We start from the raw sequence: 57,671 nt of genomic DNA on the forward strand, positions 1-57,671 counted from the left end.
CGAATCGTCACATCCACCGTGCGCACGTCTCCGAAATATTCGAACCCCCATACCGCTTGCAGCAAATGCTCGCGCGTCATGACTTTCCCGCTGTTTTTCGCCAGATAGTGCACAAGCTCGAATTCCCGATGAGTCAGATCGAGCGGCTGGCCGTTCTTGTACACGACGTACATATCGGTATCGATAAACAAATTGAAAAGGCGAATGCCCTGCCGCTCCGCTTCCGGCTCGGCTTCCTCATCGGAACGTGTCGCCTCCACATTGCGCTGACGGCGCAGATGAGCCTTCACCCTCGCCAGCAGCTCTCTCGTTCCGAACGGCTTGGTCACGTAATCGTCGGCGCCAAGCTCCAGCCCGAGCACCTTGTCGATCTCGTTGTCCTTGGCCGTCAGCATAATGATCGGCACAGACAGGCGCGTCCGCACTTCCCGGCACACGTCCATGCCGTCCTTGATCGGCAGCATCAGGTCGAGCAGAATCAGATCCGGCTCTTCCTCGAACGCCAGCCGCACCGCAGCTTCCCCGTCGAAAGCGCAGACGACCTCGTAGCCTTCCTTCTCCAAATTAAACTTCAAAATATCCGCGATCGGCCGTTCATCGTCGACGACCAAAATTTTACCCAACATGGTTTGCACCGCCTCCCTATTCTCGGAAGCTAATCCTATCCTTCTATCTTAACATAATGCGGGCGCTACCCCAACGATGGATATAAGCTCCTCCTCGCCATGATAATTTGATCTTCCCGCCAAGTTTCATCTGCAGACAGTGAGGGTTCTCTAGACCTTCGGTGACCTGTTATATGGTTCTTTATTCGATTAATTGCAAGTCACGTTTGGTAAATAGGCGCTTAAAAGTCACTTATCTATGGTATAATATAGCTAGACAGTCTAGCCGAATGGAGGGCTACAGGATGCAATGGCAACTTCAGGATGCGAAAAACCAGTTAAGCTCCGTTGTCAAAAGAGCAACGGATGAAGGTCCCCAAATCATCAGCGTTCGAGGGAGACCGGCAGCTATCGTCTTGTCAATGGAGGAGTATCATCGTCTAACGAAGCCCAAAACTCGATTGACAGATTTTTTTAAGAACTCACCTTTTCGCGAACTTGAACTTGACCTTGAAAGAAACCAAGACGTTCCGCGAGAGGTAGAACTATGAAGTATCTCCTAGATACAAATGTAATTTCAGAACTTATAAAAAAGGAACCTAATTTGGGCGTGTTGAATTGGATGGATGAACGCGATGAGTCCGCATTGTTTCTAAGCGTGATCACATTCGGAGAATTACAAAAAGGAATTAGCAAATTAAGCGATAAAGATCGTGCAGCACGGCTACAAGTATGGATCGACCAAGATTTAACCGAACGATTCCACGGACGCACCCTTTCCCTTGATTTAAATATTCTGATGACTTGGGGACAAATCCAAGGAAATTCAGAAAAAGTTGGCATTGCACTTCCTGTAATGGATAGTCTAATTGCTGCTACCGCAATTACCCACAATCTTACTGTTGTCACTCGAAATGTGAAAGATATAGAACGCTGTCAGGTTCCTGTCCATAATCCCTGGATATAACCGAGTCCGTGGAGCGTTTCAGCTTCCACGGACTCGGTTTATTTGGCATATCTAGAAGCTTAGGTTTGGCTTCCTTCTTTAATATACGTCTTCACTGAAGGCGGCTGATAGGCCCGGAACTTGTCCAGTAATCCGGCAGGGCCGGTATCCGCCAACACCATGGAGGCGTATTTATCTTGGAGGAACTGCTGTTCGTTCATATGCCGGAAAAATTGCAGCATAAGATCGAAATACCCGTTGATGTTCAAAATGCCGCAAGGCTTGCCGTGCAGCCCTAATTGCGCCCACGTGAATATCTCGAAAAACTCCTCCATCGTCCCCGGGCCGCCTGGCAGAGCAATAAAACCTTCGGCGAGCTCCGACATTTTCGTTTTTCTCTCATGCATGGAGTTCACAACGATCAGCTCCGTCAAGCCGCGATGGGCGATCTCCCTATCCTCCAGCATTTTGGGAAGCACGCCGATCACCTTGCCGCCCGATTCCAGCACGGCATCCGCAACCGTACCCATAATTCCCACGCTTGCTCCTCCGTAGATGAGCGTAATTCCCTGTTTGGCCAGCTCTTGTCCCAATTCGATGGCGCCTTCTTTATAAGAAGGCGAAGCTCCCATGCTGGAGCCGCAAAATACCGCTACACTCTTCACTGCTATCCCTCAAATCGAATTAATGTTCTCGACAAAAGTATATCGAAGTGCATGAGGCAATTCCATCGATAGTACAAAAGGGGCAAGGCATATGAATCGTGTATCAAATATTAAAGTTACTTAGGACTGTACGTCGGGTGATCGAGGAGCTTACTGCCCGTTCATGATTCCAACTACAGAATTGCCGGATACTTGAACTTGAGGGGTCGCTAAAATATACTTGCCTTGAGGTGAGTTATTGGTGATCTACGAGAGAATTCGAAGCCTCAGAGAAGATAAAGATATGGTTACTACTTAGGTGTTCTGGAGAAGGGGTTTGCCGCGAAGGGCATCGGAAAGAGAGGCAAGAACCGGGAGGCCTTGCTTCATCAACGTGGAGATGACGCTGCGCAGTCTGGCGAAAATGTGCGCTCCGGCTTCCGTTCGAAATGCGCCGGAGACTTTCTGTTTGACCTTCACCATACGCAAATCACGTTCCGCCTGATTGTTATCGAATGGAATATAGGGACGCCAAAGAAACGACAGAATGGATGTTTTGTGCAGGGACAACCTTTCTCCCAAATTGCCGGCTTTGCTCTTTATTTTTCGCCCCTGCGTCCCTGTCTTGATTCTCACAGGATCCTTGATCCATTCATGCCGACCGGCCTCCAGGATCTCATCGTATCGGCTCCAGATCTTTTGGATGACTTCGGGCGCTAAGGCTTTCTCTGTTTGTCGGGATTCGCGAGCGAGCTGCCAGCTCTCTTGGAGCAAATCCATCATCTGTTGCGCCCAAACATGGCGATCATGTTCCGCAATGCCCTTGCATTCCCGAAGCAGATGCACCTTGCAAAGCGCATGCTCAAAGACGTATCGATCCTTAAAGTACCCTTGCATGCAATCATGGACAACCGTGCCCGTATATCGATTCAAGAACCCCATCTCGTCCATGGCCTTACTGCCACGCTTGGCATGGAAGCGGAGCAGGGTGTGGTCTTCATCGGAGATCACATGCATCCATTGCGTTTTGCCATTCACCCGGCATCCCGTTTCATCGGCATGGACTTTAGCTTCTTCAAGCAACCGCGCTTCGATCGTTTGCTGGGTGGACGCTAGCGCATCGAAGGATGTGCTTAAAAAAGACAGCAGCGTGCCTTCGCTGGGACGATGGGCGGTCAGATCCGCGAACAACTGAGCAATCCGATCGAGCGGCAGCATTTGATACGCATGCAAATACACGGTCCATGCGGCCATCCCTTTTCCATACTGTACCGGAGCTTCAACATGAGCGGGAAAGGGGGCGCGCTGCATACGGCGACAGTGACGACAGTACGCTTTTTCCGCGCGATGCTCTGTGACCCTAAGGCGTGGTGGCGGTAAGTCAAACACCTGACGATTCTCGTAGCCCCCTTCCCCCTCGTTCAGCGAGGCAGAGCAGTCGGGGCAGGACGCAAGCGAATGGACGATGACTTCATCCGGTTCGTCGACCTGACACAGCGTGGCACCGGGATGCCCCTTGGGTGCGCCTTTTTTACCGCCGGGTTGGCGCAGATTCGTGGGTTTGCGCAAGCCATCGCTCGATGGCGGCTTGCTGCTGTTGCGGCTATTGCTTCCGAGCTGCCGTTCCAATTCATGTATACGATTCTCGAGTTGCTGGATATGCGCAGCCTGTTGGTCGAGGAGAAATTGAACCACGGAAGCAATTTCTTTGTCACCTTTACAAATGGTAAGCACTTGGTCCGCTGTTGGCTTCATTTCCCCTCACCCCTCGATCGATTCGTTGTTACTTTAATACTTCTACACGTGGGGTGGGAATTCCTTTAAAGATAACAGGAGACCTAAGTAGTAACAAGATATGACACAAACAGAGATTGCTGCTATTCTCAACTGCAGTCAGCGGATATACAGCAACTATGAGCGAGGCGAAGCTAACATTCCTATTGCAATTTTGGTGAAGATAGCCGATCTGCATCAAACTAGCACAGACTACTTATTGAATCGCACAGACTGCAAAGAGCCTTATATAACTAAAAAGGAATGAAGCACCGAATACCAGTGGCAGCGGTACAAAAGCGATACCGGGGCGCGTTGCAGCGGAGTTCCTCTCCGTTTCCACGCTGCCAATAAGGCGGGTCTTCCGCTTTATTATCGGCTTCCGGCCCAATTCTGGGTCAGTAGAGCGGATTTCTCGCTTTATTTTGCAAAAAAACCGTTTTTTTCGAATTTAAGGCGGAAAACCCGTTTTATTTTCTTCAAAATGGATATTTTCCCGAATTTAAGGCGTCTTTTCCGCTCTATCGCATTGTCAGCCAGAGGACTATCTCGATCCCCTTCTTTCTCTCCACGAGCCGGCTCACACCTTCCTCACTCGCCTCACTCTCGGCAAAAGCTCCCTCATTTATCGCCAACATATCATGCTCGGACAAAGCAACTGCTCTTACTACTCGGACAACACCTCAATCATCAAAGACGCTCCGAGCTTAAAACCATGCTCAAATGAGGCCTCCAGGTCCATGGCGATCGTCTGGATGCGCAGGTCGAGCAACTCCTCCAACTGCTTATATTCCTCCCCCGTCAATCGCTTTTTCCATATACCTAACTCCTCTGCAACCCTGCGTCCAATTTCTCGGTATGCCGTATTTTTGGATATGATCTGCGCTACGGGACAGAGGTCCCCATTGTAGAGCTCCTGTACGATGCTTTTCATACCCTCAGCCTCCGATTCTTGTTTTACCTACATTTAATTTATGCGAAAAACGCATAATAATCAATATGCAATTTCCGCATAATCTATGATGGCTAAGGGTGATCACTATAATGTTTACACGAATCAGAGCATTGAGAGAAGATAAGGATTGGACACAAAAATACATCGCTGACCTGTTAAAAGTAAGTCAGACCACCTATTCGCGTTACGAATCCGGCGAGCTGGACTTACCAACTTCTTCGCTTATCAAGCTGGCCGATCTGCATCAAACCAGCATAGACTACTTGCTGAACCGGACTGACCGCAAAGAACCTTACCCGCCTAAAAAGAAATAAACGCCGCATTCCTGTTGCTCCAGGATGCGGCGTTTCGTATATTATTAGAAGTTTCTTTCCTACAAATAACTAGTCGGATTCTTCAACTTGCCGTTCAGATGAACCTCGAAGTGAAGGTGAGTGCCTGTGGAGCGGCCCGTGCTGCCCATGACGCCGATGGAGTCGCCTTTTTCCACGACCTGCCCCTTCTTCACCTTAACGCTCTTCATGTGCCCGTAGGTCGTTTTGAAGCCGTTGCCGTGATCGATAATAACCGCATTTCCGAGTCCGCCGGACTTGTAGCCTGCGAATTCGACGACGCCCTCGTCAGCCGCCATAATGTTGCTCTTGCCGATCATATCGATGCCGTTATGACTTCTGCCCCATCTCTTGCCCATATAGCTGGTAATACGAGCACCGGATACAGGCCAGATGAACTTGCCCGAGCCTACGCCGCGAATGACCTTCGTTCCCTTGAGGATAACCGTTGGAATCGGCTCTATCAGGACTTGGCGAGCAATCTGCTCTTCCTCGATCAGCGCTCCGTTGCGCTTCAGCAGCTTGTAGGTGACCTGCTGACTGCCCTCTTTGCCTTCCTTGAGCACCTTCTGCTGGCCGAGCTTCATCGAATCGCTCTTCTGATATTCAATCGGCGGCTCGATGACCTCGATCTCCGTCACCTCTTCTTCGGAGTTGACGTTCAGAATCGGCGGTTCTTCCTGAGACAGATCCAACACATCGCCGATATTAATAAAATCGTTCTTAATCCATTTGTTATTCGTATAGATCAGTTCTTCAGAGATATTCAGCTTCGCCGCGATGCAGCCAATGCAATCGCCTTTCTTGACCGTATAAGTCCGCGGAATCGGTTCGCCTTCCGTCAGCGTCTTGAACAGCTCTTCCGGATCGGACAACTCTTTGGCGTCAATGACGTCCTCGACCGTCTCCACCTTCTCCGCGAAGGATACGGCGGTAACGACCCGCTTCGGTTTGTCCTCTGCCGCCTGCGCTTCGTCTGCACCGGCCGCGTTCACGGACAGAGAGCGAACTTCCATATCTCCTTGCTTGGCTACAAGCCTAGCCGGAGCATACTTGTTCTTCACCCGCTGCAACAGCTTCTTGGCCGTAGCCTCATCCCGAACGACGCCGACGACTTCGCCGTCTACGACTACTTTGACGCCTACTGCATGAGTTTTAAGCATCCCTTCAAGACGATTCAGCGTTGCCTCGTCGTCGGTCTGCTTCTTGTATGCCCTTTCAGCCGCGAAGGTGACCTGATTGTCGTTCAACACCAGCTGAGCGGGGGTATCTGCGTGCTTCAGCTCTTCGATCTTATCCGCGATCAACTGATCCACTTTCTCCTGGCTGCTGATCTCTCCCGCCACTTCGCCGTTAACCAGAACCTGATAGTAATCTACCTTATTGGCTTCGACATAATTGAATCCTATGACTCCTGCCGCTATAACGGCGGCTATGCTGCAGGACGCTATGATAATCGGTTTACGATATTTGCGTACAGAATGCGTTTCTTGTGCTGTGATCCCCGTACCGTTGTTTCCGTTCCTTTGCGCGAATTGAACGAACCGGAAGGTTTGCCGCGCTGCGGCAAGGATTTTCCGGATCCGATTCGTTCCCCTAAAATCGGCCATGATCTTCCCCTTTTCCCTTGCTTTCGGTGTTCTTCGTCTCCGGTTGTGGCGTTTGCTTGTACCTCACTTTAGCATAGGTCTTAGGACTCTATCAACCTTTTGAACGGATTAGAATTATGAAAAATGGAAAGAACCGCCGGTTGACAGCACCGGCGGCCATAATTTTTGAAAGCGTTTTATGTGTTGATGCGACGCTATTCTCCCTGCATACCCTCACCTTGCAGCAGCCCTACCATTTGCGAGTATTCCTCGTCGGTCATCACCGACTGCAGCATCTGCTGCATGCTGGCGAGCTCCTCCGCAGTTAGTCCATCTTGCAGATAATTCGACAGTTGACTCAACTGCTCGGCATTCAGCTTCGAGACGACCAAGGCGTATAACGATTGCCGCTGCTCATCGCTAAGCTGCGCGAGCGCCGATAGTTCGCCGAACACCGGTACCGCTTCTTCAGACGGATTCTCGCCCCCGTCGTCCGGTTCGGGGTTCGCATTGGCAGGCTCCGGAGGAGCGGTTGCTTCCTCCGTCTCCTTGCTTTCTTCAGGCGGCTCCTCGTATCCTCCGGTCGCTTGCGGTTCCGTGCTGGCGCTCGGCGGCGGCTCTTGAGAAGCGCTGCCGGAAGCCGCTTCTTCAACCGCGCTCTTCTCCGGAGCTCGCTCCGCCCCCCACAGCGTGCCCCACACGCCGGACAAAGCAAGCGGCTGCACCTCCAGCGGTAGATTCAACTGCTTAAGCGCCGATTCCATATAACTGTTCACAATATATCCCGTCGTCCATATACACAAGAAGCTGAGCAGCAGAGCGGTCGCAACCACCCGGAACACCCAGCTTATCCATCTGAACATAACTTACCTCCTGCGCTCTTGCTTCGAGTTTCATAGTTTTTAGTATGGGCAAACCTCCTTGCAAACATTCATAGACCCCGAAAAGTCTTGCTAGAAAAAGAAATCGTCCTTACAGGCCATCGCGCAGCCTGAGAGGACGAATTCTGAAAAACCTTATTGTACGTACGGACACAACAGCCTGTACTTCTAAGCCGCCGCATCCGTCAAGCCCGCGCCGGCTGCGCGGCGCTGCTTGCGGGAACGCTTGTAATACAGAAGCTCATACATGACCGGCACGACGACCAGCGTAAGCAGCGTCGAGCTCGTCAAGCCGCCGATCACAACGACCGCGAGACCGCTGGATATGATGCTGCCACCGCCCATGCCGATCGCCAGTGGAATCAGCGCACAGATCGTCGCGATCGCTGTCATCAGAATCGGACGGAGTCTTGTGCCTCCCGCTTCAATCAGCGCCTCGCGAATGGCAAGCCCGTGCTCGATCTGCTGCTGGACGCGTTCAATTAAGACAATCGCATTCGTGACGACGATGCCGATCAGCATCAGGAAACCGATCATGCTTGATACGGACAGCGGTTCTCCGCTAGCGAGGACGCCGAACAGCCCTCCAATCAAGGCGAACGGCAGCGAGAACAGCACCGCTAGAGGCGCCCGGCCTTCGCGGAATGCGACGACCATCACCACATAGACCATTCCTACGGCTACCAGCATGGCCATGAGCATATCGCTCATCATCTGGCCGATCTCTTCGCTGCTTCCGCCCAAGGAATAGGATACTCCGGCGGGAAGCTTCAGCTTCTCCAGAGCCTGCTGTAAATCCGCATTGACCTTGCTGACGTTCTTGTCTGCAATCGTTGCCGTAACCGTCGCGTACTCCGCTCCGTTTTTAAGCTGCAGCGCGCTTGGCAGCTGCGTCTCCCGGACGTCGGCAATATCGCGAACCCGAATCTGCTCGCCGACAGGCGTGTTCAGCGCCAAATCGCCGATATCGCTCTGGGATGAGATTGCCGCTCCGTTCAGAGAGACGTATAGGTCTTTAGACTCATTTTCACTGCCGATTCTTCCAACCTTGGCTTCCGTCAAAAAAGGACGAAGGAGCATCGAGGCCTGCAGGGCCGATAAACCGTATTTAGATGCATCCTGCTGTCGGACTTGTATGGCGATGCCCTTCGTTCCGTCCTGCAGATTGTTTTCTGCGTCCTCAATCCCCTGAATTCCTGCGACTGCCGCAGTAATTTGCTCCGTCCCCTCGCGTACAGCCTCTGCGGATGCGCCGGTCACATCGATTGCCACTCTTCCTCCGCCGCCCATATCGTCCTTGATCAGGTCGAACTTGGCTCCTTCGGGCAGCGCGATTTGGGCGTCGATCTCTTCCGCAAACTGATCCAGGTCGGCCTCCGAACGCAATCCGATAAACCAGTCGGCCTGATTTTCGTTGTCGCCGCTTATCAGGCCGCCCCCGACGGTCAAACTCGAATTTTCCACATCCGTATGCTCCCGGATCAAAACGTCCATACGTTCTGCTTCCTGCTTGACGGCCTGCAGAGCCGTTCCCTTAGGCATAGAGAGCGTAGCGAACAAATACTTGTAATCCGATTGAGGCAGCAGCACGACGCCGACCTTGCCTGCGAAGATCGGAACCAGGCTGCCGACGAACAGCAGCAAGGAGACGGAGATCACCAGCGTCTTGTGGCCGAGCGACCAACGCAGCGCCTTTTTGTAGCCCCGGCTCATCGCCGACTCCTTCGCTTCCTTCGGAGCCTTGCGTCTCATCAACACCCATGCCATAAGGGGAACGACCGTCAGCGCCACCAAGAGCGAGGAGAGCAGAGCGAAGCCCACCGTCAAAGCGAACGGCCGGAAATAACCGCCGACCATCCCCTGAAGCAAACCGAGCGGAGCGAATACGGCAACCGTAGTCAGCGTCGAAGAGGTAATCGCTCGGCCCACCTCGGAAGTGGCGGACAAGATCAGCTCCTTGTCGACCTTCTCTCCGCGAATTCGCCGTACGATATTCTCGATGACCACGATGCTGTCGTCGACGACCCGTCCTGTAGCCACAGCCAATCCGCCAAGCGTCATGATGTTCAGCGTCACATCGGTGAACGTCTTGAGACAGATCATCGCGATCAGCATGGACAGCGGAATGGACACGATGGCGATCAGCGTCGCGCGAATGTTCCGCAGGAAGAACAGGATCAGGATCGACGCGAACAATGCTCCTAGCGCACCCTCACGGGCAAGCGTGTTCACCGATTCCTTCACGTCGGTAGCGCGGTTGTACATGACCAGCGATTTTGCTTGACCGGCTTTCTCCGCTTCCTCATACACCTTCAGAACTTTGTTGGATACCTCTACAGTGTTTGCATCGCCCGATTTAACGATATTGAGGGATACGCTCGGGCTTCCGTTCGTCAGACTGATTATGCTCTGGTCTTTGCCCTGCTCGATCTGAGCGATGTCGACCAGCTTGACGGAGCCATCCGAAGTCAAGCTCCAGTCCTTCAGCTGCTCCACCGTTCGAAGATCCCCCTGCACGAAGACGGGAAGACGATTATCCGCCAGCGTCGCTTCCCCCAGCGGAACGCTCAGATTGTTAGCCTGCAGCATGCCGACGACTTGCTCGTAGACGATGCCTTTCTCCGTCATTTTCTTCGCATCCAGCCGAAGATATACCCCCTCGTCCTTCAAGCCGGCCGTCTGTACCTCGCTGATCCCTTCGATCGCTTGCAGATCGGGGATGACGGAGCTTTTCACGAAGCCGGCCAGCTCCTCCTGGGACACGCCCTCCATGGCGGACAACGTCGTATACATAATCGGTTGGTTCGTCGTGGAGAAGTACAGTACCTCGGGCTTCTGCACGTCCTCCGGCAGACGAACGTCGCCGATGGCCTGCTTGACCTCTTCCTGCTTCTTCTTCATATCGTCGTTAAAACTGAATTCGAGCTGAAGCACAGCCACGCTGTTAGCGGATTGGGAGGATACGTTCTTCACTCCCTCAACGTTCCGCAGCACCTGCTCAAGAGGCCGAGTGACTTGATCCAATACTTCGTTCGGGGCCGCTCCCGGATATACGGCCGACAACGCAATGCCCGGAAACGCGATCTCCGGCTGCTGCTCCTGCTTGAATTGCAGCGTAGAATAAACTCCCCCGACCGTTACCAGTATAATCATCAGTACGATCGCCACGGGATTTCTTAACGAAAAATTCGTGAAAAATTTCATGCGCCCCTACCACTCCTCCAAATTTTATCCCGAGCTGCGTTCCTTCATGCTGGAACCATCTGGATATGATTGTAAGTTCTTTTCATGCGGCGCGACATGGTCCTGGGAAGGGATTTGCTGCTGGACTGCAGGCGGAGCCCAGGTTGGTCTCAAGACTTGCATCCACATTGCCGTACACAGCAAAGAGGAACGATCGGAAAGCATTCGCTTCCCAACCGTTCCTCTTCTCGCGATATGGTTAGATCCCGTCAATCCACTTGTTCACTTTGTCCGCGTTAGCTTCGATCCATTTTTTGGCCGCATCTTCTTCGCTCGTGCCGTTAAAGATATCGACCATGACCGCTTCCATATCGGCCGGCGTCCACTCGAACTGATCCAGGAACTTGTAAGCATCGGGTTGGTCATCCTTCAGGCCCAACCGTACAAGCGTATGAATCTGCTCGTCTCCGCCGTACACGTTCTTCGGATCGTCCAAATATTTCAGGTCCATCTCCGCGAACATCCAGTGCGGCGTCCATCCCGTGACGACGATCGGCTCCTGCTTGGCGTACGCTTCCTGAAGCACCTTCGCCATCGCGGCCGACGAGCTCTCAAGCAGCTTCCAGTCCTTCAGCTCGTATTCCTCGATTGCCTTGCTCGTCGCCGTCATGATGCCTGCTCCCGGCTCGATGCCGGTAATCGTATAGTTCAGCGATTTAGCGATGTCGCCGTTCAAATCCTCGATCGAGGAGATGTCCATATAGGAAGGAACGGTCAGCCCGACCTTGGTGCCGTCGAGGTTAACGCCGAGGTCCTCGAACTTGTCTTTGTTCGGCTCGTAGTAGTTCTCCCCGTGCGTACTCGGCAGCCAGGCCGCCACCATTGCGTCGGCGCTGCCGTCCGCGATGCCCAGATACATCGGACCCGCATCGACCTGCAGCATGTTCACCTTGTAGCCCAGCTTGCTCTGCAGCACTTCCTTCACGACGTTCGTGCTGGCAATTTCGGAATCCCATGCCACATAGGCGAGCGTAATCTCTTTATTTTTCGCCGGGGAACCCGACGCTCCGCTTGAAGCTCCGCTCTCCTTGTTCTCCTTGGAGCATCCCGCAAGCACAAGCGCGAAGACCAGTACGGCTGCCAACAACAGATTTACGCTTTTCTTCAAATTCATCACGATCCTTTTCTTTTATTCTTAACTAAATTTTGCGTGATCCGATCAAGAATGATCGCAAGCACGACTACGGCCAAGCCCGCTTCGAAGCCGACTCCCGTCTTGGCCTGGGTTGTGGCGCGGTACACGTCCGCCCCTACGCCCTGCGCTCCGATCATCGAAGCGATGACGACCATCGATAACGACAGCATAATCGTCTGGTTGATTCCCGCCATAATCGTTGGCGCGGCGATCGGCAGTTGAAGCTTGATCAGCTTCTGCATCGGCGTGGAGCCGAAGGCATCGGCAGCTTCGACCAGGTCGGCGGGAACTTGGCGGATACCTAGATTCGTCAGGCGAATCGTCGGCGGAATGCCGAAAATAACGGAAGCAATCACGCCCGGTACGACGCCAAGGGAGAAAAAGGCGACGGCAGGCAGCAGATAGACAAAGGCCGGCATCGTCTGCATGAAGTCGAGCACCGGCGTGACGATCTTCTGCACCCGATTGCTTCTGGCGCAAGCAATGCCCAGAGGAATGCCGATCACGACGGAGATGGCCGATGCGGTCAAGACGAGCGCCAGCGTCTCCATCGTGTTTGCCCAGTATCCCAGATTGTAGACGAGATAGAGGCCGATCAGCGTAAACAACGCAATCTTCGTTCGACCGATCCAAAACGCCAGCGCCGTAAACAATACAATCAACAGTAGCGGAGGAACCGCGTTAAATCCGTCAGCCAATCCGTTAACGGTCGATTCGATAAACACTTTGATGCCCTTGAACACCGGGCCGGCGTGTTCTTTCAGCCAGGACTCGATCGCCTCTACCCACTTGCCGATCGGGATTTTCGGCAGATCAAGCGCCAATAAAAGCTTCATCAGCACGTCGAATCACCCGCTCCCGTCCGATCCCCGTTGCCGCTCAGTGCGGCTAGAACCGCTCCTCGAATAATAATGCCGAGCAGTCTCCCTGTGTCGTCGACGACGGCAACCGGGATTTTCGCTACGCTGACGGTATCGAACAATTCGCTGAGATGAACGTCCGGTCCGACTGTCGTTACTTCGCGTACGAGAATATCCTCCAAGCCCCTGCCTGTCTTCACCGCTTCGGCCGAAGCCTCGGCCGTTACGGCTCCGATCAGTCGGCGGCCCTTGTCGACCATGTACAGGTTCGAGATTCCTCGGTCGCGCATAAGCTGCAGCGCCACCCTGGGGCCGCGATCAGGAGCGATCGTCTCGGCGCGCACCATGACGTTGGAAGCCGTCAGCACCTTGGATAAGTCGACATCTTCGACGAAGCGCTCCACGTATTCATTGGCCGGATCGGTCAAAATCTGCTCCGGCGTACCGACCTGTACGACCGCTCCGTCCTTCATGAGCGCGATCCGGTCTCCGATGCGCAGCGCCTCGTCCAGATCGTGCGTGATGAAAATAATCGTCTTTTTCATCGATGCTTGCAGTTCCACCAGCTCATCCTGCATTTCTTTGCGAATGAGAGGATCCAGCGCGCTGAACGCTTCATCCATGAGCAGAACCTCCGGATCGTTCGCCAACCCTCTAGCCAGACCCACGCGCTGCTGCATACCTCCGCTCAGCTCATCCGGACGCTTCTGCTCCCAGCCTGCCAGGCCGACGAGCTTTAACGTCTCCTGCGCCTTTTGCCGTCGCTGCTCTTTAGGTACGCCCTGAATCTCCAATCCATATTCCACGTTCTCCTGAACCGTGCGATGAGGAAACAAGGCAAACTTCTGGAACACCATTCCGATCGTCTTGCGCCGCACCTGGCGAAGCTGCTCCGCGTTCAACTGCACGATGTCCGTCCCGTTGATGAGCACTTTTCCCGAGGTCGGTTCGATCAGACGGTTAAGCAAGCGCACCAACGTCGATTTTCCGCTTCCGGACAGTCCCATAATGACGAAGATTTCGCCGCGTTCAATCGTGAAGCTCACTCGGTTCACTCCGACCGTGAGCTTGGTCTCTTTGGCGATTCTCTCTTTGGTCCACCCTTGATCCAACAGCCGAATCGCCCGTTTCGGGTCGCTTCCGAACACTTTGGTCAAGGCTTGAACTTCTATAATCGAATTCACCGCATGTCCCCCTTTCCGCTTACGCTTATTATTCTCATCTTTCTCATACAGCCGCTTATACAAGTGTAGACGTCCGGTCTTGGAGGGGTCAAAACGGATATGCCTCCATATAGTACGTACAGTTTTAACTTTACACACTTTATTTACTGTATGCTCCCATTTCCTTAAACATCCTCCCGGATCGCATTCTTTACTTACGATCGACTCTTTTCTACAATAGAAGTCAGGCATCATCGACCGCTCGCGGAGAGTCGGGGGATAGGAGTGTAAGGCATGGCGACTTTCGAAGGACTATCGGAAGAGCAGATTAAGATGATAGAGAAATCGCGCCGACGCGTCGTGGATTCGATCGGCAACAATATGGACTTATATGGGGTGACTACGTCGATCGGCCATTTGTACGGCATGATGTATTTTCACGAGGGCGCCGTTACGCTGGATGAGATGGGCGAAGAGATGGGTCTCAGCAAGACAAGCATAAGCACGGGAATGCGCACCCTTGTCGATCTGAAGATGATCAGCAAGATTTGGGGCAAAGGCTCGAGGAAAGATCTATATGAGGTCGAAGAGGATTGGCATCAGAATTTTGTCGATTACTTCTCGATCAAGTGGCGCAAGTCGATGGAGATGAACATGTCGGCTTTGAACAAATCGATGACGGAGCTGCGCAAGCTGCGCGAGCAAAATCTGGACAATGAGAAGCTGGGACAGCTGATTGAATACGATATGGCGAAAATGGCGCATGCCCTGCGGTATTATCGGTGGTTGGATCGTTTTATCGATGTGCTGGAATCTGGAGAGATTTTCGACTTGGTTCCGCGGGAAGAGGAGAGTTGATCAGGCTTATTGCGGTAAGAGCAGCCGCCGTATACGAGAGGAGGAGATTCCCTTTAATCATGGGGGAGCCTCCTCTTTTCACGTTAAATGCCCAGTTTGATCTGTTTTGCCATTAAAGCGGATCTGCGGCTTTAATTTCGGCTGCCGGGCAGATTCGGGATAATTAAGGTGGGTTTTCCGCTTTATACGGTAGAAAAAATCGATTTTCCCGAATTTAAACCGGAGAATCCGCTCTTTTTTCCTCAAAATTGCTGGCTTCGTGAAAATAAGGTGGATTTTCCGCTTTAGCGCATGGTCATCCAAGAGAAAAAACCCCAGATCCTTAATAGGACCTGAGGTTCTCCCCTAACAATTTACTCGCCGTAAATCTTGGCCACCTGGTTCGTCTGCTCGCGGTTGCGGCCAACCGAGAAGATGGCGATAGGAATGCCGGTCAGCTCGGTAATGCGCTCGATGAAGCGCTGAGTCGTCTCCGGCAGATCGCTGATCTGCTTCGCTCCGGAGATGTCCTCGTGCCAGCCCGGAAGCTCCTCGTATACCGCCTCACACTCTTCCAGCAGCTTGAGGTTGGCCGGGTAGTGCTCCATCAGCTCTCCACGGAACTTGTAAGCCGTGCAGATTTTGACGGTATCCAGCCCGGTCAGAACGTCCAGCGAGTTCAGGCTGAGTCCGGTGATGCCGCTGACGCGACGAGCGTGACGGACGACAACCGAGTCGAACCAGCCGACGCGGCGCGGACGTCCCGTTACAGTGCCGTATTCATGTCCTTTGTCGCGAATCCATTGGCCGATCTCGTTATCCAGCTCTGTTGGGAACGGACCGTCTCCGACACGCGTCGTGTACGCTTTGGCTACGCCGATGACTTCCCTGATCTTGGAAGGTCCGACGCCGGAGCCGATGCACACGCCGCCAGCGGAAGGATTCGAGCTGGTCACGTACGGATACGTTCCTTGGTCGATGTCGAGCATGACGCCCTGAGCGCCCTCGAATAGTACCTTCTTACCGGCGTCGATCGCATCGTTTAAGACGACCGATGTGTCGGTGACGTACGGGCGAAGCTTCTCGGCCAACTCTAAGTACTCGTTGACGATACTGTCCGCATCAAGAGCTTCTCCGCTGTACATTTGGGTAATGACTTGATTCTTATCCGCAATAATAGCGCGAGCCTTCTCTGCGAAAGCTTCCGGCACCATCAGATCCGCGATGCGAATGCCGTTGCGAGCTGCTTTATCCATATAGCAAGGACCGATGCCTTTGCGCGTCGTGCCGATTTTGTTGGCCGCTTTGCGGTCCTCCTCCAGGGCGTCGAGCACCAGGTGGTAGGGCATTATGACGTGAGCGCGGTCGCTAATCTTCAAATTATCGGTGGAAAATCCGTTGTCTTGGATGTATTGAATTTCTTCAATGAGAGCTCCCGGATTGATAACCATTCCGTTTCCGATCACGCAGAGCTTGTTCTGATTGAATATGCCGGATGGAACCATTGTTAACTTGTACTTCTTGTTATCTATAAGGATAGTATGCCCGGCGTTATTTCCGCCTTGATAACGGGCGACGACGTCGGCCTTCTCGGCCAAATAGTCGGTAATCTTTCCTTTACCCTCGTCTCCCCATTGCGTACCAACGACAACGACTGTTGACAATGCAATCCCTCCATCCGAATGCGTTGCTTGCGCATCGGCATGATAATGCCGCCCGACAATCGCTGAGCGCGATCAGGCAGCATGAATAGTTTATCAACTGCGCCGGGGGAAGTCAACGCAAAAACGAACAATGCCGCACACGTCCATATTAATGTTCGGAATTCGCTCTTAATAAATTCATTTATGCGCTTCCGGCATAGGCTTCTGCATGAGATCGGTCCAAGCTGACGAACTTATTGAAGTTCTTCAGGAATACCAGCTCGACCGTTCCGACCGGACCGTTCCGCTGTTTGGCGATAATGATCTCGATAATGTTTTTCTTCTCGGATTCCTTGTCGTAATAATCGTCTCGATACAGGAACGCGACGATATCGGCATCTTGCTCGATCGAACCCGATTCCCGAAGGTCGGACATCATCGGACGTTTGTCCTGTCGCTGCTCAACGCCCCGGGAGAGCTGAGACAGCGCAATGACCGGAACTTCCAGCTCGCGGGCGATCTGCTTGAGCGTACGGGAAATCTCCGAGACTTCCTGCTGACGGTTCTCTCCGGCTTTGCCGCGGCCCTGAATGAGCTGCAAGTAGTCGATCAGAATCATGCCGAGGCCTTTCTCTTTCTTCAGACGCCGGCACTTGGCCCGAATGTCGGATACGGTAATGCCCGGCGTATCGTCGATATAGATCTGCGCCTCCGATAAGGCGCCGATGGCCATCGACAGCTTCTCCCAGTCGTCGCCTTCCAGGTGGCCCGTTCTCATTCGTTGAGCGTCGACGTTGGATTCGGCGCAGATAATCCGCTGCACCAGCTGGGCGGCGGACATCTCGAGACTGAAGATCGCCACCGTCTCCGAGGCTCGAACGGCGACGTTCTGCGCAACGTTCAGCGCGAAGGCCGTTTTCCCTACGGACGGACGGGCAGCGACGATAATCAAGTCGTTCGGTTGAAATCCGGCGGTCATCCGATCAAGATCGACGAAGCCAGATGGAATGCCGGTTACGCCCCCCCGGTTGTTAAACAGAAACTCGACTCGCTCGAATACTTCCATTAGCACGTCGCGAATACTGATGAATCCGGTGGAAGAGCGCCGGTTCGAAAGCTCCATAATCCGCGCCTCGGCATCGTTCAGCAGCACGCTTACGTCGTCTTCCGTCGCGTAGCCGTTAGAGACGATCTGCGTCGCCGTGCGAATCAGACGCCTAAGAAGCGATTTCTCCTCGACGATCGTTGCATAGTATTCCACATTCGCCGCCGTGGGAACCGCGTTGGCGAGCTTGGTCAAATAAATAATTCCCCCGACCTCTTCCATCTGTCCAAGATCTTGAAGCCGGGAAGCTAACGTGATGAGGTCAATCGGTTCATTGTCGTCGTTCAGAGACACCATGACATCGAAGATGCGCTGATGAGCGACACTGTAGAAATCCTCCGACTTCAGGCGTTCCATGGAGGCGACCAGAGCTTCGGTTTCCAACAAAATTGCGCCGAGCACGGCCTGTTCCGCTTCCAGGTTCTGCGGCGGCACGCGATCGTACAGCATTTGCTCCTCCATGTTTCCGTTCATCGAATCATTCCTCCACAACTTGTACGCTTAATGTGCCCTTTACGTCCGGATACAGTTTCACAGTGACTTTCGTTACGCCAAGCGCCCGAATCGGCTCTTCAAGTTCGATTTTTCGTTTGTCGACGGAAATCTTCTGCTGCTCCAGCGCTTCCGAGATTTGCTTGCTCGTGATGGCGCCGAACAAACGACCGCCCTCTCCCGCCTTCGCCTTAATCACAAGAGTCAACTCGCTTAAGCGCGCAGCCAGCTCCTGAGCTTCCTTCTTCTCGTTGTCCTTCTTCTTCTGCGCCGATGCTACTTGCTGGTTCAACGTCTTCTTGGCGCCTTCGGTTGCGATCTGAACGACGCCCTTCGGCAGCAGGAAGTTGCGCGCATAGCCTTCCGACACCTCTTTGATCTCGCCTTTCTTTCCTTGACCCTTCACGTCCTGTAAGAAAATAACCTTCATTCGAATAACCCCTCTTCCTTTTCAAGTTCTTCTAACACTTGCTTAAGCTTGCCGGCGACTTCCGAAATCGTGCCCTGCATCTGCGCGGCGGCATTGGTGAAATGGCCGCCGCCGCCCAGTCGCTCCATAACGATTTGAACGTTGATCTGTCCCAAAGACCGGGCGCTGATGCCGACGAGCCCGTCCGGCCTCGTCCCGATGACGAAGGAAGCCTTGATCCCCGTCATGTTGAGCAGCGTATCCGCCGCTTGCGCGATTAACAGCTGCGGCACTTGCTTGCCGGAATCGGCCGCCGCGATCGCGATGCAGTTGCGGAACGTCTCCGCGTGGCGAATCAGCTCCGCTTTGCGAATGTATTCGTCCAGGTCCTCCTTCAGCATCCGCTGAATGAGCGCCGAATCGGCGCCGTTGCGACGGAGGAAGGAAGCGGCCTCGAACGTGCGCGAGCCGGTGCGGAAAGCGAAGCTCTTCGTGTCGACCGTGATGCCCGCCAGCAGAGCCGTCGCCTCCCGCATGTCGAGTACGACGCGTTCGTGGATATACTGCAGCAGCTCGGTAACCAGCTCGCACGTAGACGAGGCGTAAGGCTCCATGTAGACAAGCACGGCGTCGTCGATAAACTCCTCGCTGCGCCGATGATGGTCGACGATGACGATACGCTCCGTCGCCTGCAGCAGCCGGGGCTCCGCGACCATCGTCGCGCGATGAGTATCCACGACGACGGCAAGCGAGCGTTTGCTGATCAGGTTAAGGGCCTGTTCCGGAGAGACGAACCTCTTCGTCAGCTTCTCGTCTTCCTTCAACATGTCCATCATTCGCTGAATCGAAGGATTGACGCCCTCAAGCACGATGTAGGCTTCTCTGCCGTACAGCTGCGCTGCCTTGAGCACCCCGATCGCCGCGCCGATCGCATCCATATCCGGCTGCTTGTGGCCCATGACGATGATGTTGTCGCTTTCCTTCATCAGATCTCGCAGCGCATGAGCGATGACTCGAGCCCGGACCCTGGTCCGTTTCTCCACCGCATTGCTCTTGCCGCCGTAGAAGCTCTGACGCTGTCCGAACTTGACGACCGCCTGATCGCCGCCTCTTCCGAGAGCGATATCCAAGCTGCCCTGAACGAGATGTCCGAGCTCGTTCACGTCGTCCGACCCGGATGCGAAACCGATGCTCAGCGTCATTGGCAGCTTCTGCTCGATCGTGATCTCTCTCACGTCATCCAGAAGCTCAAACCGGGACTGCTCCAGCGCCTTCAAGGTTCCCTGCTTTGTAATGACCATATAGCGATCCGAGGACAGACGGCGCAGCAGCAAGCCGTATTTCAGCGCCCATTCGTTGATCTCGCCGGTTACCTTGGATAGCATAAGCGCTCGCTGCTGTTCATCCATGCCTTGGGCAACCTCTTCGAGATTGTCCATCATGACGATGCCAAGCGCCAGCTTCTCTTCCTCGTACCGCTTCTTCAACGTTGAACGATCGGTGATGTCCACGACGTACAGCACCCGTTCGCTCATTTTCAGCTGAAGCTCGTATACTCGCCCGTTGATCGTAATCTCATTCCCCGGCTCCTTATCCTTGCCCGCCGGCTGCAGCACGGGAAAGCTCGTGTGCAGCGACTCCCCGACGATGGACGATTTCCCGACAACCGTTGAGATAAATCCGTTATGCCATTGTATTTCGTTGTCCTCGTCAAAGATCACGATGCCGATGGGAAGATGGCTGATCACGTCGTTGCCTACGCTCTTGATCCGATAGGACAGCGTAAGCACGTAGTCGTCCAGATCCTTCCGAAAAGCCTTCTCCGCCATGATTCCATATACGGCGACGATCCCGCCCAGCATTAGCCCCAGTAAGCCAAGAAGCCACTGATACCAGGCGAGAACGACGGTCATCATGAATATCAGCACCAGCGCCCAGACAATATGCATGCCATGCCAGCGCTGCACGAGAAACTTGGGCATATCCGCTCCGCTCCCGTCCTAATGTTTATCGGATGAACAAGCCCTTGCGGGCCTGCCCATTCGACGAACCTATTTCTCGAAATATTTCCTTATAGGAAACGCCGTGTCCAACAGCCCGATGATAAACGCGTGAGGAATTAACAGCACTGGCACACACAGCAACAGAGAAATCGCCCTCGGCCATTTCTTGAGGTCCGATAGGAAGAAGACGAAACCGATCGTCTGGGCCACGAACGCAAATTCCAAAATCGGAATCAGGTTTATGGAGGCGATCCACCAATAGCCGCTTGATTCCTCCGACATGGCACTGACCGCAATGATCGCGATGGCGAAGTACAGCACGAGGCTCTTCGGAAGCTTCCATGTCTTAGCTTGGGGCAGCGCCGGCGCGTCGAACGACACGCTGCGCAGCGCAAGTCGCGATAATGCATGCGCAATTACGGCTAGAAAGAAGGTCACGAAGAACAGCAGCATAGGAAGGGCTGACATGATCAGGCTGCTACTCGCAGCTGCCACCTCGGCGGCCCATCCCGTCTCGCTCAGATGACCCATCCCCAGGTTCGCCGCTATCATCGATCGGATCAGGTTGCTGAATTCGGTTGCCGACTCCGCGACCCAGCCCGACTCGATCAGACCTGCCGGCTCGAGTTGTTGGAAATATGTTGTTATCATCGAAGTCAATTGAGCCTTGATATCGATATCGAACATCACGGTAAGCAGGACGAGCTCAAGCAACAGCTGACCAAGAATAAGAACAAACGCTGCCGTCACCGCGGCTTTGGCCGACCTTGCCCGCTTGTACAGATGTCCCATTGCGGCTGCCGGAACGAGGAGCAATAACGCTAACGTAATTACCCACGGTTCCAATTCCCCCGACAATAAGAAAACGGCGGCTCCAATCGGAACAAGGTGTAGGACGAACGATTTCAAATCCAACATCGTATATAAAACGACGAAGGGCGTCATGATGAGAAATACGGTAAAAAAACCCAAAGGCGTTGCCAAAGTCAGCAACAGCATTGCGGCCGCTGCACTCCATGCCAGCGACTTCCAGCTTATCTTCAAACGATTCACCTCTTGCGGATATGTTCGGACAGCTCGGACAAATCCTTGTATTGATCCTCCAGCTGGTGTCCTTCCTGTCTCAATCGGGCAAGCTTGTCCGCAATGGCGTTATCCAGATCCCGATAAGGAATGCCGAGTCTTCGGCCCAAAATGTAAGAGCTGGCGATCAGCCCGGCCAGACCATCTATGACCCGTGACGTGCTCCCATCCCACATTCCCTTAAACAAACGGGACATTTGGTCTACGACTTCGGTCTTCAGCCATTCGATCATGCGTGTTCGAGTTGCTACGTCCAAATCTCGTTCCATCGCTATTCCTCCTATGCTCTTCGACTGTACCTGGGTGCATAAGTCCGGAAAGCTGCAAATTCCATTATATCATAACTCCCGCTTCCTCCGGCAAGCAATAGACAGAGAACCCGGGTGCGGCGAACGCAACCGGGTTCTCGATATTTCCGCTATAGCTTGGAACTTTAGGCCTTAGCAAGCTTGTACGTTTGTCCGTCCTTCGTCAATTGCCAGCCATGAGCCTCTAGAGCCGACAGCGGTAAATAATTCCGCTCTCCGACGGACAGCAACTCGGTGCGACTGCCATCCTCCCACGCGAGCTGATGACCCCGCTCCAGAATCAGCTCTCCGACGGCAGGCGCGGGTACATCCGCGTTGCCCGAGTCCGTCCCCGACGCGACCGAACCCGAACGACCGGTCTTGTCCCACTGAACGGAATAGCCCTGTTCCTTCAAGGCCTCTACATCCACATAATTGGAGTCGCGATATTCCAGCAGCGTCAGCTTGCTCTCGTCCCAGACGAGGGCAGGTCCGCCGCTCTTCACCCGTACGAATTCGCTCTTGATCGGCTGGCCGACGCGGATTTTCTTATTAATTCCATCCTGATCCAGCGCTACCTGGCCGTTAACCAGCACATACTCGATGCCGGCGGATACGATCTCCGGCTTGGCTACCGTCGATTGGTCGCTGATCTTGTCGTAGTCGAACACCACGATGTCGGCGTCCATTCCCTTAGCAATTCGCCCTTTCTTCTTCAAGGCGGGCGCCTGCTTCTCCAGCCGCTGCGCGGGCAGAAGGGACATCTTGGCGATCGCGTCCGACAGCGAGATGACCTGCTGCTCGCGAACGTAAAGGCCGACCGTTCTGGCGAACGTGCCGGACGCGCGCGGATGGTTGTTAAAGCCCGGCTCCAGAATCGCGTCGCTGCCGATCATGACATACGGAGCCTTGAGCGAGTCGATGACGTCCTGCTTCGGAATGGCGTAAGCGACCGCCAGCTTGCCTTCCTTCTGGTACTTGCGGAACGTCTCCTTCGTCAGCCGCTCCTCCGTGCCGGCGATCTGCAGATCCTCATAGGAAATGCGGAAGCGTTCCTGCCAGCCCTCGTCGAACCGTGCCGAATTCAAGTACGTTCCCCAGTAATCGTAAGGATAGATGCAGGAGGTAATATCCAGCCCCTCCGCGATCGCGTCCTCCACCATCTTCAGCGATTGCTGCATCGAGAACGTGCCGCCGGTGCTGTTGATATGATCGATATGTACAGCAGCCCCCGAGGCGCGGGCATAGCCGATCAGTTCGTTAAGCGCGTCGATGTTCGTGCCCGGCTCTTCCATGTCCGAATATCTGGCGTGAAAATAAACCGGAACGTTATACTCATGCGCCAGCTTCATCAACGGCAAGATTTCCTTGTCGTTAACGCCCGGCACGTACTCGAGGCTGAACGAAATACCGAGCACGCCGTTATTCAGCGCTCGCTCCGCTTGGTCTACAAGCTTCTGCGTCTGCTCCGGCTTGGCCGTATCGTAACGGCTCAGCTTGAACTGATTGCGCGCTTGGGTGTAGAAGAACGACGCCCCGAAATGCACGGGAGGCTTGTCCCTCTCATAGTAGGGATACCACTTCTCCGGGCTGGCGGTTCCGCCGTGCATGGCGATGTTCGCCGTTACGCCGTCGGCGATCTTGTTCCAGACCCCGACCGGGTTCGGATCGTAGGACAGATTGTCGATAAAGCCCGGCGCGACGACAAGTCCTGTCGCATCGATGACCCGTTCGCCCTTCAGCTTCTGGTCCGTAACGAGCATGATCCGGCCGTCCTGCACGGCTACGTTCAGACCTTCACGATCCAGCTTCGTCTCGGGATTGATCACGCGCCCGTTCTCGATCACGATATCGTAGGTCTGCTCCAGCTCGGAGGAGGTCGGCGTATCGATCTCTCCCGCAGCTTCTTCTGCCGGCTGAGAAGCGGACGGACTCGCAGAGCCGTTGCCAGACTCCGTCGAAGAGCTTGAGGCGGTTCCGCCTTTTGTGGCGGAAGGGGAAACAGACGGCCCCGCGTCGCTTCCGTCCTTGAGCAGGGCGGAAGCGGCCCAGATGCCGCCTGCGATAAAAAGAGCCAAAACTGCGATCATAATTGGAAAAATCCTGCGATTTCGTGATTTGCGCCGACTGTTCGTCATCGTTCCTCCGCGTTGTCCAATATTTTCCTAGGCTTCCCTTATCAAACTTTTTTCATGCGTCGCGGCAGTCAGCAGCTTCTCGGTATAGTCGATAATGTCGCTGCGGCGCACGATGCCGATAAAGTGATTCATATCGTCCACGACCGGGACGAAGTTCTGCGTCTTCGCCAAAGAAATCAGATCCACCATATTCGCGTCGATGCGGACAGGCAAATTGTTCAATCTAAGCGGCACTTCGCCGAGCGGTACGCGATGGAGCTGATCGAAGCTCAAATCCGGATTCGCCTTCAAATACCAGAGCAAATCCCCTTCGGTAACCGTCGCTTTATACTCGCCCTTCTCGCTGATGACGGGGACGGCCGTGTAACGATGACGTTCCATTCGCTCCAGCGTTTGGCGCAATGTCGCCTCTTCGCTGACGCTCACAACCTCTTGCTTAGGCAGTAAAAAAAACGCGATATTCATAATTTCCTCCTTCGCAGTAACGAAAGACCCGCGAATTCCAAGCACGGTATTATCATTATATCACGGCAAGCCGATGCGTCACCATGTCACTTGACGCTTTTTGTCCGATTACAGCGAACGGTCGGGAGAAGCGGAGGCGGATTCCGCATTCTCCTGATCCGGAACGGTCAGTCCGCTTTCCGGCGTACTCGGATCGAGCCACGACGCGATCGTCTCGCGCACCGCGGCCAGATCGTCCTCGTCTCCGACGAAATACCACAGGTTCTGCGATCCCATTCGTTTGCCTTCGCCTTTGAGCGTGTAGCTTTGGATCTCATGGCCGGCTTGCAGAAACTTCTTGGCTAACTCGTTCATGGAAGACGGCGGCAGATCGGTCTGGAAGTTGTCGCCGACAATGTCCAGAACCTCCGGGATTTTGTTCCATTGCTGCAGCGACGAAGCCTTGCTAATCAATTCCTCCAGGAACACGCGGTTGCGCGAAGTGCGAGCCATATCCCCGCCGGCGTCCTCGCGATAGCGGACATAGTTCAACGCCTCGACTCCCGAATAGTTGTCCTTGTTCGCCTTGACCGTAAACTTCTCATGATCGGCGCCTTTATTAACAATATCTTTGCCGATGGGCAGGTGGATGCCGCCAAGCGTATCGACAACCTTCACGAAGCCTTGAAAATTAATGGAAGCGTAGTGGTCGATCTTCGCATCCAGCAACTTCTCGACGCTGTTCACTGCCATTTCCGCTCCGCCGAATGCGTAAGCATGCGTGATTTTATCCTTTGAATCCCTGCCTACAATATCGGCATACGTGTCGCGCGGAATAGAAACCATAAGAACGTTGCCGTCTCCCGGTCGCACGACCGTATAGATCAGCGTATCCGAGCGGCCGCGTTCCTTCGCCCTCGCGTCTACGCCCATCAGCAGCATGCTGAACGGCTCCTCGACTACCGGTTTTTCGACGACCGGACGATTGGTTAACGGTTGATACGAATTCGCAAAGCTCGATTCTACTTTATCCGACAAAAAAATATCATACCCGATCGCCGATAAGGCTCCCCGGTTCGCATAGCCGACGCCCGCCAGGACGATCAGCAGCGCGGCCGATACGGCGACAATCTTGTGCCAACGACGCCACTTGCTCATACAACCTCTCTCCTTCTCCTGCTTGTTTGAGTCTATTTGGTCTATATCTCTCTTTGTTCTGCTAGACCCCTAATATACGATGCTCGAATATGAATTGTTACATAGAAACCTTAAACTTTCATGAAATCGATTGAATCATTTCCACGGGAGCCAGCAGTCCCCTCTCTTTCCGGCGAGTGTCGCCCCCGACTAAAGTACGGGCTTCGGACTCATCCGGAGGCCATTTTTCGACTCGGTCTCGCCCGGTATACTTCAATTCATGCGCAATACTTTGAGGAGGATTGAATGAGGATGAATGAAGCCGTCCTGCAGCTTCGCAACGTAACGAAAACCATCGGCAGACGGACAATCGTAAACGATCTGTCGTTCGATATTCCCGCCGGTGAAGTGTTCGGGTTTCTCGGACCGAACGGCGCGGGCAAAACGACGACAATCCGTATGATTGTCGGCCTGATCTCGATGACGAAAGGCGAAATTACCGTTAAAGGCGTGTCCGTTCGCAAGCAGTTCGAGCAAGCCATGACTCATATCGGAGCAATCGTTGAAAATCCGGAAATGTACAAATTTCTGACCGGTTACCAGAATCTCGTGCACTTCGCGCGGCGCCACTCCGGCGTCACCAAGCAGCGGATCGACGAAGTCGTTCAGTTGCTCGGCCTGCAAAATCGCATCCACGAGAAAGTAAAGCGTTATTCCTTGGGCATGCGTCAACGTCTTGGAGTGGCTCAAGCCATTCTGCACAAGCCGTCCGTGCTCATTCTCGACGAGCCGACGAACGGTCTCGATCCGGCAGGCATTCGCGAGCTTCGCGATTACTTGCGCAAGCTGAGCCAGGAGGAGGGACTATCCGTTATCGTCTCCTCTCATCTGCTGTCGGAGATGGAGCTGATGTGCGACCGGGTGGCGATCATTCAAGGCGGCAAGCTGATTGACGTCCGCTCCCTGCAAGAGGCGAAGAACTCGGTTCAGACCAAGATTGTCATCGAATCAAGCGACATCGAATCCGCCCACCGGCTGCTGTCCGGAGCGTTTAATCACCAAGGCGTCGAACTTATCGGAGATCGGATCGAGATTACGGCCGACCGCAGCCTCATCCCGGATGTGGCGCGGCTGCTGGTGAAAGCCGGCTTGGACGTCTACGGCATTCATGCCGCTCAGCGTTCGCTGGAGGATCAGTTCTTAGAGATTACCGGAGGTGAGATGGTTGTCTAGTCTGGGGAATTTGATACGGAACGAAAATATGAAAATTTACCGCCGTCCCCGTACCTGGTTGATGATCGGCTTCCTTGTGCTCGCGATAGGGCTGATGAGCGGATTGATGAAATGGGACGATAGCCGCAGCAGCCCGGACAACTGGCAGCAGAGTTTGACTCAGCAGAACGTCCATTACCAGAAACAGCTGGCGGAAGATAAAGAGATGGACTCCGACTACAAGGAGTATCTCTCTAACGAAATTAAGATCAATGAATATTATCTGGCCCACGACATGAATCCCTATGGGCTGTCGCTCTGGGATTATGTCAACAGCTCGGCCTCCCTCATCCTACTGATCACAATTCTAACTGTCATCGTTGCGGCTGACATGATCGCCGCCGAGTTTACATGGGGAACGATCAAGCTGCTCCTTGTGGGCCCGGCGTCGCGCTCGAAGATTATGTTGGGCAAGTACATCTCTACGATGATGTTCGCCCTGTTGCTGCTCATTCTTGCATTTGTGGTTGCGTTCGCGGCCGGAGCCGCGCTGCAAGGCTTTGACGGGCTGGCCCATCCGCATCTGTCCGTCGGCGCGGACGGTCTCGTGCACGAAAACTCCATGATCGTCAACGCCCTGCAAAAATACGGCTACGCCGTCGTCTCGCTGCTGATGTATGTCACGCTTGCCTTTATGATCTCCTCGGCATTCCGCAGCTCATCGATGGCGATCGCCTTCTCGCTGCTGTTCATGCTCGTCGGCAATACCGTGACGATGCTGCTGAGCCGTTATGAGTGGTCGAAATACTTGCTGTTCGCCAATACCGAGCTCTCTCAGTATTTGCCCGGCAATTCTCCGATTCGACCGGAGATGACGCTCGGCTTCTCGATCACGATGCTCGCCGCCTATTACGTCGTCTTCCAGATCGTCGCGTGGACGCTGTTCACTAAGCGCGATGTGGCGGCATAAACCTGACAAAACCCGTCGGCACGTTAATGTCCGACGGGTTTGCTTATTCCTGCCGCTCGAATCCTCCAAGGATCGGGCGCTTTCTACTCTTCGACCGCGTATTGCCTGAACCGTTCGATCCGATGGAAGGTCGAATAATTGGCGTCATGCATGTTTTTCGCCTGGTTGATCGCGGTGCGGCACAAGTAAAGCAGATCTTCGCCGTCAATCAGCATGCTGACATATTGAAAACCGACATCGTCCGGGTTTTCATGACGGTAGTCCAGCATACGCTTGACCAAGCGGAAGCTCTGCAAATCCTTGGAGACCGAGAGCGACAGCACATTTCTCTGATGGGGCGTCCGCTCGTCCACCACTTCGTTGGCGATCGCCCAGTAGAGGCCGGAAGGCTCGTCGTACAGCAGCTCGAACTTGCAGTTGCTGCCTCCGTTGAAGTCGGCGAAACCATGAAACTGAAGCGATTCTTCTGGCCGGTCCTTGTTGCCCTTCAGCACGAGCGCTTTGCCGTAGCCTTTCATTGTGTAGCGCAGTACGTTGTAGATGTCCCCGTCGGGTCCTACAACGGCGTTGCCCTCCAGCCCGCCGCCGACGGCAGCTCCGGGAGCCGCATTCTCCCATGCCGGATCGTAAGGGAGAAATCCTGTACACTGCCAGTTGCCCGCATCCATCAGATCGGCATCGGCGTCAATCGACAGCAGGGCGTTGCTGTGCCCTCCGCTCGACCACGACCCGTAATCGATCCCCGTGTACAACCGATTGTCCAACTCGACTACCTGCATCGGCGCCTTGTGCGGTCCTCTGCCCATCCAGCTCCCCGCACCGGTCATAATTGTGACGGGCGAGCTCCAGGTCAGTCCTTCATCGGCCGAACGACCGATCAGCAGATCGCCGTACTCGGTTGAATTAGCAAGCATGTACAGCTCCCCGCGATGGACGAACAGCTTGCCCCAGAAGCAGGGCATCAGTTCGGTCACATACCGCCAGCTTTGGCCTCCGTCGTCGGAGCGAAAGATCAGCGTCAGATTTTGCGGAGCCTTGCCCGCAAAGACGTCCATCGAAGCCAGCAGCGCGCCTGACGGCAGCTTGACGAGCGACGGACTGCACAGGCTTCGCCCGGAGAAAGCGTAGATTTCGTCCTCCGGGTGCAAATAGTTGACAACCGTTCCTACCGGCTTGCCGGTCCGTGCCAGACGGACCTCGCTTGCGCCCGCCCCGCTTGCGCGGGCTACAAAAAATTCGTAGTCGCACTCCGACTCCAGCGCCTCGATGATATAGACTGAACCATCCAGCTCTTTCACTTCGAAAGGATCGTTCGTGCGGAATTTGCGCCAGTGCAGCAGATGGGTGCCGCTGTCCCCCGCATCGAACCATTCGAGCTCGATCGTCTTCTCGTCCGGCGCTACCCGGCAAATATACGGCAGGTTACGTTTATCATATTGATCATAGGGCCGATAGGGCCGATAGCTCCAACCGGAATAACCTTTCATAGAAGAACCCTCCTCATCCTTTGACGGATCCAATCATAACGCCTTTGACAAAATATTTCTGCACGAACGGATAGACGCACATGATCGGCAATGTCGAGACAATGATAACCGCATAGCGCATCGCTTCGACCAGATAAATTTGCGCGGCCGCGTCTCCGCCCATATCCGCGCTATCCGAGGCCATGCTCATCGCAGACTGGCTGACGATCAAATCGCGCAGCACCATCTGCAGCGGCATCAACTGCTGATCCCGCAAGTAGATCATCGCGTTGAACCACGAATTCCACTGGCTTACGGCAGCGAACAGCACCAGCACGGCAATGAGCGCCTTCGACACCGGCAGCGCGATGCGGAAGAAAAACGAAAAGTGAGAGCAGCCATCCATACTCGCTGCCTCGAACAGCTCGTCCGGAATTGTCGACTTGATGAACGTCCGGCTGATAATAATGTTAGTTACGTTGACGGCCCCCAGTAGTACGATGACGAGCGGATTTCCGTAAAGACCGATTTCCTTCATCAGCAAATAGGTGGGGATGAGTCCTCCGTTAAAAAACATCGTGAACAGCAAAAATGCAGTAACAAGCGTCTTGCCCGGGAACGGCTTGCGGGACAACGCATATCCCGCGAGCAGGCTCGTCATGACCGACAATGCCGTGAACAGCGTTGTATAGATCAGCGTGTTCCGATATCCCGTCCAGATCGGCGCATAATTCAGCACTTCGATATACCCTTTAATATCAAGGCTGCGAGGCCAGAACAGCACCTTGCCGCTTGCCACCAGCTTCGGATCGCTGAACGAGGCGATGATTACAAAATATAGCGGATATGCAACCGCGAGCAAAAGCAGTGTCAAAATCGTGTAATTGACCGCATCGTATAGCCGGTCCCCTCTGTTCGCTCTGATAGACTGCCGCATCGTCGTCCCCCCTACCATAGCGATTCCTGGCCCAGTCTCTTGCTGATCTGGTTGACGACCAGAATCATAATGAAGTTAATGCCGGAGTTGAACAGGCCGATCGCTGCGGAAAGACTATACTGTCCTTCCTTGATGCCGATTTTGTATACATAGGTGTTAATAATTTCGCTGGTGCTGATGTTGAACGAATTCTGCATCAGAAACGCCTTCTCGAAGCCCACATTCATAATCGTACCCGACTCCAGAATAAGCAGGATAACGATCGTCGGCAGAATCGAAGGCAGATCGATCCGCATAACGCGCTGAAACTTGCTGGCCCCGTCGATGATCGCCGCCTCGTGCATCGACTGATCGACGGCGGACAGCGCCCCGAGATAGATGATGCTGCTCCAGCCCAGCCCCTGCCAGACTCCGCTCCAGACATACAAATGCGGGAAACTGGAGGCGTTCATCAGCACCCCGAGATTGCCCTCGTGCACTCCCAGCATATCCAGCAAATTGCGTACGATGCCCATGGACGGCGAAAAGAAAATGTTCACCATGCCGACTACGACGACGATTGAAATGAAATGCGGCGCGTACGTGATCGTCTGCACGAGCTTCTTCATGCGTTGATTCGTCGTGCTGTTGAGTGCGAGCGCTAACAGTACGGGCAGCGGAAAACCGGCTATCAGCACGTAGAAGCTGATCAACAGCGTATTTTTCAGAACGACCTCAAACATCGGCATGGAGAAGAAACGATCGAAGTGTTTCAGTCCGACCCATGGGCTATCTATAATTCCCAAATGCGGTTTGAAATCCTTGAAAGCGATCATGATGCCGTACATTGGCAAGTAATTGAATGCGATCACCAGCGCGATGGCCGGCAGCAGGAAGAGATAGAGCTGGCGATTGTCCCACATCCTCAAGCGCAGCGGCTTGAGCGCTTCCCGTTCTCGCGCGGTTCCGGCAAGTTTCACCCGATCAAGCTCCTTCCTCTATTTCGCGATAACATCGTACGCTTTCTGCCGAAGCTCTACGAATTGCTCCAGACCGAGTTTATTCATCTGCTTCACGTAAGCGTCCCATCCGGCGTCAATGTCTTGCCTGCCCGTAATGAAGTCGGCGAATACCGTCTTGCGGTAGTTGGTCAGGTCCGTTCTGTACTGGTTCGTCAAGCTCACATCGTCTGCTCCTAGAGCGCCTTCGACGTAGACCATGTCGTTGGGCAGGACAGCGTCCTTATACACATGCTCATAAGCCCAAGCCCGGGTATTTTTCACGTCGTAGGACAGCTCCTTCCACTTGTCGGCATAGAACGACTGATCCTTCAACGCGACGAAGGAATTGTGCAATCCGAGCTTGCCGCTGTTCTCCGCCATCTTGTCCGGCGATTCCTCCCAGAATAGCTGATACGCCTTGCCTTCGGCGTCGTAATCCCATAATGTGCCCTTTACTCCCCGACTGACCGTCAGCTCCAGCTCGAGATCGGTCGCAATTGCTTCCAATAGACGGACGGTTGCCGCCGGATATTTGTTTTTCTTCGTAATGACGGCCGTATTGGCCGGCCCTGCAACGTAAGCCTGACTGCGAATGAACGGCTTCTGGCCGTTGCCGCTGTCGATCGGGCCCATGGCCGTCCCCAGCTCGGGCTGCCGGTTCGCGTACGAATGGTACGAGCCGACGAGCGGCGGCAGAGAGCTGATCTTGGACACATACGTATTCCCGTCATCCGTGAATACTTCAGGCGGAATCAGACCGGACTGATACAGATCGCGCAAATATTTGAGCGGCTCCTTGATCATAGGATTGGTCGACTGATCCTTCACGACGCCGTTATCGACGTAGAGATAGTCGGCGCTGGTGACATAGACGCCGAAGCTGCCGTAAATGTCGAACTGCCCTCCGACATAACCGTCGAACTGGAAGTAGTAAGGAATGACATCGCTAGGAATGGTGCCCTTGCCGGCGTTGTCCTTGATCGCCTGCAATACATTTTTGAATTGTTCAGTCGTCTTTGGAATTTCCAGATTCAGTTCTTTTAACCACGATTCCATAATGATCCATTGATCGCGCAAATTCCGATCGAACGGCGCGAAATCGATGTACGGCACGCCGTACAATTTGCCGTCCGCGGCCAGCGAGCCGTTGTAAACCAGCTTGTTTTCCTTCATAAAGCTGCTCCATGTCGGAGCGTATTGCTCCAGCAGCGGTTCGATCTCCACGAACTGTCCTCCCTCGGCCGCGGAGGTCAGTTGATTGGCGTTCATCCCAACGCCGAGAATCAGATCGGGAAAATCGTTGCTGGCAAACATCAGATCGACTTTCTCCGCATCCTTGAGCACTTCGACTTCAAGATCGATATTCGTTTTCTCGGCCACGTACTTCCAGATTTCCGTTGTATCCATGTTAGGCCGCAGCGCGCTGTAGGAGACGACGGCCTTAAGCTTGATCGGCTCCTTCGTAATCGGATACCCGGTCAAATTCGTCATGCCGCCGTCCGCCATACCGTCAGACGTCTCCTGCGATGCGCTGGCACCGGAGCTGCCAGTTTCTTCTTTTTGGCTCGAGCAGCCTGCCAGCAAGGCGATGATTAGCGCAATGCACAACCCGATCACCGTTGCACGACTTTTGGAATTTCTCATATTCGTTTAGACCTCCCATTTTTAATGTAACGAGTTTCCTTTCAGCCGCGCGTGGCGGCGGACAGCGCTTCGCGGGCCATCTCGGCCAGACCGTTAAGCTGAATCATTTCGAGCTGCTTGGACTCGGTGAACATCTCTCCGTTCAGCACTCTGCTGTCAATCTCCATTGGGACTCCTTGCAGCGACAGGCTGAATTTGGCATTCACCGGATAGTACTGATATTCCGCCATTGAGCAAACTCCGAGCAGCTGCTGCAGCCGTTCGGCTCTTTCCGGTTCGGTACGGTAATGACGATACAGCCATACATACAAGTCGGGATGAAAATTCGCCATGACGCCGCTGTACCCGTCCGCCCCCAGCCGAAGGCTCTCAAGCAGCGTCGCGCTGTTGGCGTTGAACAGCTTGATGCCGGAGCCTTCGATCATGCGCAGCTTGACGGCGATCTGTTCCAGATTGCAGCAGGTATCCTTGATAAACCCGAAGCGTCCGGATTGCAGACAGGCGCTCAGCACCTTGGGCGTCAGCAGCCGCTTATACGGATACGGGCACTCGTACATCCCGAGCGGGACGTCCGGAAATCGCGATAAGAACGCTTCCATTCTGTCGATCAGCGCTTCGTCCGGCTCATCCGGTTCGGCAAAACGGTTAGGCAGCACCACGTATGCGGTTACCCCGGCATTCATGATCGCCTCCGCCTCGCGCACTTGATCCTCCAGCCGACTCGCCGTATGACCGGACACGATCACTTGCATGCCCTCCGGCACGTTCGAAACAATGAACTTCGTCAGCTCCCGCTTCTCTTCCAGACTGAGATGAAACATCTCGCTGGACTGGCAGACGGCAAATATGCCGTCAACTCCGCACTCGCTGTAATACTCGATCAGCTTTTCCACGGCATAGTAGTCAATTTCGTTGCCTTTCGTGAAGGGAGTTGCCATTGTAGGCCAGATGCCGCTGCTGATGTTCTGCATGTCGACCGCCTTTCTTTTGTTCTATTATTTAGAACAATATTCTAAATATAATTAATTCAAGGTCATTCTAGCACGAGAAAGCTGCATATGTAAACGCTATTATTGAGGTTTTTGCGGATTTATTTGCTAAAACTAAGCACGTTGTTCTATAATTAAGAACATAATTTATGGTATTGATCATATTGGAAAAAATGGGTGAGGGGAAGGAAGAGCGGGGATGACGGAGGAAGCCAAGGTCAAAACGTTGAAAAAATCGCTGGATATTTTAGAATGCTTCACCATAGCGGTGCCGGAGCTGGGAATCTCCGAAATCAGCGAAAGACTCGGACTGTATAAAAGCAACGTGCACAATATCATTTCAACTTACGAACAGCGCGGTTATATCGAGCGGAACCCGGAGACCGGAAAGTATCGACTGGGCACGAAGATATTAGAGCTCTCCTATATTATCAATGCTAATCTGGGGCTGCATAACGCGATTCATCCGCCAATGAGCGCGCTGTCGGGAGAAATCAATGAGGTGGTCTATTTCGCGGTTCCGAAAGGTCCCCGCGTCATGTATCTGGAAGGGGTGTATCCGGTCAACTCCTTCAACGCGCGCTCAATGGTCGGAGAAACGGCGGAAATGTACTGCACGTCTATCGGCAAAGCCATTCTTGCCTACCTGCCGCCGGATCAAGCCATCAAAGCCATCAGCGAGCAGAGTATGATCAAGCATACGGCCAATACGATAACGGAAAGAGGGGCGCTGCTGGACGAACTGGAAGCGATCCGGAAACGGGGCTACAGCATCGATAATATGGAGCATGAGTTCGGCATCAAGTGCGTCGGCGTACCGGTATTCCGCAGAGGCGGCTCCCTGCTGGGCGCCATGAGCGTATCGGGGCCTTCCCCGCGCGTGGAGGAGAAGATCGAAGAGTATGCCGCGAAGCTCCATGCCTACAGCCAGAAAATCAGCTTGCGGACATAACGCGGTCGGGCATGCAAGCGGGCATCGACGGAATAACAAAAGCTCTGACCTCGTGCTCGTGGGTCAGAGCTTTTTATACTGCGCGTTTTATGTGGTAAGAGCAATGAAAACGGGTTTCTAAAGTCCAGCGGTATGATGTCAAGCGCTAACCTCGAATGAATTGGAAATTTTTTTGGCTGTAAGTTAGATCAGTCATGAAAAATGGGCACATCAAACTAAACCCAGCCGAAAATCAAGTGAATAACCAGATTTTTACTGGGAATCCGTAATGGACTTTGGCAAAGGAGGCGTCAATCCTTCGCAGTCGTCACCTTCCTTCGAGGCGTATAGAGTTGGCCGTTGCGTAGCAGCACATCGACCAGACGCACAAGTTTTCTTGCCGTTAAGACGAGGGCGCGTTTGTGTTGATGCTTGGGTACTTCCTTGTATTTCTTCCGGTAATACTCGCCGAATTCTTCATCGCGGTTTTTCACCGAGTTGGCAGCTTCAACCAGGTAATAGCGAAGGAATCGGTTGCCGGAACGAATGCGTTTAGTATCCTCGGCCTCAAAGGGGCCGGACTGATGCCTGCGCCATGTGAGCCCAGCGTACTTGGCGACAGCGGCTTGATCGCTAAAGCGCCAGATGTCGCCAAGCTCGGCGAGAATGCCGGCGGCGTAGACCTTGCCGATGCCGGGGACGGATTGCAGGCACTGGGCGCCCGGCATGCCTTCCAGAATCCGCGAGATGGCCTTGTCCAAATCCTTGAGCTGAGCCTGAATGCTTCGGATGGTCTGAATGGATGTGCCAAGCACAAGGTCGATGGAATCCTCGACGACTTTGGAGAGCCGGTAAGAAGCTCTGGCGGCTTTCTGAATGCAGCGAGCGACGTTCTCTGCGTCAGGGAAGCGATTGCGTCCCTTGTCTCTGAGATAGTCAGCCAAGCTCGCGACATCCATGGTCGCAATGTCGTCCAGGCTGTATTGGTCCGAGAGCATCTCCAGGATGGCATGTCCGAATACGGAGCTCTCGACTTCGGACGTAAAGGCGTTGCACTTGTAGAACAGGTTCTGCAGGAAGTACTGCTTCTCGCGCGTCAGGCTGTGGACCATATGAAACCGCATGCGGGTAAGCCGCTGCAAGGCAACGTACTGCTCTTGCATGACGATGGTCGTCGTCAATCTGCCGAAGCGCAAACGGTCCGCAATGACCCAAGCATCGAGACGGTCGGTCTTGTCAAGATCCGGATACGCTTCTCTGAACTTGCTGACGAGCTTCGGGTTGATGGTGAACACTTTGGCCTTGCGTTCCTTGAGTGCCGCATCCTCATGCATATACATCGCAGGATGCCAGCTGTAGACCGAGGTAGCCTCAAGCCCGATATGGATTTCGGAAGCGGACAGCTTGTCCGCTACAGCAACAATGCGGTCGCGTAGGTGAGAAGCGCCATGCAAATCGTTCTTCACGGTAAGCGTCTCAACCTTGTCGCCATCCGAATTCATGAAACACGCTTCCAGTTCTTGCGAACTGACGTCAATACCGACAAATAGTTTCAAGTGGAGATCCTCCTTTCTCTAGGGATTCAGGGAATGGACGCTCCGGGATGCCTCCGGTGCACTCGCAGATCAATCACCCTCGCATATGAGGACACACTTCGGGCCATGAGCTGCCCCAGCGCTGCTATTGCTGGGCATGGTTTGCCGAAGGGAACAGCCAGCGGGTAAGAAGCTCAGACGAGTACCGGAGAAACAGACTTTAGATGTAGACGATGCTACAGGAGGCAGAAGAATTTCCCCGAATGGACCCTAAAATCCATTGTCCAGAGGCATGCCGGAAAGTCCAGTCCCAAATTTAATTTTCAAAGAGCAAGCTGGAAATTCTGAAGGCGGCCTTCATCCCCCTCGGGGGATGGAAATTGGCTTATAACTGCCTTCAAAAAATACTATACGAGGAGGCATGCTATAGGACTTGAATATCGGCGCTTGAATTTCTTGATCCATTTGAATAATTGATGTAGATCATATTACGGGGGTGTAGATATGTTGGTTAGTGAAAATCATTTCTCTAATTTTAGGCCCATATTCATCCTATTTATTGTTATACTAATTGTCTCTTTAATAGTCATTCTCTTTCAAAAGAATCATTATAAAATCATTAATGGGTACACAGTAATCATAACATTATTAATCACATATATTGTATCCGCCATTTTGTTAAATCAGACAGGCATTCTTTCTGATGAGTTGGGAATGGGCGGAGACGCTCTTTCCACGATTATGTTTTTTGTAATAATCCTTTTAGGTTTCTTTAATTATCTTGTTTACCTTTTCAAGAATAGAAAATAATTAGGCCAAGTAGTACAACAAGAGATACAGCCTGATAGTATACGAGAAATGAGATTTTCCATTGCATTGAAGCCGATCAAGCGGATATTGTGATTAGGAAAGCAAGTCCTCTGCTATGCGTTATCCGGGTGGATCATCCGATCCTTCGGGCACAAATACATCATGGTTTGCGCAACGTTAACGAATGACCAAAAATCAAGAAAAAGAGCAGGTTATCGAAAAGATAGCCCGCTCTTTTTGTACGAGATCCGATAGATGAAACTGCTACTGCTCTTCCGAAAATATTATGGAATTATAGCAGCAGTTAAACTGACATTAGCAAGCGATACGGCTCCGTTGCCGGAGTAGATGAACTGCACGAACATCCACTTATACGCGGGCACGGAAAATGTCTGTTCAAACTTCTGCCAGCCTGAACCGACCGGAGGGTTCACCGCCACAGAAAGGGAGCTTCCGGCCTCATCGTAATTATCGCTATACAAGACCGCGGAACCGCCTTCCGATTTTGCCCACCAGGTTAAGGTGTACTCGCCGCTCTCGACGGGTAACCACATGTTGATATTGAAGCCGTCCGTGCCGGAAAACTCCAGCGCCTTTCCTTTTTGAGCGTCGTTTTTGATCTCAAGCCCATCGCCCAAAGCTTTGCCGGACCACCCGTTCAAACCGTCGAGGAAATTCCCGTTCGGGATCAGGTTTCCGGGTATAATGGCAGCCTCGCCATCCTTAACCAAATCAATGTCTGCAATCGTGATCGTTCCGTTGCCGGGATAAATAAACTGCAAGAACAGATATCCATCTGCCGTGACTTGGAACGTCTTTTCGAATTTCTGCCAGCCCGCTCCTGCAGCCGGGGTCACACCTACAGCAAAGTTGCCTTGGCTGTTCCAACTGTCCGCAGCATCGTAATTTTCGCTATACAACGTCGCGGAGCCACCGCCATCGGATTTCGCCCACCACGTCAACGTGTATACTTCACCGCTCTTAACGGGAATACGAGGTTCCGCGAAGATGCTGAAATTTTCTGTACCCGAGAATTCCAACGCTTTGCCATGTGCGGCATCGCTATGGATCGCAAGTCCGTTGCCTAATCCTTTGCCGTTGCCTACACCCCAGCCGGCCAATCCGAGAAGGAAGTTTCCGTTCGGGATCAGCTTGCCAAGCGTAATCTCGCCATCCTTAACAAAGCGGATGTCCGCAAGGGCGATCTCTCCGTTGCCGGGGTAAATAAACTGCACGAATTGATACCCGTCAGCGGCTGCATGGAAGGTCTTCTCGAACTTCTGCCAGCCCGCTCCCGCTGCAGGCTCTACACCCATAGCAAAATTGCCTTGATCGTTCCACCCGCTGCCGGAATCGTAATTTGCGCTAAACAGCGTCACGGTGCCGCCCTCGGATTTTGCCCACCACGTTAACGTATATACATCGCCGCTCTTGACGGGGATTCGAGGCGACGTGTACATATTGAAGCCCTCCACACCCGAAAACTCCAGCGCTTTTCCGCGTTCGGCATCGTCTTCAAGAGTAAGTCCATATCCCAGCCCCTTGCCGCCGCTTACCGTCCAACCGCTTAGACCGAGGCCAAAGTTGCCGTTCGGCATACGATTTTTCGGCAGCGATTCATCGGCGTAAGTAAAGACTACGGTATAGGTTTCACCGGCCATCGCCTTGAAATTGGCCTCGTCGACCGTCAGACCGAATAGCTTGATGTTTTCAAGCGTATAGCCCGTTGCATCCGTTGGCGCGAGCACCACATCGGTTCCCGGCGGCACCGTATACGTACCTGCTGCCACGCCGCCGGTATAGGTAAACGTCGGATATCCGCCTAACGGTTTATTGAGCCAATTTTCTATGATTTTGATAGTCGCCGGCGATTCGGTTTTCGGCGTGTTCTCGCTGACAAATATTCGATCTATGTTCGCGCCGATTGTCTCGTTCGGAATGTAGAACACAAAGCTTCCGTCATTGGCCTTCTGCTGATCTGTCTGCACCGAGATTTCATAATCCCAATATTCCGCAAGTCCATGGTCGCCATCAAAATCCCAAGCCGCAAATAAGTTACCCGTGTTAGGAGGATTTACGGCTTCAAATACCGCCTTGATCGTCACGTTCTGGGCAGGCATTACGAATGTGTCTCCGCTGATTGAGACGGTTCCCGCGACAACTTGCCACTCTTTGAATTGATAGCCCGAGTTCGGCGTTGCGGTCAGCGCAACTGTCGTTCCTGCCGACGCTGCGGTCGGGCTTCCGCTCGCTGTGCCGTTGCCGTCGTTTTGTACCGTTATCGCATAATTCGTCTGATTGTTGCCGCCTGGGTTGCCTCCCGGGTTGCTTCCGCTCTGATTACCGCCACCCTGGCTGTTACTACTTTGGCTGTTACCTCCCTGTTTGTAATTGACATCGATCACTACGCCGTCGGAATTGATATTCGCCGTAATGATATTCCCGCTTCCAGAAACATGTACAGGAACGCTAAAATTGGCTGTCGTTACGGTGCTCCCGGTATTAAGCATGATTTTTGCGCGTGCCGCCAAAAAGGTCAGAGCATTTAATAAGTTAACTTTGCCCTCGACAATCAAGGTTGCCTGCGCTTTAATCTCTATTCCGTTCACCGTACCTCTTATCGTCACAACGGCACTTTCCGGAGTACCTGCCGCCACTGAAATATTCGGGTTCACCGCGTTCTGAACATCGATGATCCCGCCCGACAGCGTGATGATCCCCGCTACGGAATGACTTCCTGTCCCGTCGAATACGAGTCTTGTGTTATATTCCGAATTCAAAACAACATACCCCAGATTGCAGTTCGTCATCCCTACAGAGTTCTTGCCCCCGCCGTAGATGTACGTTATTCCTTTTACAGTGACGTTATTAAGCGTTACGTTTCCGTCCGCAACGTCTTTGGCGATTATCAGATCGCCGTTGACGACAACGCCGTCTAGCGTCACGCCTTTTTTCGCTACCGTCACATCCATGTAATTTTGAATTTTTACGCCATCTCCAAGATTAGATGTAACCGTAACGGACGACAATTCAGCCGCATTATTCCGATCCGCCATTAATCGCTTCTCGGACCTCAGCATAACGGCATAAGCTTCCGCTCTTGTGATGTTGTTTTTAGGCTGGAATTTCCCGTCCGGATAGCCTAGCAGCACGTTTGCTTTAGCCAGCGCACCGACGAAATCGACAGACCAGCCGGCTATATTTTTGACGTCGACAAAAGTGCCGGCATATTCTTTTCCCTGAGGAAACTTCAAAATTTTCCCGATAACCGTAGAAAGCTCCTGTCTGGAGATCGGATCGTTCGGATGAACATTCGCTCCGTCGCCGATCATATACCCTTCCGCTCTCGCGATCTGCAAATCCTTGTAATACCAAGCGGAGGAATCCGCATCCTTATAATCGATCGCCGCCGTACGGGTATATCCGTACATTTTGTTGATCGCTGCCGCGACTTCTGCGCGGGTGATCGGAATTTGAGGGTTAACATTGCCATTGGCATCGTCCGGACTTATGATACCTCGTTCGAGAAGAACCGCTATTGTCTCTTTAGCCCAACTGTTCTCGTAGTCTACTCTTGTCGTATCCGAAGCCAAGGCCGGGGTCCTAATTGCAAACGCCGATAAAATGACGCATAGAGAAAGAATGATCGATAGGATTCTCTTAATTTTACTCTGCATGCTCCACCCCTCCTTTTAAGGCTGCTTAAAGCATTGAATATCGTCAAAATATACAGTGCCGCTACCCTCTAGCATCACACGGAATTCCGCTCTGGCGGCTTCGCTATAAGCGGATGGGATGCCAACCTCTGTCGAAAATGACTTCCATTCGTCCGCCGTAGAGGCGAAATAACTGCTTTGCCCGTTGCCTAACACCTGATCCGCATTGTCATATACGGTCCATTCGATGCTTGGCCCCGTGTTGCTGCCCGGTACAAGAGTTGATTTCAACCATCCGGCGATGTCGTATACGCCGCCTGCTTCAACCGCAATATCGATAGAAATATAGGCCTCGCCGCCGCTTGCCGCTTCGAGCTTCAACACCTTGCCTCTCGCCGCTTCCCCGCTATCCACGAAGCTGACCGCACCGCTGGAAAGATAGGCGGACGGCACCTTCCACCCGGCCGATCTTGTCGTAATCGTGATGCTTTCCTTCTTATTAAATACGTTTCCGTCAACCTTCAAATATCCGCCGTTAGAGCTATTGTCACGGACGTAGAGCAGTCCCGGAAAATCAGCTCCGCTTTGCACGCCGGATTTAATTTTCAGAGCGTTTGTCTCCGTACCCTGACGAGAATTGTTCTTCACCGGGGGAATCGTCGCGGCAATACCCGAGTCTCCGGCCTCCAGGTTCAAGGTCTTCCAGTCCGTAATTTTATAGAGCGCAGCTTCCTCCCTCCCCAGATTAAGGGTCATGCTCCCGCTGCCTTCCTGTATGCCGCCTTCCGTCAACCCCACCGGAACTGCCATGTATTCGCCGATCGCGTTGCCGTCGCCGTTTTTAAGAGGGATTGTCACACTATGCGCATTCCGTCCTTTGTTATAAGCCATAACGTATAATTGACCGTCATCCGAAAGCCAGTTTTTCCATAGCAGGCCGTTGGCCTGACCCTGTTCTCCCGCCGGGATAGCATCGTGCTCGCCGAGGATCTGGACATTTCCGTTGACGTATAGATCAAATAGCAGCGGGACCTCTTCGTTATTAATCTTACTGAAGGGTCTCCACAGATGCGTATCGTAAAGGTGAGCGATTAAGGATTGGTCCGCTGCCAAGAACGCATCGTCTATTCGGTAATATCCTACGCCGCGTCCGCCAGCTTCGAACGTTCTGAAGACCGAGTTGCGGATGGATTGTACAGTCGGGTGCCCTCCATTCTCAAATCCGTAATAATACGTTGCGACGAGATTAAGTACGGGACGTCTATTATTTTGAGCAAGATTCACATCGATTGTATTCGTAATGCTCGTAGTGTCATTGCCGCCTCGCACATAAGCATCAAAGCTGAATATATCGCTGTATTTTCTCGTTTCGTTCTGATTGGCTCCGAAATCGACCAGATACACGGGATGATTGTCGTCGATATTGCGAATCGCCACGTAAGCCGCCTCTAGCTCTAACTTCTTCTGCTCCATCGCTTCTCTGTCATTGGAGTTATAAATTCCGAGCGGCTCGTCATCCACCATCCACGCGAAGACTCGCGGGTCGTCCTTATATTCGTCCACTGTTTCTTTGGTTTGTTCGATCTGATCGGGGTGCCCCGCTCCAAGTGGAGGAACTCTGAGGTTGTACATGATTTTCAATCCTGTATCGTCCAACGCTTGCCATGTATTGGCCGATCTTTCCATGTAATAATAGGAAAACACAACTGTGGTTCCCGCATCCTTCGCCATTTGGAACCGGGATGGTGAATCTACGCCATAAGCAATAACAGGATTGAATTTTTCGTCTCGTTCGCCCGGGAAAATGCCAAAGTTAATATCCCCGTCACTGTCCATCATCTTCGGTCGAGGATATTTGTACAGATTTTGGCTGAACTCCTCCAGCTTCTGACCGCCGCTGTCCTTGATGGTCGCCACCAGCGTGTACTTATGCTTCATCTGGCTCAGATGGGCGATTGGAATGAAATAATTCGCCGTGAATGAGGTGAACGGCGTGTTCAACTGCTCAGCCACCTTCGTCTCTGTCTCACTGTCATAAAGGACAAAATCGACCTTAGCGCTTGCTTCCGGCTTACCCTCGTAATACGGCTCAACATGAACGGAGGCGTTAACGCCGTCCTCGTCCGGATAAGGAAATACCCGATCCGTATCCAATCTGTACGGCTCAGGCCCGCCGGAGACCGTAATCTTCACGTCGTCGACCCAGACCGTTCCGAGGCTGTCGTTGCTGAACCGGGGCGCGATAATAACCTGGCCGCCTGCATCCATGGGAACTCTGAATGTTGTTTTAAGTTCTGCCCAATCTCCTTGGATATCCTCTGAAATCCCAATTGCGCTGTTGTCCGTGGTGCTGTGCCACGCACCGTTCGCGCGATAATACTCGATCAGAAACCAGACATTGCCGGTTCCGTTGGTCCAATCTGTTTTCACCCGGGCGCTTAATTCGTAGGTGACGTATGGGCTGAATAAGTTCCCGTCCAACGTTTGAACTTCCATTCTATTGCTGCCTGTGCCTAACCCCTCAAACTTGAGAGAATGGCTTCCGGAATACGATGTGGTGGAATCGATCGATGTCCGAACATTTGACGAGGAATCTTTGAACCTGGTCGACCAGGGCGACGCCCAGCCTGCTGCGAGGGTCTCGAAACCGCCGTTGACCACCGGGACTTCACTGCCTACAGCGGGGATCGTATCGTCGGCTTGCACCGGTAATACATTCACCGGAAACAGTTGAAGGATCATCGCCAAAGCAAGTGCAGAAGCTAAAACACGAAATACGATTTTCTTCACCTTTAATCCTCCCTCGTATAGTATTTTTTGAAGGCAGTTATAAGCCAATTTCCATCCCCCGAGGGGGATGAAGGCCGCCTTCAGAATTTCCAGCTTGCTCTTTGAAAATTAAATTTGGGACTGGACTTTCCGGCATGCCTCTGGACAATGGATTTTAGGGTCCATTCGGGGAAATTCTTCTGCCTCCTGTAGCATCGTCTACATCTAAAGTCTGTTTCTCCGGTACTCGTCTGAGCTTCTTACCCGCTGGCTGTTCCCTTCGGCAAACCATGCCCAGCAATAGCAGCGCTGGGGCAGCTCATGGCCCGAAGTGTGTCCTCATATGCGAGGGTGATTGATCTGCGAGTGCACCGGAGGCATCCCGGAGCGTCCATTCCCTGAATCCCTAGAGAAAGGAGGATCTCCACTTGAAACTATTTGTCGGTATTGACGTCAGTTCGCAAGAACTGGAAGCGTGTTTCATGAATTCGGATGGCGACAAGGTTGAGACGCTTACCGTGAAGAACGATTTGCATGGCGCTTCTCACCTACGCGACCGCATTGTTGCTGTAGCGGACAAGCTGTCCGCTTCCGAAATCCATATCGGGCTTGAGGCTACCTCGGTCTACAGCTGGCATCCTGCGATGTATATGCATGAGGATGCGGCACTCAAGGAACGCAAGGCCAAAGTGTTCACCATCAACCCGAAGCTCGTCAGCAAGTTCAGAGAAGCGTATCCGGATCTTGACAAGACCGACCGTCTCGATGCTTGGGTCATTGCGGACCGTTTGCGCTTCGGCAGATTGACGACGACCATCGTCATGCAAGAGCAGTACGTTGCCTTGCAGCGGCTTACCCGCATGCGGTTTCATATGGTCCACAGCCTGACGCGCGAGAAGCAGTACTTCCTGCAGAACCTGTTCTACAAGTGCAACGCCTTTACGTCCGAAGTCGAGAGCTCCGTATTCGGACATGCCATCCTGGAGATGCTCTCGGACCAATACAGCCTGGACGACATTGCGACCATGGATGTCGCGAGCTTGGCTGACTATCTCAGAGACAAGGGACGCAATCGCTTCCCTGACGCAGAGAACGTCGCTCGCTGCATTCAGAAAGCCGCCAGAGCTTCTTACCGGCTCTCCAAAGTCGTCGAGGATTCCATCGACCTTGTGCTTGGCACATCCATTCAGACCATCCGAAGCATTCAGGCTCAGCTCAAGGATTTGGACAAGGCCATCTCGCGGATTCTGGAAGGCATGCCGGGCGCCCAGTGCCTGCAATCCGTCCCCGGCATCGGCAAGGTCTACGCCGCCGGCATTCTCGCCGAGCTTGGCGACATCTGGCGCTTTAGCGATCAAGCCGCTGTCGCCAAGTACGCTGGGCTCACATGGCGCAGGCATCAGTCCGGCCCCTTTGAGGCCGAGGATACTAAACGCATTCGTTCCGGCAACCGATTCCTTCGCTATTACCTGGTTGAAGCTGCCAACTCGGTGAAAAACCGCGATGAAGAATTCGGCGAGTATTACCGGAAGAAATACAAGGAAGTACCCAAGCATCAACACAAACGCGCCCTCGTCTTAACGGCAAGAAAACTTGTGCGTCTGGTCGATGTGCTGCTACGCAACGGCCAACTCTATACGCCTCGAAGGAAGGTGACGACTGCGAAGGATTGACGCCTCCTTTGCCAAAGTCCATTACGGATTCCCAGTAAAAATCTGGTTATTCACTTGATTTTCGGCTGGGTTTAGTTTGATGTGCCCATTTTTCATGACTGATCTAACTTACAGCCAAAAAAATTTCCAATTCATTCGAGGTTAGCGCTTGACATCATACCGCTGGACTTTAATCAGTCTTTTTGTTAGCGCTTACATTAAGATGATACAGGAGGCTCACTCGCTTTCATATGTTCATACTTAGTATCCAGTATGTCTATATTTTAGAGTGAGCCTCGATCAATCCCCTATTCTTCAAAATCCAATTCAATCTCTGCCTCTCCGCCGAAATCGTCCAACCGCACGCTCTCCTCATCCGGCAAGTAGACGCCTCCGCCCGATAGGCGGACGACACGTTTGCCTTCCGGATGCGGGAGCCGCAGCTGCACGGTCGCGGGCCCGCGGCTCGGATCGCAATTCAGGCTGACCGTTATGCGGCTGCCTTCGGACTTGACCCGCAACGAGAACTGGCCGAAATAACTATGCACGTCCTGAAGTTCAATGCGCTTCCCTTGCTTCAGCCAATCGCGCGGAATCCCCGGCAGCAGCTTGAGAGTCGTGCCTTCCTCCATATATAGCATCCAACGGGTTTGCATCAAGAACCAGCCTTCTTCGTGCGTCTTGTGAGGACTGACCTGGTAATAATGCTCCCAGAACGTGTATGTCTCCCTGTCGGCCAGAGCAGCAAAGGTATTATAGTAAGCTTTCAGGAACGCTTTTACCTCGCCGCGCTTCAAGTGAACCCACGGATGCGTGCTGTAATAAGGCTGGCTGAACGCCACATTGCGCGTAAACATCAGTTCGTTATGGTAGTGGATGAGGTAGTCGGCCGCTCGCTCGCGCGGATCGATCACTTCCTGGAACAGCAAATACATCGGCCCGAGCATCGAATCCCGACTCATGAAGGAGCCGTGCGTATACCAGTTGCCGCCTTCCGTATAGAGCGACAGTGGGCCGCGCGATTCCGTCCAAGGCGGCGCGGTAGGAACCCATGTGCCGTCGCCAAGCGGAACGACCGGTGAACGGGCGACCGCTTCGTCGAACGAGGCGCGGATATCGGCTTTTAGCCCTTCCGCATCGGCGCGAATTTGCCCGGACAGCTCGGCGTCAAGCTCAGTAAGCATTTCCGCCAGCCTGCTCAGCCCAATATATGCATAGCCGCTCAGCATAAAGGAATGGAACGGGTCCTCCGGATCGGCCGTCTTGCCTTCCAGCATGCCGTAGCCCCGACCGCGCAAATTCTCCGTTTCGTTGCGCTTGCGCCAATCCATCAGGAAGGCATAGGATTTAAGCAGCTTAGGCTGGATTTCGCGAATCCATTCCAAGTCGCGCGTATAACGGTAATACTCCCCGATGCACCATAGAGCCGCACCGGTTTCCAGCATATAGCCGCCGAAATTTTGCATTAACCCGCTCTCATGCTGCTTATCCAGGAAGAAGCTCAGCCCCCGCCGGGCCGTATCGCTCCATCCCATCGCGTTCATAAACTGGATAATCGGCGAGCTTTCCGAGCCGATGGCGGTATAGATGCCAATCGCCGGAACGAGCGTTCCTTCCGGTTCCTGACCGTAAAAAATTAGATCTGTATGCAGAAGACCCGCCCGAAGCATCTGTTCGATGCGCGGCTCCGGCAGCCGAATCTGCGCGCCTCGCGATAGCTTATCTTCCCAGAAAGCGCGACATTCCGTATGCCGCTCCCGGAAATTCTGTTCGCTCAGCCTAAGCGCCCGCTCGCGCGACACAGGTTCGTGAGGCAAATAGAACTCGAAGCAGACTTCCTCGCCCGGCATCACCAGGACAGCCGACTCCTCCGTTTGCAGCGGTCGGCCATTCAGCTTCGATACGCCGAACACCCGATCGTCGCTATAGTGCGCGAAGCCCGTGCTGCCCTCAAACTTATAAGGAATGCCGCCGGCGTTGGGAATCAGGTTCTTGAACCAGGCGTATCTCGGCACCGAACCGGTATTGGCAGCCGTAATCCGGCAGTAATATACCGTTGTCTCGCCCGAGATCGCAGCTCCCTGAAGCAGAATCTCCCGCTCCTCGGCCTGAGCTTCCGTAAACATATGACCGAATCCGTAACCGTCGGCAAGCAAATAGTGCGTTCCGTCTACGCTGCCCGACGTCAACGGGCGAGACTCATAGGAAACAAACGATACCGCCGTGTAGACCATCTCGTCATCCGTAATCTCTGTATGAAGGATCGGCAGCGTTCCCTCCTCCAGCTTGCGGACAACTCCGTCCGTACAGCCCATTCCCCGGCCGACCATATAATAGTAGCGAACCGGTTTGCCGCCGCTCTCCGACAAGCCGACTTCCGTTGCATGCTGGCGCGGCTGAACCCAGTCCCATTGCAGCGCCGAGCCGCCTATAGGCGGCTCCCAGAAGTTATTGCTCGGTCGACCGCGCACCTGGGATTCGAAGATGCGCGTATCCCGGCTGACCCCTTGCAAGATCGGGCAGGGCTGATCCTTCGTCGCTGCGCTTGCCGCCTCGAACGACTCCTCCGGTTCCTCGGCCAGCTTCTGCAGGTTTGTCCGCAGCCCTCTCCGCTTGATGTCGGCTTCCAGTTCCTCATAGGAACGGAAGTCGGCAGCCGATGTTACTGCCACGCCGTAATCCGGCATGTAGATGGGATACGCCGCATGAACGTCCTCCGCAAAAAAGCTGAAAGGACAAGCACAGTCGACGATACTGACCAGCAGCTTCCCCTCACCGGGCGCGTAAAGCGGCTCAATAGACACCACGAGAGTCAGTGGGCCTGCGCTGTGATCCTTCCATTCCTCTATCTCCGCAATCCCGTCACCGGTCTCGATCCCAAATCTATGCAAGCTGCCGTTCATGACCTCGATACGGCCGGCTGCGGGACCCTTTTTCCATACGACTCTTACCCTCTTCACCGTGAATACACTTCCTTCTGCACAGATGCCCGATTACTCCTTCACCGATCCCAGCGTGATGCCGTGAATGAAATAGCGTTGCAGGAACGGATAGACGAGCAGTACCGGAATAATCGTGACAAATATTTTCGCCGCATTCAGCGACTTGTTCGAAAGCTTCGCCGCCTGCTCCAGCTTGTCGGAATCCGTCTCGTTCAGATCGAGCTGCACGACCAATTGCTGAATGTACGTCTGCAGCGGATAGTTCTCGGGCTTGCTCATCAGAATAAGTCCTTGGAAAAAATCGTTCCAGTGCGCCACAATGCTGAACAGCGTTACAGTAGCGAGCGCCGGGACGGCCACCGGAATATAGATGCGAAGCAGCAAATGCCAAGGACCCGAGCCGTCGATGTAAGCAGCTTCCTTCAGCTCCTTGGGCAGATTGCGCATGAAATTCATTACGAGAATCACGTTGAAGACAGGTACGGCTCCCGGAATAACGAGCGCCCAGATCGAATTGAGCATGCCGAGCGACTTGACCACCAAGTACCACGGAATCAATCCGCCCCCGAACAGCATCGTAAAGACGATAAACCACATGTAGACATTACGGCCTTTAAACTCTCTGGCATTCATCGATAGCGGATAAGCCATCAGTACAGTCAGCAGAAACTGAATGCCCGCTCCAAGCACAACCCTCTCCAGCGATACCGCGAATGCGCGGAAAAACTTGGCGTCGTCCAATATTTTCAGATAGGCGTTCCACGTAAAATCGACCGGCACAAACAGCACTTTGCCGCCCTCCACCGCCGACTTATCGCTCAGAGACACCGCAACGGTGTGCCAGATCGGCGCTATGCATGCAAGTGTAATCAGCACAAGCAGGGTAGCGAGCAAATAGTCCGTTATCGTCAGCTTTCGCGTATTCGTACTTATAGCCTGCACGGCTCTCCCCCTCCCCGTTAAAAGACCCGATAATTGGCAAACCGGGAAGCCATCCAGTAAGACATAACGATCAAAAGGAATGAAACAACCGATTTCATCAATCCGACCGCCGTCCCGAGACCGTATTGAATGTTCAACAATCCTACCCGGTATACGTAGGTGTCGATAATATCTCCGGACGCATAGACGAGCGGATTGTACAGGTTAAAAATTTGATCGAAGCCGGCGTTCAGAATATTGCCCAGACTGAGCGTAGCCAGCAGTACAACCGTCGTCGCGATGCCGGGAAGCGTAACGTGGATCAGCTTTCGCATCCGGCTTGCGCCGTCGACCTCTGCCGCTTCGTACAGATCCGGACTGATTCCGGTCAGAGCGGCCAAGTAAATAATCGTCTCAAACCCGAATTCCTTCCACGTGTCGCTGGCTACGATCACATAGGGAAACCAATTGTTGTCTCCGAGAAACATGATCGATTGACCGCCCAACGCGACGATCAGTTGATTAATCGGCCCCTCCGAGGACAGTAGTTGAATGACGATCCCCGACAAAATGACCCATGATAGAAAATGAGGCAAATAGACGATCGTTTGAATCCAACGCTTTAGCCTGCCGAATCGCAGCTCATGCAGCATAAGTGCGAAAAGAAGCGGTACGATCAGATGGGCGGCCATTTTCATTAGCGCGATAAAAACGGTGTTGAAGAAGATCGTTCGACTGTCGCGAAGCTCGAACAGATATCGAAAGTTGTCCAGCCCTACCCATTCCGAACGGAAAAAGCCGAGACCCGGATTAAAATCCTGAAACGCGATCACGCCGCCTAGCATAGGTACGATGCTGAAGATACACAGCACCACAATACCGGGAAGCATCATCAAATGATAATGAAACTGAAATCGCCGATTTCTCATGAAGCCGCTCACCCGCTCTTTCCGAAGAACGGGCGTTCGCCGCAATACGCGATGACGAACGCCCGAATCCGCTTATTCCGTTAATTGCTCTTCAATTTCCCGGGTAATCTGATCGCCGCCGCTCTTCTTCCACTCGGCCACGAAGGAGTCGAACGCATCCAGCGATTCTCTGCCCATGATAATCTGCGTAATCATCTCGGCTTCCATCTTTTTCAGCGCCGGCCATTTCAGCTCCATCGACTTCGTCTGCGAATAGAACACGCCCAACACTTTGTTCATCGGCGATTCCAGCGCTCCGCCGCCGACCATATAGGAAGTGCTGTACATCCAACTTCCAGGGTCCTTGCCCGGATCGGCGTTGTTCGCGGCGACTTTGTCGTAGACGTCCTTCTGGTCGAGTCTCAGTTGCTCCGGTTGGATTTTGCCGTCAAGCGCTTCCTTAACCGCCTTCAACCGATTGGTCACAATATTCGGTTCCACGAACGTAGCGCGAAGCGGGAAGTACGCCGCATTAACGCCATTGATCAATTTGGCCATCGCTTCGGCATCGTTCTCGACATTCGCATACAGGTTCAAGTACTTCACGAGCGCTTCCGGATTGGAATAACCTTTCTTCACAACGAAATATAGCGAGCTAACCGGCCCTAATGTCGCATTGTACTGACCGGAGCCGTCCAGCGGAAGCGCGTACGCTTTCCATACCGCTTTCGGGTCGTTTTTGAACGAATCGTACAAGCCCCAGCCTGTGGACCAGCCGCCGAACAGGAACATTCCGGCGCGCCCGCCGTTGATTAGTTCCGACGTGTCCTTGCGAATTGCGTACTCCTTGTCCAGCAAACCTTGCGCGTACATCTCACTAAGCTTGCCCAGAGCTTCTTTCATCTGCGGAGTCGTCGTTCCATAGACGACCTTGCCGTCGGCATCCTTCAGCCACATGCCGGGATAAGCCTGATACGCGGAGTATAACGGTCCGAATGTATTGTCCGAATCCCCCAATAAACCGAACGTATCCGGCTTGCCGTTGCCATCCGGGTCCTGCTCGATGAAAGCTTTGGCAATCGCAGCCAGCTCATCGACGGTTTGAGGAGGCTTGAGACCGAGCTTGTCGAGCCAATCCTGACGCACCCACAGCAATTTGATCGGATCTTAATCGACATTCAGGTTCGGCAGCGCCATCAGCTTGCCGTCGAAGGTCGCGTTCTTGAACGCCTTGCCGTTCGTCGCATCGTACATCTGTTTCAAATACGGAGACGCATATTGCTCGTATACCGTTGTCAGATCCTCGAGCTGGCCGGCTTTCACCATTGTTTTCAACTCTTTCTCGGACACGACCATTGCATCTGGCAGATCGTTGCTGGAGATGGAAAGCGCCAGCTTCTGATCGTATGCGTCGCCCTGAGCCGCTATCCAAGCCGCTTTGAACTTCAAGTTAAGCTTCTCCTCGAAATAGCGTGTAAACTGGTTATTCTCTACCGTGTCCCCTTCAGGCAGCGTCTTATCGTCCGGAGGCACCGCTTTCCCGATCGTCATTGTGACGGGCTCGGCGTATTTGCCCAGCGGATCGATCGTTTCCGAACCGACGCCCGACGCCTGAGCAGACGGCGACTCCCCCGAGTTGGAGGCGCTTGAGGGCGCGCTGCTGCCGCTATTACTGTTATTGCTGTTGCAAGCGGATACAAATGCAAGCGAGCAAGCCAGCATCAGAAGGCCGAATTTCTTGTGCTTCCCCTTCATGTTCCCATCCCCTTTGTTGTGATGTTCCTTGTTTACAATCCCTATCTTAAAACAAAAAAGACAGCGCCCGAGAGACGCTGCGTTCCTGCGATTGGGACAATAATTAACGCTGCTCAAAGCGTCGACTAATGCAAGTGTGAAAAAGTGTACCTCTTGGCGGAACAAATTATACCTTAGCTTTCTCTTGCCGGTATTCGCTTGGAAGCCTACCGGTTTGTTCGCGAAATACTCTGCTAAAATACTTCTCGTTCGCATACCCGCACTGTTCCGCGATCCGGTAGATCGGCTGTTTCGTTTCCGCGAGCAGCAACTGCGCGTTTTCGATTCTTGCGTCGCGAATATAATCGTGGAACGTACGACCAACGATCTCTTTGAAGCATTGACTGAAGTACCCCTTGCTCATATTCGCTTGCTTGGCCAGATCGCTGTGGCGAATGTCCTCCTCAAGATGGAGGTTGATGTAATCGACCGCCGACATAATGCTTTGGGCGATTTCCTCCGAATAAGCCGATTTTGCCACGATCGCCCGCAGCTTGCCGCGAACCGCGCTCAGCCAGCCTGTCCATTCGCTCCAGAGCGCCCCTGTGCCCGGCATTTCCTCCTCGATGCCCGCTTCCTCGCGCGAGATGCGAACCCAGCTCATTCTGGCGGTATAGAACAGGTTGGCGAGCTGCGCCGCAGACGGTCTTGCTCTCTCGATCTCTTGCAGCAGCTCCTCGTACGCGCCGGTACGAACGATCCAGTGCAGCGAAGACCAAGCGTCGCGATTCCTGCGCAGCTCTTCGTCGCTCCATCCCGGATACGGCTCCTGCAATCGCTCGGCGGTATATTCGTAATAGAAGACGCCAGGCTTGCGTTCGTAAAACAAAGATATTTCCTTGTACCGCAGCAGATGCTTAAGCAATTGCTCGCGATCCGTATCGCGTATTCCGCGAATGTGCAGCACCGTAACTTGCCGTTCCAACCCCAGCTCGACCAGCTCTCTCTTCATCGCCGCAACGTCTTCATCCGTCATTTCCCGCTCCGGGAATGCGGTCCACAGCCCCAATCTTACCTCTTGTATCGTTTGTCCTGCCATGGACGGAAGCTTCCAGAGCGCGCCAAAGTCGGCCTGTCCGGCGCCGGCGGCGATATATACGAGCATGGAATCCGCGGCGGCCTTCGGCTCGGCCGATCTCCGTTCGGCGTTGGGAAGGGAAGCTTCCTGACTGCGCCGGATCCGTTCGCTGATTCGCTCCAGCACCTCCTCCATCCGGGCATCCTCGATTTGCGTCTTGGCAATATAATCGATCGCCCCGATACGAAGCGCCTCCTGGATCAGTTCGAAATCCTGGTGAAACGTAAGCACGACAAACCAGATCTTCGGATAGAGACGCTGCACCTCTCGCATCAGATCGAGCCCCGACATAATCGGCATGGCAAGATCGGTAATCAACAGGTCCACTTCCTCGCTCCGCAAAAACTCCAAAGCGTTTTCCCCGTTGTTCGCTTCCCCGACCACCTTCATGTCAAATGCGTCCCACGGCATTTCCGCGATGATCCCCCGCCGCGCCAATCTATCGTCATCGACAACCAGAACTTTGATCATGCGTCTCAGCTCTCCTCCATGCTGCGTTCTTCATCCAGCGGAATGCGAATAGCCATCGTCGTCCCTTTCCCCGATTCACTGCTAATATCAAAGCTCGCGGTATCTCCATACTGTGCACGGATCATGCGATTGACATAATAAAGTCCAATCCCCATCCCGACTTTGCGTCGTTCGCGAGTATGGTTCTCCAATAGCCGCTTCATCTCCTCTTCCTTCATGCCGGCTCCGTTATCCTGCACTTGAATGCTCGCATAACGCCCTTCCACCGCTTCGATGCGAACCTCGATCCGCCCTTCGTCCTTTAACCCGTGATACAGGCTATTTTCCACCAGTGGCTGCAAAATGAATCGCGGAATCGGCAAATTAAGAACATCCTCATTGGCATGAACGTTAACCGTAAACGCAAAATCGTACCGGATGCGCTGCAGCTCGACGTAATCCTTCAAAGCTGCGATTTCTTCCCGGATCGTCGAAGGGCCGCCCTTGCCCATATTGTAATAGAGAACCCGATTAAGCGCCGAGATCAGGTTGTCGATCTCCTTCATGCCCTGTGAACGCGCCAACCAACGGATCGTATCCAGCGTGTTGTGGATGAAGTGCGGATTGATCTGAAACAGCAGCTTCTCGACCTCCATCTCGGTCTTCCGCTTCTCTTTCTCCTTAATTTCCTGCAGCAGCTCCCAGATTTGCTGTCTCATCTGCTGGAACTTTCGCAGCAGAAAATCGAACTCGATGATTTTGGTCATTTTGAGCGGAGAGTGAAAGTTGCTGTCGTGAACTTGCTTGATCTCCTTATTAAACCGGGCAAGCGGTTTGCGGATCGTCCGCCAGATCGTCCAGAAGCACACCAACGCAATCAGGATCGAGACACAGGTGAACAGAGCGAACTGGCGAATCCACAAATTCTTCTCGCTGTTGTAGCTTTCCTTCGGAATGACGGCGACAAGCTTCCAGCCCTGCGCATGCGGCTCTTCGAAGAGCAGGCTGCCCTGAGTCTCATAGATGCCCTCGCGATTGCGGGCAGGCTCATACCGGCTTCCGACGGGAAACAGCTGGGCATTCTCGCTGTAGGTCACCTGATTGTTTTCGTTAACAAGCAGATGCCCTACGTTCATGGATGTATTATCCGCTTGCAGCACGTTCTGCGTCAATTGGAAGCTTGTCTCGATATAGATGTACAGGTTATCGTAGCCGGGAACGTCCACCTTGCGAGTAGCGGACAGCACCATCCGATCGATGAAACGCGACATCGCCGTTTGGTGGGGCCCGTAATAGGTCAGCTCCCCCTGCTGCAGCAGCTTAGGATTGCTCTCCGGGACGAACTGGTCGCTCAGCATCGGCTCCGGAAACACATAGCTCTGCGTATCGGCAAAATAGTAGAACATGCGGCCGAGGTCGGGATTCGTAAAATTGATGAGATTCACATTGTTCTGAATCTCTTTGCCCAGCCGATCCTTCAGGAGAAGATCGTCCATCTCGAGGTATTTGGACAGATCGCGCCCGACCGTACCGTTAAAAGCAAGCTGCTGAGACACGTGGTTCAGATTGGCGAGTGTATTGACAAGGGAAATTTGCACCTGCTTGAGGTTGCTGTGCACACCGTTCTGAATTTTGTTTTCCAAAATCGACGTAATCGAGAAATACGATATGCCGCCGCTCAGCACGAGCGGAATGATCGTGCTGAGCAGCAGAACGGCAGCCACCCTATTCTTCAGCGAATGCAATGAAAAATTCCCCATGCTCGGAAACGACAACCGCCATTCCATCGCCTCAACCACCTTGCTCCGTTTTTTTCAGCCATTATAACACGAGAGCTTGATCGGTTGGCTACTAACACTTCAGGAATAACAAATCCTGGAAATAACAGCAACCTAGTAGCCATGCACCAAAGCGGATTATCCGCCTTAAATGTGGGAAATAGACTGTTTTGAGGGAAATAGAGTCGGTTCTCCGCTTTAAATTCGGTAAAAGCTGATTTTTTGAAAAATAAAGCGGGCTTTCCGCTTTAAGAGCGCTGTATTGGCTCAACAGATGGAAATAAGCCAGACTATCCGCTTTATTTGCAATGGAGAATCAAGAGTTCCTGATCGCCCTGTGTGAAGCACAAAAAAGAGCGGGCTACCGTTTTCGATAGTCTGCTCTTTTTCTTTTTCTTGCTCTTGTTCTTGATATTTGACCGTCTTCTTTTTTGCTCTCTCTCTTACGTCCATTGCCGCAGCTTCTCAACGGAAATAGTCAGCCTGTTCACTTGCCGAGCAACTCAACTTCCCCGCTGAGGTAGCGAAGCGCTGCGAAGCTTTGCGAAGCGGAACGAATGGCAGGGGCAGCCCAGTGGGACTCAGGCACATCTGACCAGCTCGATCCGCCATCCGGCAGAGCCGGACGTCCAAGCACGCGATTTAACAGTACGACCATTTCGGCGCGGGTCACGTTCTGCTCAGGGCGGAAGCTACCGTCGGCGAAGCCGTTAATCCAGCCCTCTCGTTCGGCCGCGGCGATAGATGAAGCCGCCCAATGAGATGCCGCATCCGCGAATCGGGGAAGCCCTGCCGCCTGGGCTTCGCGCCACCTTACAAGCACTACGGCTAGCTCGGCGCGGGTCAGCGAATCGTTGGGACTGAACTGCCTGCCAGATTTTCCTCCCATCCAGCCCTTGGCGTACGCCTCCTCGACGGCCTTAGCTGCCCAGTGCGCTTGCGGCACATCCCGGAAGGCCGCCGCCCCGTCGCTTGCTGTGCGGGCATCGTTGTCCGCAGGTGTCAGCTTAGCCAGCAGAGCGGCCAACTCCGCCCGAGTTACTGCGCGCTGAGGACCGAAGCTGCCTGCAGCATACCCGCTGACATAAGGAGTGAACATAGCCTCGATCGGCTCGGCTTCCAGCACGGAGACGCGGGCGGAAGCCCCCGAGCTTACTGCGATGCCGGTTGCGCGACCTTTGGAGTCATAACGAATCGTTCCCGGTACAATCGAACTCGTGCCGTCGCCGTTCTCCAGAAAGACGGCCAGCTTTCGCAAGGCAGTTGATTCAAGTCCGTCCGGCAGAGGCAGCACTAGCCAGGCGGCTTCTGCTCCCGCCGAATTCCCGGGATTTGCCGTTATTTCAACAGGAACGCCCACTAACTTAGCCCGATCCGCGCCTGCACCGGCTTTGCGGGCCCGATTCAACGTCAGCTCTGCATCCGCAGGCTGCTGAAGAGTCTTCAGTTGTACAATCAGCTTGCTGTCGGATGGGATTGAATTTCCTGTCGGCCATTCATAGGCAACGGCGCCCACGTCCAGCGTCAACCGGATGTTGGACATCGACAACTGGCTCAGCGCTTTAGCGGACAGTTGGAGCCTGACGGCCTCGGTTAACGGATCAGCCTGGGCGCTCCATCCGATACGAAGCTCGTTCACTCCGCTTTGCTGTGCGAGAGCTGTGATCGCCGCGGCATCCTCGAGCTTTAATTCTTTTATGACCCGTCCATCCGAACTGCGGCTGAAGGTTTCGATCAATGCCGCCTTGGTCGGCTTGCCGTTTAACCATACCGTGAATGCCGCGGACGATAATTCATCGGTCGCTCCTCCAGCGGGCGATCCGGTTGCCCCTCCGGAAGATGGCGGGCTTTGGCGAGTTGCCTGGATCGTATAGCTCCTCTGCACGGAGGGTAGCTGTGCTGACACGACAACCCGAATCGTATTTGATCCGTATGTTACCGGGATCGATACGGATTCTCCACCGGCAAGCGGCTTGCCGTTTACCGTGATCGAGGCATCCGTATCTGCCGCCGAAGCTTTCAGCTTAATCGCGCTTACTTGTTGCCCGACGTTAAGCGCATATTCCAGCCGCTCGGGATCGAAAGCGCTGGAGAACGTCAACGCTTCCTCCCCGTTAAGCGCAATAAGCGAGGCAAGCGCAGCATTCGTGCGCCGAAGATTATCGATTACGATCGTCTTGCGTATTTCGTTGCCGGCGGCATCGCGAACGTAGACGGTATACGTTCCGTTGGCCTGCACATCGAACTGCTTGCTTAATGTGATATTCTCGCTTTGTCCTTCGGGAAAATAACTGATCTCCTTTTCTCCCGCAGTCCAAAGGATAGTCGAGAGGGCATTTCCGTCCCCTACTGCCTCCGTTTGAACGGATACGGTAACCTTCCCGCCTGTCGGCTCAGTCGTCTCCGGAACCAGTGACAGCGTCGGCGCGTCAAGGAAAATGTTCTCCACGATTACCTGTCGGACGGTCCTGTTGCCTGCACGGTCGGCGGCAACCACCGTATACGCCCCGTTGGTCTCGACAGTGAATTCACGATCGACAACCTC

Annotated in this window: 45 protein-coding genes (2 of these 45 cut by a window edge); 9 read left to right on the top strand and 36 right to left on the bottom strand. The window is 53.5% G+C overall.

Annotated features, from left to right (window positions below; translation table 11 throughout):
- Nucleotides 1-626, bottom strand: partial view of a response regulator YycF gene (gene yycF, locus J4772_RS36430; protein WP_147310178.1) — the 5' portion only. Its footprint begins 115 nt before the window's first position; only the first 626 of its 741 coding nucleotides appear in the window; it begins with the start codon at nucleotides 624-626; the stop codon falls past the left edge of the window.
- A 284-nt stretch (nucleotides 627-910) separates the two neighbouring features.
- Between yycF and J4772_RS36435 the strand changes: the two genes are divergently transcribed.
- Nucleotides 911-1,156, top strand: a complete 246-nt coding sequence (locus J4772_RS36435; protein WP_116060922.1) for a type II toxin-antitoxin system Phd/YefM family antitoxin — start codon at nucleotides 911-913, stop codon at nucleotides 1,154-1,156.
- Entirely contained in the window at nucleotides 1,153-1,572 is a 420-nt protein-coding gene (locus J4772_RS36440) for a type II toxin-antitoxin system VapC family toxin (RefSeq protein WP_209073633.1), read from the top strand. The genes J4772_RS36435 and J4772_RS36440 overlap by 4 nt, the downstream gene beginning before the upstream one ends.
- Nucleotides 1,573-1,631: 59 nt before the next feature.
- Here J4772_RS36440 and J4772_RS36445 read toward each other — a convergent pair whose 3' ends face one another.
- Nucleotides 1,632-2,216: an LOG family protein gene (locus J4772_RS36445; RefSeq protein ID WP_209073634.1), complete on the bottom strand. Its 585-nt coding sequence runs from the start codon at nucleotides 2,214-2,216 to the stop codon at nucleotides 1,632-1,634.
- A gap of 294 nt (nucleotides 2,217-2,510) precedes the next feature.
- Nucleotides 2,511-3,950 (bottom strand): IS66 family transposase, encoded by a 1,440-nt coding sequence (locus J4772_RS36450; protein WP_209073635.1) that lies wholly within the window; start codon nucleotides 3,948-3,950, stop codon nucleotides 2,511-2,513.
- 100 nt (nucleotides 3,951-4,050) lie between these two features.
- Between J4772_RS36450 and J4772_RS36455 the strand changes: the two genes are divergently transcribed.
- Nucleotides 4,051-4,236, top strand: coding sequence for a helix-turn-helix domain-containing protein (locus J4772_RS36455; protein ID WP_209073636.1), 186 nt, complete (start codon nucleotides 4,051-4,053; stop codon nucleotides 4,234-4,236).
- A 399-nt stretch (nucleotides 4,237-4,635) separates the two neighbouring features.
- Here the strand turns inward: J4772_RS36455 and J4772_RS36460 are convergent, their stop codons facing one another.
- Nucleotides 4,636-4,902: a DUF6809 family protein gene (locus J4772_RS36460; protein WP_116060925.1), complete on the bottom strand. Its 267-nt coding sequence runs from the start codon at nucleotides 4,900-4,902 to the stop codon at nucleotides 4,636-4,638.
- 110 nt (nucleotides 4,903-5,012) lie between these two features.
- Between J4772_RS36460 and J4772_RS36465 the strand changes: the two genes are divergently transcribed.
- Nucleotides 5,013-5,237 carry a helix-turn-helix domain-containing protein gene (locus tag J4772_RS36465; RefSeq protein WP_209073637.1) on the top strand — a complete coding sequence of 75 codons (225 nt, stop codon included), beginning with the start codon at nucleotides 5,013-5,015 and terminating at the stop codon, nucleotides 5,235-5,237.
- A gap of 59 nt (nucleotides 5,238-5,296) precedes the next feature.
- Here J4772_RS36465 and J4772_RS36470 read toward each other — a convergent pair whose 3' ends face one another.
- From J4772_RS36470 to proV, 6 genes are all read right to left on the bottom strand, one after another.
- Nucleotides 5,297-6,865 (bottom strand): M23 family metallopeptidase, encoded by a 1,569-nt coding sequence (locus J4772_RS36470; RefSeq protein WP_209073638.1) that lies wholly within the window; start codon nucleotides 6,863-6,865, stop codon nucleotides 5,297-5,299.
- A 194-nt stretch (nucleotides 6,866-7,059) separates the two neighbouring features.
- Nucleotides 7,060-7,707 (bottom strand): hypothetical protein, encoded by a 648-nt coding sequence (locus J4772_RS36475; RefSeq protein WP_209073639.1) that lies wholly within the window; start codon nucleotides 7,705-7,707, stop codon nucleotides 7,060-7,062.
- A 186-nt stretch (nucleotides 7,708-7,893) separates the two neighbouring features.
- Entirely contained in the window at nucleotides 7,894-10,929 is a 3,036-nt protein-coding gene (locus J4772_RS36480; RefSeq protein WP_209073640.1) for an efflux RND transporter permease subunit, read from the bottom strand.
- Between the two features lie 238 nt (nucleotides 10,930-11,167).
- On the bottom strand, nucleotides 11,168-12,082 hold the full coding sequence (locus J4772_RS36485; RefSeq protein WP_209073641.1) for a glycine betaine ABC transporter substrate-binding protein: 915 nt from the start codon (nucleotides 12,080-12,082) through the stop codon (nucleotides 11,168-11,170).
- Entirely contained in the window at nucleotides 12,082-12,939 is an 858-nt protein-coding gene (locus J4772_RS36490) for an ABC transporter permease (RefSeq protein ID WP_209073642.1), read from the bottom strand. Before J4772_RS36490 ends, J4772_RS36485 begins: the two co-directional genes overlap by 1 nt.
- Nucleotides 12,939-14,147 carry a glycine betaine/L-proline ABC transporter ATP-binding protein ProV gene (gene proV, locus J4772_RS36495; protein WP_247740954.1) on the bottom strand — a complete coding sequence of 403 codons (1,209 nt, stop codon included), beginning with the start codon at nucleotides 14,145-14,147 and terminating at the stop codon, nucleotides 12,939-12,941. The genes J4772_RS36490 and proV overlap by 1 nt, the downstream gene beginning before the upstream one ends.
- Before the next feature lie 273 nt (nucleotides 14,148-14,420).
- On the opposite strand from proV, the gene J4772_RS36500 reads away from it, so the two are divergent.
- Nucleotides 14,421-14,984 carry a GbsR/MarR family transcriptional regulator gene (locus J4772_RS36500; protein WP_209073643.1) on the top strand — a complete coding sequence of 188 codons (564 nt, stop codon included), beginning with the start codon at nucleotides 14,421-14,423 and terminating at the stop codon, nucleotides 14,982-14,984.
- Nucleotides 14,985-15,337: 353 nt separating this feature from the next.
- Here J4772_RS36500 and J4772_RS36505 read toward each other — a convergent pair whose 3' ends face one another.
- From J4772_RS36505 to J4772_RS36545, 9 genes are all read right to left on the bottom strand, one after another.
- A complete protein-coding gene (locus tag J4772_RS36505; protein WP_116060933.1) occupies nucleotides 15,338-16,627 on the bottom strand; it encodes an adenylosuccinate synthase in 1,290 nt (429 codons plus the stop codon).
- 181 nt (nucleotides 16,628-16,808) lie between these two features.
- On the bottom strand, nucleotides 16,809-18,185 hold the full coding sequence (dnaB, locus tag J4772_RS36510; protein WP_371822810.1) for a replicative DNA helicase: 1,377 nt from the start codon (nucleotides 18,183-18,185) through the stop codon (nucleotides 16,809-16,811).
- A gap of 4 nt (nucleotides 18,186-18,189) precedes the next feature.
- Nucleotides 18,190-18,633, bottom strand: coding sequence for a 50S ribosomal protein L9 (rplI, locus tag J4772_RS36515; protein ID WP_116060934.1), 444 nt, complete (start codon nucleotides 18,631-18,633; stop codon nucleotides 18,190-18,192).
- On the bottom strand, nucleotides 18,630-20,594 hold the full coding sequence (locus J4772_RS36520; protein ID WP_116060935.1) for a DHH family phosphoesterase: 1,965 nt from the start codon (nucleotides 20,592-20,594) through the stop codon (nucleotides 18,630-18,632). Before J4772_RS36520 ends, rplI begins: the two co-directional genes overlap by 4 nt.
- Before the next feature lie 69 nt (nucleotides 20,595-20,663).
- Nucleotides 20,664-21,659, bottom strand: a complete 996-nt coding sequence (locus tag J4772_RS36525) for a DUF2232 domain-containing protein (RefSeq protein WP_116060936.1) — start codon at nucleotides 21,657-21,659, stop codon at nucleotides 20,664-20,666.
- Between the two features lie 5 nt (nucleotides 21,660-21,664).
- Nucleotides 21,665-21,967, bottom strand: coding sequence for a MazG-like family protein (locus J4772_RS36530; RefSeq protein ID WP_116060937.1), 303 nt, complete (start codon nucleotides 21,965-21,967; stop codon nucleotides 21,665-21,667).
- A gap of 164 nt (nucleotides 21,968-22,131) precedes the next feature.
- Nucleotides 22,132-24,075, bottom strand: a complete 1,944-nt coding sequence (locus J4772_RS36535) for an amidohydrolase family protein (protein ID WP_247740955.1) — start codon at nucleotides 24,073-24,075, stop codon at nucleotides 22,132-22,134.
- Between the two features lie 75 nt (nucleotides 24,076-24,150).
- Complete coding sequence (locus J4772_RS36540) at nucleotides 24,151-24,588, bottom strand: CBS domain-containing protein (RefSeq protein ID WP_116060939.1); 438 nt, start codon at nucleotides 24,586-24,588, stop codon at nucleotides 24,151-24,153.
- Between the two features lie 108 nt (nucleotides 24,589-24,696).
- Nucleotides 24,697-25,725 carry an LCP family protein gene (locus tag J4772_RS36545; RefSeq protein ID WP_116060940.1) on the bottom strand — a complete coding sequence of 343 codons (1,029 nt, stop codon included), beginning with the start codon at nucleotides 25,723-25,725 and terminating at the stop codon, nucleotides 24,697-24,699.
- 285 nt (nucleotides 25,726-26,010) lie between these two features.
- Here J4772_RS36545 and J4772_RS36550 point away from each other — a divergent pair, with 285 nt between their 5' ends.
- Together J4772_RS36550 and J4772_RS36555 are read left to right on the top strand one after the other, a co-directional pair.
- Nucleotides 26,011-26,937: an ABC transporter ATP-binding protein gene (locus tag J4772_RS36550; RefSeq protein WP_371822811.1), complete on the top strand. Its 927-nt coding sequence runs from the start codon at nucleotides 26,011-26,013 to the stop codon at nucleotides 26,935-26,937.
- Nucleotides 26,930-27,886 (top strand): ABC transporter permease, encoded by a 957-nt coding sequence (locus J4772_RS36555; protein WP_209073646.1) that lies wholly within the window; start codon nucleotides 26,930-26,932, stop codon nucleotides 27,884-27,886. Before J4772_RS36550 ends, J4772_RS36555 begins: the two co-directional genes overlap by 8 nt.
- A gap of 83 nt (nucleotides 27,887-27,969) precedes the next feature.
- On the opposite strand, the gene J4772_RS36560 is transcribed toward J4772_RS36555, so the two are convergent.
- The 5 genes from J4772_RS36560 to J4772_RS36580 are packed head-to-tail and all read right to left on the bottom strand — an operon-like array spanning nucleotide 27,970 to nucleotide 33,884.
- Nucleotides 27,970-29,373 (bottom strand): sialidase family protein, encoded by a 1,404-nt coding sequence (locus tag J4772_RS36560; protein ID WP_209073647.1) that lies wholly within the window; start codon nucleotides 29,371-29,373, stop codon nucleotides 27,970-27,972.
- Nucleotides 29,374-29,386: 13 nt separating this feature from the next.
- Nucleotides 29,387-30,289, bottom strand: coding sequence for a carbohydrate ABC transporter permease (locus tag J4772_RS36565; RefSeq protein ID WP_246016509.1), 903 nt, complete (start codon nucleotides 30,287-30,289; stop codon nucleotides 29,387-29,389).
- An 11-nt stretch (nucleotides 30,290-30,300) separates the two neighbouring features.
- On the bottom strand, nucleotides 30,301-31,248 hold the full coding sequence (locus tag J4772_RS36570; RefSeq protein ID WP_247740956.1) for an ABC transporter permease: 948 nt from the start codon (nucleotides 31,246-31,248) through the stop codon (nucleotides 30,301-30,303).
- Between the two features lie 18 nt (nucleotides 31,249-31,266).
- Nucleotides 31,267-32,913 (bottom strand): type 2 periplasmic-binding domain-containing protein, encoded by a 1,647-nt coding sequence (locus J4772_RS36575; RefSeq protein ID WP_209073648.1) that lies wholly within the window; start codon nucleotides 32,911-32,913, stop codon nucleotides 31,267-31,269.
- Nucleotides 32,914-32,954: 41 nt separating this feature from the next.
- Nucleotides 32,955-33,884, bottom strand: a complete 930-nt coding sequence (locus tag J4772_RS36580; RefSeq protein ID WP_209073649.1) for a dihydrodipicolinate synthase family protein — start codon at nucleotides 33,882-33,884, stop codon at nucleotides 32,955-32,957.
- Between the two features lie 217 nt (nucleotides 33,885-34,101).
- Here J4772_RS36580 and J4772_RS36585 point away from each other — a divergent pair, with 217 nt between their 5' ends.
- Nucleotides 34,102-34,854: an IclR family transcriptional regulator gene (locus tag J4772_RS36585; RefSeq protein ID WP_209073650.1), complete on the top strand. Its 753-nt coding sequence runs from the start codon at nucleotides 34,102-34,104 to the stop codon at nucleotides 34,852-34,854.
- A 290-nt stretch (nucleotides 34,855-35,144) separates the two neighbouring features.
- Here the strand turns inward: J4772_RS36585 and J4772_RS36590 are convergent, their stop codons facing one another.
- The 3 genes from J4772_RS36590 to J4772_RS36600 form a co-directional block, all read right to left on the bottom strand.
- Nucleotides 35,145-36,389, bottom strand: a complete 1,245-nt coding sequence (locus tag J4772_RS36590) for an IS110 family RNA-guided transposase (protein ID WP_209073651.1) — start codon at nucleotides 36,387-36,389, stop codon at nucleotides 35,145-35,147.
- Nucleotides 36,390-37,462: 1,073 nt separating this feature from the next.
- A complete protein-coding gene (locus J4772_RS36595; protein WP_209073652.1) occupies nucleotides 37,463-40,855 on the bottom strand; it encodes an S-layer homology domain-containing protein in 3,393 nt (1,130 codons plus the stop codon).
- Nucleotides 40,856-40,870: 15 nt separating this feature from the next.
- Nucleotides 40,871-43,624, bottom strand: coding sequence for a carbohydrate binding domain-containing protein (locus J4772_RS36600; protein ID WP_209073653.1), 2,754 nt, complete (start codon nucleotides 43,622-43,624; stop codon nucleotides 40,871-40,873).
- Between the two features lie 407 nt (nucleotides 43,625-44,031).
- Between J4772_RS36600 and J4772_RS36605 the strand changes: the two genes are divergently transcribed.
- Nucleotides 44,032-45,276 (top strand): IS110 family RNA-guided transposase, encoded by a 1,245-nt coding sequence (locus J4772_RS36605; RefSeq protein WP_209073651.1) that lies wholly within the window; start codon nucleotides 44,032-44,034, stop codon nucleotides 45,274-45,276.
- A gap of 287 nt (nucleotides 45,277-45,563) precedes the next feature.
- Here J4772_RS36605 and J4772_RS36610 read toward each other — a convergent pair whose 3' ends face one another.
- The 9 genes from J4772_RS36610 to J4772_RS36650 all read right to left on the bottom strand — a co-directional run.
- Entirely contained in the window at nucleotides 45,564-48,215 is a 2,652-nt protein-coding gene (locus J4772_RS36610; protein ID WP_209073654.1) for a glucosidase family protein, read from the bottom strand.
- A 33-nt stretch (nucleotides 48,216-48,248) separates the two neighbouring features.
- Nucleotides 48,249-49,139, bottom strand: coding sequence for a carbohydrate ABC transporter permease (locus J4772_RS36615; RefSeq protein ID WP_371822812.1), 891 nt, complete (start codon nucleotides 49,137-49,139; stop codon nucleotides 48,249-48,251).
- 17 nt (nucleotides 49,140-49,156) lie between these two features.
- Nucleotides 49,157-50,047, bottom strand: a complete 891-nt coding sequence (locus J4772_RS36620; RefSeq protein ID WP_116060951.1) for an ABC transporter permease — start codon at nucleotides 50,045-50,047, stop codon at nucleotides 49,157-49,159.
- A 72-nt stretch (nucleotides 50,048-50,119) separates the two neighbouring features.
- Complete coding sequence (locus J4772_RS36625; protein WP_209073655.1) at nucleotides 50,120-51,181, bottom strand: type 2 periplasmic-binding domain-containing protein; 1,062 nt, start codon at nucleotides 51,179-51,181, stop codon at nucleotides 50,120-50,122.
- A gap of 12 nt (nucleotides 51,182-51,193) precedes the next feature.
- Entirely contained in the window at nucleotides 51,194-51,781 is a 588-nt protein-coding gene (locus tag J4772_RS37740) for a type 2 periplasmic-binding domain-containing protein (RefSeq protein ID WP_209073656.1), read from the bottom strand.
- Between the two features lie 166 nt (nucleotides 51,782-51,947).
- Nucleotides 51,948-53,369 (bottom strand): helix-turn-helix domain-containing protein, encoded by a 1,422-nt coding sequence (locus J4772_RS36635; protein WP_209073657.1) that lies wholly within the window; start codon nucleotides 53,367-53,369, stop codon nucleotides 51,948-51,950.
- 5 nt (nucleotides 53,370-53,374) lie between these two features.
- Nucleotides 53,375-55,135, bottom strand: coding sequence for a sensor histidine kinase (locus tag J4772_RS36640; protein WP_116060954.1), 1,761 nt, complete (start codon nucleotides 55,133-55,135; stop codon nucleotides 53,375-53,377).
- A 258-nt stretch (nucleotides 55,136-55,393) separates the two neighbouring features.
- Nucleotides 55,394-55,579 (bottom strand): hypothetical protein, encoded by a 186-nt coding sequence (locus tag J4772_RS36645; RefSeq protein ID WP_209073658.1) that lies wholly within the window; start codon nucleotides 55,577-55,579, stop codon nucleotides 55,394-55,396.
- A gap of 34 nt (nucleotides 55,580-55,613) precedes the next feature.
- Nucleotides 55,614-57,671 carry the end of a cadherin-like beta sandwich domain-containing protein gene (locus J4772_RS36650; RefSeq protein WP_209073659.1) on the bottom strand. 2,685 nt of this gene lie beyond the right edge of the window, so the window shows 2,058 of its 4,743 coding nt (coding positions 2,686-4,743); its start codon lies beyond the right edge, outside the window; the stop codon is at nucleotides 55,614-55,616.

Source organism: Cohnella sp. LGH, from assembly GCF_017671885.1.
Classification (GTDB): domain Bacteria; phylum Bacillota; class Bacilli; order Paenibacillales; family Paenibacillaceae; genus Cohnella; species Cohnella phaseoli.

Bases quoted from the DNA above. Each gene is read 5' to 3' on its own strand.
- J4772_RS36475 (WP_209073639.1), bottom strand. From the start codon at position 7,707: ATGTTCAGATGGATAAGCTGGGTGTTCCGGGTGGTTGCGACCGCTCTG.
- J4772_RS36575 (WP_209073648.1), bottom strand. From the start codon at position 32,913: ATGAGAAATTCCAAAAGTCGTGCAACGGTGATCGGGTTGTGCATTGCG.
- J4772_RS36535 (WP_247740955.1), bottom strand. From the start codon at position 24,075: ATGATCGCAGTTTTGGCTCTTTTTATCGCAGGCGGCATCTGGGCCGCT.
- J4772_RS36550 (WP_371822811.1), top strand. From the start codon at position 26,011: ATGAGGATGAATGAAGCCGTCCTGCAGCTTCGCAACGTAACGAAAACC.
- J4772_RS36545 (WP_116060940.1), bottom strand. From the start codon at position 25,725: ATGAGCAAGTGGCGTCGTTGGCACAAGATTGTCGCCGTATCGGCCGCG.
- J4772_RS36560 (WP_209073647.1), bottom strand. From the start codon at position 29,373: ATGAAAGGTTATTCCGGTTGGAGCTATCGGCCCTATCGGCCCTATGAT.
- J4772_RS36645 (WP_209073658.1), bottom strand. From the start codon at position 55,579: ATGGACGTAAGAGAGAGAGCAAAAAAGAAGACGGTCAAATATCAAGAA.
- J4772_RS36440 (WP_209073633.1), top strand. From the start codon at position 1,153: ATGAAGTATCTCCTAGATACAAATGTAATTTCAGAACTTATAAAAAAG.
- J4772_RS36450 (WP_209073635.1), bottom strand. From the start codon at position 3,950: ATGAAGCCAACAGCGGACCAAGTGCTTACCATTTGTAAAGGTGACAAA.
- J4772_RS36485 (WP_209073641.1), bottom strand. From the start codon at position 12,082: ATGAATTTGAAGAAAAGCGTAAATCTGTTGTTGGCAGCCGTACTGGTC.
- J4772_RS36580 (WP_209073649.1), bottom strand. From the start codon at position 33,884: ATGCAGAACATCAGCAGCGGCATCTGGCCTACAATGGCAACTCCCTTC.
- J4772_RS36595 (WP_209073652.1), bottom strand. From the start codon at position 40,855: ATGCAGAGTAAAATTAAGAGAATCCTATCGATCATTCTTTCTCTATGC.
- J4772_RS36490 (WP_209073642.1), bottom strand. From the start codon at position 12,939: ATGAAGCTTTTATTGGCGCTTGATCTGCCGAAAATCCCGATCGGCAAG.
- J4772_RS37740 (WP_209073656.1), bottom strand. From the start codon at position 51,781: ATGAAGGGGAAGCACAAGAAATTCGGCCTTCTGATGCTGGCTTGCTCG.
- J4772_RS36470 (WP_209073638.1), bottom strand. From the start codon at position 6,865: ATGGCCGATTTTAGGGGAACGAATCGGATCCGGAAAATCCTTGCCGCA.
- J4772_RS36565 (WP_246016509.1), bottom strand. From the start codon at position 30,289: ATGCGGCAGTCTATCAGAGCGAACAGAGGGGACCGGCTATACGATGCG.
- J4772_RS36635 (WP_209073657.1), bottom strand. From the start codon at position 53,369: ATGATCAAAGTTCTGGTTGTCGATGACGATAGATTGGCGCGGCGGGGG.
- J4772_RS36530 (WP_116060937.1), bottom strand. From the start codon at position 21,967: ATGGAACGAGATTTGGACGTAGCAACTCGAACACGCATGATCGAATGG.
- J4772_RS36640 (WP_116060954.1), bottom strand. From the start codon at position 55,135: ATGGAATGGCGGTTGTCGTTTCCGAGCATGGGGAATTTTTCATTGCAT.
- rplI (WP_116060934.1), bottom strand. From the start codon at position 18,633: ATGAAGGTTATTTTCTTACAGGACGTGAAGGGTCAAGGAAAGAAAGGC.
- J4772_RS36455 (WP_209073636.1), top strand. From the start codon at position 4,051: ATGACACAAACAGAGATTGCTGCTATTCTCAACTGCAGTCAGCGGATA.
- J4772_RS36500 (WP_209073643.1), top strand. From the start codon at position 14,421: ATGGCGACTTTCGAAGGACTATCGGAAGAGCAGATTAAGATGATAGAG.
- J4772_RS36465 (WP_209073637.1), top strand. From the start codon at position 5,013: ATGTTTACACGAATCAGAGCATTGAGAGAAGATAAGGATTGGACACAA.
- J4772_RS36540 (WP_116060939.1), bottom strand. From the start codon at position 24,588: ATGAATATCGCGTTTTTTTTACTGCCTAAGCAAGAGGTTGTGAGCGTC.
- J4772_RS36435 (WP_116060922.1), top strand. From the start codon at position 911: ATGCAATGGCAACTTCAGGATGCGAAAAACCAGTTAAGCTCCGTTGTC.
- J4772_RS36520 (WP_116060935.1), bottom strand. From the start codon at position 20,594: ATGCCCAAGTTTCTCGTGCAGCGCTGGCATGGCATGCATATTGTCTGG.
- J4772_RS36460 (WP_116060925.1), bottom strand. From the start codon at position 4,902: ATGAAAAGCATCGTACAGGAGCTCTACAATGGGGACCTCTGTCCCGTA.
- J4772_RS36620 (WP_116060951.1), bottom strand. From the start codon at position 50,047: ATGAGAAATCGGCGATTTCAGTTTCATTATCATTTGATGATGCTTCCC.
- J4772_RS36480 (WP_209073640.1), bottom strand. From the start codon at position 10,929: ATGAAATTTTTCACGAATTTTTCGTTAAGAAATCCCGTGGCGATCGTA.
- J4772_RS36585 (WP_209073650.1), top strand. From the start codon at position 34,102: ATGACGGAGGAAGCCAAGGTCAAAACGTTGAAAAAATCGCTGGATATT.
- dnaB (WP_371822810.1), bottom strand. From the start codon at position 18,185: ATGAACGGAAACATGGAGGAGCAAATGCTGTACGATCGCGTGCCGCCG.